Genomic DNA, 57,671 nt, shown 5'->3' with positions numbered 1-57,671 from the left:
ATGCTGAAGCTTAATAAGCTGCTCTTGTTCGTAGTAGCGGTATCCGTTATCTCCATAGTATGCAGGCTTGAGGAGGTCAATTTGATCGTAATACCTGAGTGTGCGGACACTCACGCCTGAAATTTCTGCTACGTCTTGAACTGTATAGGGCACAGTGGCACCGATGTCAAAAGGATCGTAAGAGGTGCTCGTTTCTTCTTCTATATAGACATGTAGAATCTAATACTACTATTAGATCTATCATTCTATTATGTAGTCGGTTATGCCTGTATAGTGATATCTGAGCCATATATAGATGTATGTTTGAGAAACGAGAGGCTGAAATGTAGTTTGCACCCTTACAATGTTGCATGCTTTGACAAAGCGGCTTCCCTCCTTATTCATGTCGTATTTCTGAGACAATCTGCGCTGCAATCTACGCAATAGGTTCTCAGCGTGCCTTAGTGCTTGTGCAACCCTTTCTAGTTGTAGTGAATTCGTGGTTTCTTAGGCTGCCTGCTCATGTTCTTGCATTTGTCGCTCCTCCTTCTACTACCACTGTAAGGGATGACGTGGCGTCACAGTCAAGCATTATTTCTTAGAATTTACAATTGCCGTTGTTACACGATAAACACCAAAAAATATCCAGAATCAAGCAAAAAAACGACACTTTTATCACTTATTTATAGGTATTTATACCTATAGTTACTACCTAGTAGCTCTACTATAATAGAGTAGTGTTACTATAATTCCATAAAAAGGAGGATTTATCATGAAACAGAAGTATCCGTTCTCACGTTCCTTCCTGCTTCGCACGTTGTCTGCTGCAATAAGCGTATCCATGCTTGCATCGGGCACTGCCGCATTTGCTGCAACCGCGCCTTTGACACAAGCTGCATCCGCTCAAATAGCAAATGCACCTGCACCATGGTCAGCGACTCAAGCTTATACGGCTGGTTCGAGAGTTACCTACAATGGCCAAGTATTCGAAGCCAAGTGGTGGACACAAGGCGAAACACCGAATGCTTCGAATCAATGGGGCGCATGGAAAGTTGTTAGCGGAGGCGGCCAAAATGACACAGTTGCTCCAACTCCACCAACAAATGTCGCTTCACCTTCTCAATCTGCCACTTCTATTACTCTCTCATGGACTGCTTCTACTGATAATGTAGGTGTTACTGCGTATGACATTTACCGCAACAATGTTAAGGTTGGAACATCGACTACGACCACTTTTACAGACAATGGTTTGCAAGCGTTAACATCTTACTCCTATAAGGTTAGAGCCCTTGATGCAGCTGGTAATTTTGCTGATTCTGCTGCCGTGCCAGTAAGCACATCAAATGTCGTTATTCCTGGTGATGATCTCACAGTAGGTCAAAGTCGCGTATTGACAGATGCACAGGTTCAAAGCACTTGGGGCGGCATTGATCCTCAGTATGGACCTGATTTGGCTGTACAGGCGGTACAATCGATATTGCCCAAAGCAGAGTTTGAACTTTTGTTCCCAATGCGTATCGGTACAGCTGAATGGCATAACTTCGCAAAAACAAAAGATTACTATAAACCGAACCAAGCAGATTACTACTCCTATGACAACCTCATCGCTGCTGTGCGTGACGTAGCTAATATCAAGTACAAGATTGTATACCGCGAAGGCAGCACTTGGACACATCAAATATTCCGTTTAGATAAAGCCGCTAAGAAAGAAACACTTCTCTATGAAGAGAAAGATTTTAACTCAGAATGGAACCGTAACAAGGCCAAAATTCCGTATATAACTGATTTCGGTACTTTCTTAAAGGAAGGCACGGAAAATAACAAGAAGCGTGAGCTAGCAGCGTTCTTGGCTAACATCTCGCATGAAACAGGAGGAGGATGGGCGACAGCACCAGGCGGAGAACTTCGCTGGGCACTGTTCTGGAATGAAGAAATGGCTTATATCAATCAACCAGGGAGGGTCGGTTACGTAGCTGCAAGTACAGATTACCCGGCTGTAGCGGGTAAATCTTATCATGGACGTGGTCCAATGCAATTGAGCTGGAACTATAATTATGGTCTTATTGGATCTATTATTTTTGGTGACAAAAACGTACTGCTTCAAAATCCTGAAATGATAACAAATGAAGGTAAACTTGGCTTTATGACAGCTATATTGTTCTGGATGACGCCACAAAGTCCTAAGCCATCTAATCATGACATTATTGTGGGTAACTATGTACCTACGGCTGCACAGTTGGCTAAAGGATTAGTTCCTGGCTTTGGTGCTACGATTATGGTTATTAACGGTGGACTGGAAGGCAATAAAGACGAGACCGATTATCGTGTTAAACGTCGTGTTGCTCATTACCGTGACATTACGACCAGAGTCGGAGCAAACATTCAAGGTGAGAAGCTAGATACACTTGGTATGCAGCCATTCTAATGTGCGGAGCGTATCTATGTTTTTTGTGATAACTCTTATAGTAAGTAACTCATAGAAATGAGCATGGATAGGAATGGAGATAGAAATGTTGCTTTACAGTGATAGTCAGCATGAAGACTTGCATAATCATATACAGTCGCATTTGTTCATTAATCTGCAAGGTTGTAATTTGAATGTACGTTTTAGGGGAGGTATATGAATGAATTTGAAATATCCATTCTCGCGTTCGTTTTTGCTTCGTACGTTGAGTGCTGTTGTAGGGGTAACGCTGTTAGCTTCTAGTGGACATGCGTTTGCTGCTAGCGGCAAGCACGTCCATGAAACCGTTGTAACTGCGGCTTCCTGGCAAGCACAGAAGGTGTACAATGCTGGTGATATTGTGGTATACAAGGGGAAAGTATATCAGGCTAAGCGTACAACTTCAGGAGAACAACCATCTGGCTCATCGAAAGAGTCGCCATGGAAGTTGATTGATAAAGATGACGACGATGATGATGATGATGACGACGATGATGACGACGATGATGATGACGATGATGATGATGATGATGACGACGACGATGATGATAACAACGGCCCGGATCATTCGGCGCCTACAGCGCCGGGGCAGCTCACATCCCCTGTACAAACGACAAGTCTAGTGAAGCTTATATGGAAAGCATCCAAAGATAATGTGGGTGTTAAGAAATATGAGATTTATCGAGATAACGTAAAAGTAGGCGAGACGAATCGACTAGCGTTTACGGATACAGGCTTGCAGGCGTCAACATCGTACAAGTATTATGTGAAGGCCTATGATAAGGCGGGGAACTCTTCGCAATCAGATACGTTTACCGTGAAGACGAAGGCCGTTATTATTGCACCAGGTGAAGGCTTGGAAGTTGGACAAAGTCGAGTGCTTACGGACAAACAAGTTGTCCAATTGTGGGGAGGCATCGATGCAAAATATGCTCCTGACAAAGCAATCGAGGCTGTACAATCGGCACTGCCGAGAGCTGATTTTGAAGCGCTATTCCCATTACGCTTTGGATCGACAGAATGGCATCAGCGTGCAAAGAGTCAGCCTTTCTACAGTCCAGATTTGAAAGAATACTATTCGTACGACAATCTTATTGCAGCGGTTAGAGATATTGCGAATATTAAATATAAGGTTGTATCACGTGTAGGAGTTCCAAATGCGTATCAAATTGTCAGACTGGATAAAGCAGCTAAGACAGAAATGTTAATTTATCAAAGTCCTGACTTTAACGCGCCTGTGAACGTTGCCAAGCCTAAATCTGCGGAAGTATCAGATTTCGGAACGTTCTTGAAAGAAGGTACTGAGAATGATCGCAAGCGTGAGTTGGCTGCTTTCTTAGCAAACATTGCACATGAAACAGGAGGCGGATGGCCGACAGCACCAGGTGGTGAGCTTCGCTGGGCATTGTTCTTTAATGAAGAAGTCGCATACGCTAACGACCGGACGAAGATAGGTTATATTGATGCCGAGAATAAGGATTATCCTGCTGTGCCAGGCAAATCCTATCATGGTCGTGGACCAATCCAGTTAAGCTGGAATTACAATTACGGCTTAATCAGTTCCATTATATACGGAGATAAAAATGTTCTGCTTCAAAATCCTGATGCCATTACGCAAGATGGTAAGATGGGATTCTTGACAGGCATTCTATTCTGGATGACACCACAAGCACCTAAGCCATCAAGCCATGACATTATCGTTGGTAACTGGACTCCGACTGCGGAGCAACTTGCTAAAGGACTTGTACCAGGTTTCGGTGCTACCATTATGGTCATTAACGGCAATCAAGAAGGCAATAAAGGAGAAGACGACAATCGTATTAGACGTCGTGCTGCTCATTATCGTGACATAACAGGCAAAATTAATGCAAACATTCAAGGTGAGAAGCTTGATACACTTGGTATGCAACCTTTCTAATCCAAGCTAGTTAGTTATAATCTTAGTGATGTTCTTTCTTAATATGTAATTTTCTTCTTCTAATACCTTCGGTTGGACCCTTCGTTGAGTGATCAGCGGAGGGTTTTTTGTGTTGTTAAGGTTAATTGCTTGACAATTGAATTGGTTTCAGATAAGATAAAAAACGTCGATGGGCTGTAAAGTGTTTTTCCTTGACGAAAGGAGTGGCCCGTATGAACGAAGAACAGATGTTAGCTAAGACGAATCGAATTAACATGCTGTTTGATTTCTACGAACCGTTATTAACAGAAAAACAGCAAACGTTTTTGAAATGTTATTTTCATGATGATTTCTCCTTAGGTGAGATTGCAGCGGAATTTGGGATTAGCCGTCAAGCGGTATATGAACATATTAAGCGTGCCGAACAAACTCTTGATACTTATGAAAGTAAGCTTAAGCTTCTTGCTAAGTTCGAAGAGCGTTCGAAACTGCTATCCTCTCTGCAAGATACCTTGATAGAACATATGCAAATACCCGACCCGCAGCGTGCGGAACTGCAGGAGATTGTCCGTGAACTGCAGGCGTTGGATTAAGGGAACGGGGTGACTAACCATGGCATTCGAAGGATTAACGAATCGCTTGCAATCAGTATTCAGCAAGTTGAAGGGTAAAGGAAAAGTTACAGAAGATGATGTGAATGAAGCAATGCGCGAGGTGCGTCTAGCACTTCTCGAAGCTGATGTCAACTTCAAAGTAGTAAAAGAATTTATCGCAAAAGTTAAGGAAAAAGCTATCGGCCAAGATGTCATGAAGAGCTTTACGCCAGGCATGGTCATCATCGATATCGTCAATAAGGAATTGACAGATTTGATGGGTGGCTCAGCTGCTAAGTTGGCGAAAGCTAATAAACCACCTACTGTCATTATGATGGCTGGTTTGCAAGGTGCTGGTAAGACAACGACATCTGCAAAGTTAGCTAAGCTTCTTCAGAAGCAGAATCATAAGCCATTGCTTGTAGCGGCGGATATTTACCGTCCTGCTGCGATTAAGCAGCTTCAAGTGTTGGGTGAACAGATTAAGGTACCGGTATTTACACTTGGTGATCAAGCGAATCCAGTTGACATCGCGCGTCAAGCGATGGATCATGCACGTGAACAACATTTGGATTATGTCATTATTGATACGGCTGGTCGTTTGCACATCGACGAAGCGTTGATGGACGAGCTAAAGCAAATTCATGAGACAGTTAAGCCAGATGAAGTGTTGCTAGTCGTTGATGCAATGACAGGTCAAGACGCTGTTAACGTCGCTGAAAGCTTTAATCAACAACTGACACTGACAGGGGTTGTATTAACGAAGCTTGATGGAGACACACGTGGTGGTGCCGCGTTGTCTGTTAAGGCAGTCACTGGGTGCCCGATCAAGTTCGCAGCGCTAGGTGAGAAGATTGATGCTTTGGAGTCTTTCCATCCAGAACGTATGGCTTCTCGAATTCTTGGTATGGGTGATATGCTCTCCCTAATCGAGAAGGCTCAAGCCAATATCGATGCTGATCAAGCGAAGGAAATGGAGCGCAAGATGCGCAACGCCGAATTTTCGTTCGACGATTTCCTAGATCAAATGCAACAAGTAAAGAAACTTGGACCATTGGACCAAATTCTTGATATGATACCTGGCATGGGTAAGATGAAGCAGCAGGCGAATATGCAGGTTGATGAACGTCAGATGGATCGCATTGAAGCGATTGTCCGTTCTATGACGAGCAAAGAACGCCAAGATCCAGATCTTATCAATCATAGCCGTCGTAAACGTATTGCTACTGGTAGTGGTACACAGCTTGCTGATGTAAACCGCTTAATCAAGCAATTTGATGAAATGCGCCGTGTTATGAAGCAGTTCTCAGATATGATGGGACCTAAAGGTCCGAAAATGATGAAAAATTTGAAAAGCAAAGTCGGAAAAGGAATGCGTTTCCCGTTCCGCTAAGCTCAAATATAATGAGATTTTATTAAGGAGGTGAATTTCGTGGCAGTACGTATCCGTCTTAAACGTATGGGTGCTCATAAAGCGCCTTTCTACCGTGTAGTTGTATCTGACTCCCGTTCCCCGCGTGACGGTCGTTTCATCGAAGAAATCGGTCATTACAACCCAGTTGCTCAACCAGCTGTAGTAAGCATCGACGAAGAAAAAGCGTTGAAATGGCTTCAAACTGGTGCTCAAGCTTCTGATACAGTTCGCAACTTGCTTAGCAAAGCTGGCGTTATGAAGAAGTTCCATGAGTCTAAACTTCAGAAGTAATTCATTCGTTCGGAGGGTCGGAGATGAAAGAGTTGGTGTCAGTAATTGCACGCGCTTTGGTCGATCATCCGGATGATGTCCGTGTTGAAGTTGTGGAAAAGGAGCATGTGCTCGTTTATGAACTTCATGTTCATCCCGAAGATGTCGGTAAAGTTATCGGCAAACAGGGCCGCATTGCGAAAGCACTTCGTACGGTCGTTACATCAGCAGCCGTGAAGGTTCCTAAGCGGGTAGCTGTGGACATTATTTCTTAATAAGTCGAAACGGGTTAGGATACGTTCCTAACCCGTTTTCGTATATTTTTATTATGATTTGTTGGAAACTGTAAGAAGGACTAACTTTCTTCTTACGAAAGTTGTGTGCTTGATTGGCACAGGAGGTTGAATGATGAACGAGAAGTTGATTACAGTCGGAGAAATTGTGAATACACAAGGTATTCGCGGAGAAATAAAAATTGTTTCGCATACGGACTTTCCAGAAGTGCGCTTTGCTAAAAATAGTCAGCTATTTATCGTTGATGAAGCTAAGCAACTGCATTTATCGGTAACGGTGGAAAAAGCTCGTGAGCATAAAAAATTATACATTGTAAAGCTGAAAGAATACGACAACATTAATGATGTCGAAAAATATAAAGGTTGCTTGCTTAAGGTGTCCGAAGACCAGCAAGTGAAGCTAGAAGAAAATGAGTTCTATTATCGTGATATTATTGGTTGCCGTGTCATCAGTGATGCAGGAGAAGAACTTGGAGTTATCAAGGAAATACTATCTCCTGGAGCAAATGATGTGTGGGTTGTAAAGCGTCCAAAAGGTTCGGACTTGCTATTACCGTACATTGAAGATGTTGTACTCGATATTAATGTGCAGGACAAGCTCATAAAGGTCCACCTAATGGAGGGGCTGTTGTAATGCGTATTGATGTCCTAACGCTTTTCCCTGAGATGTGTGAGGGTGTGTTTGGCGCAAGTATTTTGGGGAAAGCACGTGAAAAAGGGCTTGTATCTTTAAATACAGTCAATTTTCGCGAGTACGCTACGAACAAACACAATACCGTCGATGATTATCCATACGGCGGCGGCGGTGGGATGGTACTTAAGCCAGATCCAATATTCGGAGCTGTTGAAGATGTTATTCAAAAGGCGTCCGTTGAACATACTGAACAAAAGGAAGAAAGCGATACTCGTACTCCACGACGTCCGCGCGTTATTCTTATGTGCCCGCAAGGAGAGACGTTTTCACAGTCTAAGGCTGAGGAATTGTCACAAGAAGATCACCTTATCTTTATTTGTGGACACTATGAAGGGTATGACGAGCGTATACGCGAGTTTCTTGTCACGGATGAGCTATCTATTGGTGACTATGTGTTGACAGGAGGAGAGCTTCCTGCAATGGTCGTGGTGGATTCTGTAGTGAGATTGCTACCTGGCGTTCTGGGTAATGAATCTTCTGCGATAACGGATTCATTTAGCACTGGTTTGTTGGAGTATCCTCACTATACACGTCCAGCGGAGTTCCGAGATATGAAAGTGCCAGATGTACTGTTAAGCGGGCATCATGCGAATGTTGAAGCATGGCGTCGAGAACAGTCACTTCGTCGAACGATAGAGCGCAGACCGGATCTGCTGGATAAAGTCGAACTGAGCGACAAAGATCGAGCCATTTTGCAGCGGCTGAAATCAAACAATTCGAAATGACTGCAACGATAGAAAAGCGGCTGTTTCAATGGGTAACGACATCCATGAAACAGCCGCTTGTTGTTCCTTCTATAAGAATAAAATGCGGTGATCATATTAGGTTATCTGAAACGACAAAAGCCCTACCTCTCTTTCGTCCTTGCGGCTCCGATGACCGCGCCAGTGTGAATCAAGTCTACCATCGTCAATTCTTTAGGGTTAGTTGGGAATTAGACAAGATATGAGGATATTAATTATTCTTGTTTTGAGGAACTAATTGGTGAGGGTTATACATGCAACTTTCATAGTATAGCACATCTGAATGAATAAGTATAGCTGTTCGTGTTTTGTTCGTATATAATAGAGGGATACGTGTTAAATATGCGAGCGACGAGCAGGTAGAAAGGTTCTACTTATTCATGAATGGAGAGATGTGTCATGGAATTACACACAGCAGATTATCGCTGTGCGGAAGTAGTTGCACGATTTTTTGCCAAGCATATTCAGGCTTCACACGATGGTATAAGTAATCTTGAGTTCTTGTGTCCAGATGGCGCAAAAGCTGCATGTCGCAGACAACAAGTTATAATTGCGGCAGAGGAACACAAGTTGGTAGGGGCACTTCGCTTTTATCGTAGAAAGACCAGCAACTCAGCTTCACTGTATCAATTTGCTCTTAATGAACGTTTTCGGGGTAATGGGGTAATAGTACAAATGCTGCGAAAAATAGATGTGGAATATATTGAGGCTAACTGTTCTACAATGTCTACCTTTAACGCTTATTACGAAAAGACAGGGTGGCAGTGTGTACAAGAAAGTCGTGGGATGTACATATGGCAATATCGGATCGGATAATATCTTAAGTGGTAGGAGTAAAGACAATAATGACTAATTTACATGATTATCGCCAACGCGTAGATACAGTTAAGTTGACTGTAGATGAACAGGCGTGCCAACTACTTGAAGAGTTGCTTCAAGAGTTAGAATCTTTAAACGATGCAAATGAGCGGTTGCGAAAGTCCCTTTCAGCGTCAAGGAAATCAAGTGGGATGTCTAGTAAGTTAAGAGATGCACTGTACGAATAGTTTGCTGATCTAAATGGAACTTACATACAAATAAGCTATTGCTATAATTACGATATGGATTGTGTTATCTAATAGGCTGCTACTCTTCATGACTAGGTATGCGAGAAGTAATCTGATTGTCGCAATACGTTGGTGTATGATCATCATGAAGGTTAGATAATTATTTTGCAAGTAATCCTCTTGTGTAAGATATAGTGGTGTGATATAATGACTTCTGTTGTGTGGAATACGGCGGTCCGCTACAGATGATGACGAGCATGCAAATAGAGCATCTCCGAGCTGTAAGAACGCCTGTGTGGAAGGAGGGAGTCATAGATGAATATCGTACAAGCGATTACTCAAGAACAACTTCGTAAAGATGTACCAAGCTTCCGTCCTGGTGATACTTTGAAAGTACATGTCAAAGTTATCGAGGGATCTCGTGAGCGTATCCAGCTTTTCGAAGGTGTAGTGATTAAACGTCGCGGTGGCGGAATCAGTGAAACGTTTACAGTTCGTAAAATTTCCTACGGTGTAGGAGTTGAGCGTACATTCCCGATTCACTCGCCAAAGATCGATAAAATCGAAGTGGCTCGCCGTGGTAAAGTCCGTCGTGCGAAGCTTTATTATCTTCGTAACCTACGCGGTAAAGCAGCGAGAATCAAAGAGATTCGATAATGAAAGACCGGGGGCTTGCGATCTCGCAAGTCCCTTTTGCTATTCTTTAAACAATTTGGTACGCTAATGATATGTAAGTTACATTGGATAAGCATCCTAGGAAGAAAGCGGGGCACGGCCTATGGAGCAAGATCAAGTATCGAATCAAACGTCTGTAGCGGAACAATCGGCGCAGCCGCGCCGCAAAAACGAACTTGTGGAATGGATTAAGGCAATTGCTGTCGCTGTCACGCTTGTCGTGTTGGTGCGCTGGTTATTATTCGCACCATTTATTGTCGATGGTCCTTCGATGGAGCCGAATTTCTACACGGGTGAGCGTCTTATTGTAAATAAGATCCTGTATGAGTTCCGTGAGCCTAAGCGTGGAGAAGTAGTTGTATTCCATGTGCCAGATGAGAAGCGCGATCTCATCAAGCGTGTAATTGGTGTAGCTGGTGATACGATTGAGTATCGTGGAGACGACTTGTTTGTGAATGGTAAGAAAGTAGAAGAACCATACATACAAGAAGCGATTGCGGAAGCGAAAAAGCAAGGTGGAACATACAACAACAGTGATTTCCCGAATGAAATGAGAACGGAAAATAAAGTTCCAGAAGGTCATATATTTGTTATGGGTGACCATCGCGACAATAGTACAGATAGCCGTGTATTAGGCTTTATACCATTGAGTGAAGTAATTGGCCGTGCAGATGTTATTTTCTGGCCATTGAATCAAATGAAGTTTATTAATCATTATTAAAAAATTACAGCATAGATAAGGGAGGTGGAACGCGATGTCGATACAATGGTTTCCTGGACATATGACAAGAGCACGCAGACAGATCCAGGATAAGCTGAAGCTTATCGATGTAGCAATCGAGCTGTTGGACGCACGCTTGCCGCTTTCCAGCCGAAATCCAATGATTCATGAGATTCTTGGTGATAAGCCAAGATTGATTATTATGAACAAGTGCGATTTGGCTGATCCAGAAGCGACTGCGAAATGGTTGGAAGTTTTTCGTAAAGAAGGGCATGCAGCGATTCCAGTAGATGCTTCGTCTGGATATAATATTCAGAACATCCAAGTGGAAGCACGTAAGCTGCTGGAAGCGAAGTTTGAGCGCCTAATAGCCAAAGGATTGAAGCCGCGACCTGTTCGTGCTCTTATCGTAGGTATTCCTAACGTAGGTAAGTCTACATTGATCAATAAGCTGGCGGGCAGACAAGTTGCTGCCACTGGCGATCGTCCAGGTGTAACGAAAGGCCAACAATGGATTCGGGTAGGCTCTGAGATGGAGTTGCTCGATACACCAGGTATTTTGTGGCCTAAATTCGAAGATCAGTTGGTTGGTTATCGTCTAGCAGTTACTGGGGCGATAAAGGATCAAGTGTTGAATGTAGAGGATATTGCCTTTTATGCGCTGAAGTTTATGTCTGCTCACTATTGGGAGCGGCTTAAAGAGCGTTTCGAATTGGAAACGCCGCTTCATGATATTGAGGACCCGAATGAGATTGTCTCCATTATGGAGGAAATCGGACGTAAGCGCGGATGTTTGGTTAGCGGTGGACGTGTCGATCTTGAGAAAGTTTCAGGCATTATTTTGCGTGAACTTCGAGCAGGCAAGATGGGACAAATAACGTTGGAACATCCTTAATGATGGTTTACAATGAAATATGCTTTTCAGTAAGCTGCTGCGCCATTGGTGAGCAGCTTTTTATATGGGCATTTACGTAACTTAGAAGAGCTATCGAATTTATTATTGCGGATGAATCATTTTCATATAGCATTTGCGGACAGCCCTTGTTACTATCGAATTGGGATGGTTTGCATGATTGTTCATTTGTTTATGTAACAATAGGAATCATTTATATACATGAATGGATAGGAGGATGTTGGGTGAAGAAAGTTCTCATCTATATGCTCTGGCTGATTGGGGCTATCGCATTTATTTATTTTGGACAAAAAGGTGTACAATTCATGACTCAATGGGCACGAAAAGGTGATTTCGTTGAGTTAGCGTTAGTAGCTAAAGTGCTATTTTCTGCTGTTGGTGGAGCTTTACTCGTCTGGATTGGAGGGGCGAAACGTAGAAAACCAACCAACTGGAAGTTATTTTATGTTATTACGATCCCATGCTTGCTTATTGCGTTAGTACCGATCATGTGGATGCATATACCGTTGGATTGGTCATGGCTGACTCCCTTGTATAAGGATGAATATGCATATTACTTTGGACTAGTGGCTGGTTATTCTTATTGCAAATCATTATTTCGTTCGCAGGATCATTAAAGCTCCAGCATGTGGAATGCTCAAATGGGTTGAGTAGGCGAGCGATTACATATACAATGTAAGTCTGTCAATTGAGCGTATAGATTTAGTAAGTAGATAGTTTGTTTGAAAGTTACAAATGGCAGGGGGAAGCGATTGTGGGAACGAAGCGATCGTCTGCGTCTGAAGCAGAGGTTATCGATCTGTTGGCATTGGAGCGTGAAGCTTGGTCAGCAGGATATGAAGCGATAGCAGGTATAGATGAGGTGGGGCGTGGCTGTTTATTTGGGGATGTGGTAGCAGCGGCCGTCATTTTGCCTCGTGATTGGCAGTTGGAGGGGATAAATGATTCCAAGAAACTGTCAGAGAAGAAGCGAGAAGCGCTATACGAGGATATTATTGCAAATGCGGTTGCATGGTCGGTGGCTCATATGGATGCAAAAGCCATTGATGAGTTGAATATAAAACAAGCGACACGGTTGGCGATGAAAACAGCTGTTGAGCAATTGCAAGTTGTGCCAGATATGTTATTTATTGATGCAGAAAAAATAGAAGTAGCTCTACCACAAAAATCTCTTATTAAAGGCGATGCAACGAGCCAGTCCATCGCAGCAGCATCGATTATTGCGAAGGTTACAAGAGATCGTTTGTGTAGTAAGGAATGGAATGAGTTGTACCCTGAGTATGGAATTGCGGTACATAAGGGTTATGGAACAAAAGCGCATTATACGGCATTGGATGAGTATGGGCCGACAAAGATGCATCGCAGAACGTTCTTGAAGAAATGGGAAGAAACGAAGACGCAGCTGACGTTATTTTAAACAGGCTGCGTCTTTTGCATGTTCATTTATTATTTAAGATATATCTGCCGATATATAGGGTAGTGATGCTGCAAGTATCGGAGGGTTATGGTTGAATATATCACATTTGGTGCGAGGGATGACCGGGGAGGCGAAGCCCGGAGACTCGCGGGCGTTAGAGCTTCGTTCCGGACAAGTTGTACGCGGTGTCGTAATGAGTGTATCGGAAAATGGAAAAGAAGCGGTTGTTCAAATAAATGGTGTGCCCGTTAAAGCGGTGCTTGAAACACCTATGCGTCCAGGTCAGACGACATGGATGCAAGTGCAAGGCCAACAGGAAGATGGGCTTATTATGCTAAAGCAATCGGAAGCTCATTCTTCACAGCCGCTGCCAACGATAGCAGACGCGCTTAAGCAAGCAGGGCTTCCAGACGAGCCTTGGGCGCGAACGATATTGCGCGATCTACAGAAGAGTGGAATCCCGTTGACGAGGGAAACGATGGCGCAGTTGTCAAAGGTAATAGCAATGAAACCTGACGGCGTGGCAATGGATGAGTGGGTGGAAACGGCTGCTCTGGCTTTGAAGCGTAATTTGCCGCTGACTGCCGAGACGATGCGAGGTTTACAGACCGTTCTATTTGGCAGGCCAATGCATGATATGTTGACGCAGTTGACACGAAGCAGTGAAGCTTGGCTTCATTCTTCGGCTTCACCTGGATCGCCTGCGATGACAGGGGCTGTTAAGGACGCGCTAGCGCTTGTTCGTACGCTGATAGCTATGATGCCGAACCCTGCTGATGGTGGGGAGTTGACGGGGAATGGCGGCGGCTCCGCACGTGGAGGACAGTCATTGGCGGCAGGGACAACTGTGCCGCTTGCTGCGTCTTTGAATAGTAATTCGGGTAATGGAGCTCCGCTTGGAACACAGTTAGCTGGAGCCTCACAACCTTCCCATGCAGCGCAGGTAGGTGCTGGCGCTGCAACAAGTGGTGCTGTCCAAAGTACGGTGAACGGATCGGCGGCAGGGACGACTGCTCAAGTAGGAGCGGGAGCCTCTGCTGCAAATGGTTCCGCTGCGCCTGCCACTGGTGGCGCGGCGGCAAACGCAGCCCCTGCGATGCCAACTGGCGCAGGGGTTGCTGGAAGCGCCCAGCCAGCTGAAGCTGGGCTGGCTGGGCGTCAAGCTGCGGGATCCGCACCTACAGGTGATGGTGCGGATCCCGCAGCACAGCGCCCGACAAGCGCTCCATCCAATGGAGGCGCGCTTATCGGGCGCATGTTGACGTTGCTCGGCGTATCACACGAGCAGCAAGTGCAGCGCGCGCTGCTGCATAGCGCAGCAGGCGCTGCACAGGCGGCGCAGCAGGCTACGCCTGCAAGTGCGGACAGCGCTCGCGCTGGCGTGCCTATGGCACGCCTAGGGGCGGAAGCCGCGCAAGTTGTTGCGGCTTCTACCCCATTGCCAGCCGGAGCGCAGAGCGCCGCTCCGGCTGCCGCTACGGAGTCACTGAAGAGCACGCTGCTTCAGCTCCTCCAGCACGAGCAGTTGCCTCCAGCTGTACGTGATGCTGCACAGCAGCTCGTGCAAAATATTACGGGACAGCAGCTGCTCTTAACGAGCGATCGGTCATTGCCATTCGCGCATGTCACCTTGCACGTCCCGTTTGTGACGGCGGATGGGCGTCAGACAGCAGCTGTGCATATCCAAGCCCGCCAAGGCCGCAAAGGCGAGCTTGATGCAGACAATTGCCGCTTATGGTTCGATTTGGATCTGAAGGCGCTAGGACATACCGTGGTCGACGTCAACGTGGTCGACAAGCTCGTTGCTCTGAACATTCATCATCCGAGTGAGCAGGTGCAAGAAGCACTGCAAGGCTATCGTGAAGAAATCGACCAAGCGCTTGCAGGTATCGGTTATCAATTGTCTGCATTTCGAGTACAGGAGCCTCCTGAGAAGCATACGGATGCAGCCGAAGTAGATCGCAAGCTCGATTCGTATTCACCGACTCCATACAAAGGAGTGGATCTGCGCATATGAGTCGCAAGTCATCAACATCAGCTTCGCAGAAGCGAGGCAAGGCGGTTGCTCTTTCCTATGAGCCTGGACAAGCTACAGCGCCTGTCATTGTAGCCAAAGGGCAAGGATTGTTAGCGGAGCGTATTGTTGCTACGGCTGTCGAAAATGGCGTCCCCATACAAGAGGATGCTTCTCTTGTTGAGGTTCTTTCTAAGCTTGATCTGGATCAGCAGATTCCTGCTGAGTTGTATCAGCTTGTAGCAGAGGTGCTCACATTTGTTTATCGCTCCGATCAACGAGCAGCGAAAGGATGGGTGCGAGGGGATGACTGAGCGGAAACCGTCATCTACTAGAGGCGTCCAACGTAACCGACGTGAGATGGGCAAACAAGCGGAGCAGCAAGCAGAGCAGTATATAACGAGGATTGGTTGGACAATTGTTGCGCGTAATTGGCGTTGTCGTCAAGGAGAGCTGGATCTAATTGCCCGGGACGGTGAGTGGTGGGTGTTCATTGAAGTTCGCAGTCGTACGGAAGGCGGCTCCTTTGGCACAGCTCGTGAAGCGATAGATATACGTAAACAGCAGCAAGTGCGAGTTATAGTCGAACAGTATATTCATCGGTATCGTCTATACGAAGCAAAGATTCGGTGTGATGCTATTATCATTACGTATCCAAGGCAAGGAGATGCATCGTCGGAACTTGAACATATTGCTCATGCATTTTAAATATAATCCTTAGTTCTATGGGTGTATAAAGCACGGTACAAGCACTTTACATAAGGCTGTTATTTTATCTTATCTCCGTTCGATGTCTGTTCTATGTGAAAAGGTAGAATGAGACGTGGCATATGCAGCCCAAATACTCTCGCATAAATAATGAATACGCCGCTAATAACAGCATGTATCGGTTGCTGTTGCTAGCGGCGTATTTAAAATGGATCAGCATATAGAATCGCAAAATAATAACAGATTGGATCTTGCATCAACATATTCTTCTAATTATTTAATTCCATTCTCCTTAACCTCGATCCAAGTATGGGTTACGTCATTAACTATATTCAATATTTCATTTTCAAATAAGTAGGCTACCTCTAACGGGCGCTATTGGCGTTATTTACGTAAAATCCCCCATTTTAAAAAGTTAACGGTTGTAGATGAGCTTATTTTAGCAATAGTGATGAATATATTTAATCTATCTGACGAATAAGCTCTGTGACACCCGTTGCCATTCAAAATCCGTCCATTTACACGAAATAGGCTCTGCTGCAACCGTTAGAACAATTTCTCATTTCCTCTTGCTTGACGTCAGAGGTGAATTAATTTTGAATACATGAACGCTTGGAATCCATTATGCAGACCTATCATTATGCAGGTCGATCAAGTTTGCGATAGCTGATCGCTTCAGCCAGATGTCCGATCTCGATCTGTTCGCAATCTTCTAGATCTGCGATGGTACGTGCGAGTTTGAGGATGCGATCATGTGCACGAATGCTTAACCCAAGTTCATCATATACCTGCTGAAGCATAGTAGATGATGCCGTAGAAAGGGCGCAATACTGCTGGAGCCAAGATCCTCTTAATTCGCAGTTGAAGCGTAATGGCAAATGACGATACCTCTGCAACTGACGTTGATGAGCCTGCATGACCTGTTCCCGCAGTTGGGCGGAGCTGATCACTTTGTTGTTGGTTGAATGCAAAGAGATGCGAGGTACTTCTAGCTGCATATCAATCCGATCTAACAATGGGCCAGATAGGCGTGAGCGATAATGATGCAGGCGTGCGGGTGTGCAAGTACATATGGAATGTTCTGTGGCTTGAAAGTTACCGCAAGGACATGGATTCATACTACCCGCCAGCATAAAATGCGAAGGGAAGCGATATACAGCCCGTGTGCGGCTAATTGTAACATATCGATCCTCAAGTGGTTGTCTCAGCACTTCTAACGTTTGACGCGGGAATTCGGGTAGTTCATCTAGAAATAACACCCCTCGATGGGCGAGGCTAATTTCACCGGGTTTAGGGAGGCTTCCTCCACCAATTAATCCAGCAGGAGAAATCGAATGGTGGGGAGAGCGGAAAGGTCTCGTCTGAATCAATCCTGTTGACGAATGCTCCCATTTGCCTGATACACTATACAGCTTGGAAACTTCTAATGCTTCATCTTCAGTTAGCAGCGGTAGTATCGTTGGGAGACGACGGATGAGCATAGTTTTGCCCGTTCCAGGCGGACCGCTAAGCAAAATGTTGTGCATGCCAGCAGCGGCGACGGTCATCGCTCGTTTAGCATGTTCTTGACCTCGGACATCGGCATAGTCTTCTTGTCCTTCGACTGGCAATTCGGATTTATTCATAGGTGATGTGTAGGATAAATTAGGAGAGAACAAAAGGTTGGACAAGTTGTCAGGACTGTCAGCCACTTGACGTAGTTGTGCTAAAGTAGACAGACTGTAAACCTCGATCCCGCTTACCAATACAGCTTCAGGAGCATTTTCACTTGGGACAAGCACTTGTGTAAATCCCTGTTTTCTCGCCTCATCGACTAGAGACAGAATGCCTGGGATGGGGCGTGTTGTTCCGTCTAAAGATAATTCACCAGCGACGAGCATATTGCGAAAAGGGGATAGATTGAGTTGACCACTTGTGCCAAGTATGCCGATTGCCATGGCCAAGTCATAAGAGGTTCCTTCTTTGCGCAGATCAGCCGGGGCTAAATTAATTGTTATGCGCTCTAAAGGAAACTTCCAGCCGCAATTGCGCACCGAACTGCGGACTCGATCGATAGACTCCCTCACTGCTGCATCTGGTAAACCTACGACTGCAACATGAGGCAATCCTGAAGAAATATCAAATTCCATTTGAATCATGCGACCTTCGACTCCATATACAGCGGCACTCCATACACTTCCATACATAGCAAAAAAACACCTCTTCTTTCACATTCCGAATTGTAGTAATGGAATGCGCAAGAAAGGTGCTTCCTTATCAAAGCGCGAATAATCTCAATTTGTGATATATTATATGGAAGAAACGCATTTCTCGTCAACTAGCTGATAAAATTCTACTAGTTTTGGAGCAAACAAGTACTGGAATCGTATGCTAAAAGAACTAAAAATAGTGATCTATCTCATTCAGAGATGAATTTGATATCAAACAAATGTGTATTTTGTAATAATTTTGGTAGGAAAGCGCTTTAAAAACATGATACAATGTGTTCGGATTGGTTGGAATTACCGCCCATTCCTTGACATGCACTTGTATTAAAGTTGCAGCAGACCTTAGTATTTACCGTTCCTCTGTTAACGACACAGTTGTCGAAATATGCAAGGAGCATTAGCTTGGCTGCATAAGCATTATCATTCTAACCCATACGATTCGGATAGGGGGATGCACAATGAATATCCATGAATATCAAGGCAAAGAAGTATTAAAACAATACGGCGTTGCTGTACCGAATGGTAAAGTTGCGTTCAGCGTGGATGAGGCCGTGCAAGCTGCAGAACAATTAGGTACACCGGTAGTAGTCGTTAAGGCTCAAATTCATGCAGGCGGCCGTGGTAAAGCAGGCGGTGTTAAAGTTGCGAAGAGCCTAGATGAGGTTCGTGCCTATGCAAGCGAAATACTAGGTAAAGTGCTTGTAACACACCAAACTGGCCCTGAGGGTAAAGAGGTTAAGCGTCTCTTAATAGAGCAAGGCTGCGACATTAAGAAAGAATACTACATTGGTATTGTAGTAGATCGCGCGACAGGACGCGTTGTTTTGATGGGTTCTGAAGAGGGCGGTATGGATATCGAAGAGGTGGCAGAGAATACGCCTGAAAAGATTATTAAAGTTGTAGTTGATCCAGCTGTTGGGCTTCAAGTATTCCAAGCTCGTAAGTTGGCATATGACATTAATATTCCAGGTGAGCTTGTGAACAAAGCAGTTAAGTTCATGTTGGCTCTCTATCAAGCTTTCGTAGATAAAGATTGCTCTATCGCAGAGATCAATCCTCTTGTTGTTACTGGTGACGGACAAGTTATGGCATTGGATGCGAAGTTGAACTTCGATTCTAACGCGCTCTATCGTCATAAAGATATTTTGGAATATCGTGACCTTGATGAAGAAGATGAGAAAGAAATCGAAGCATCCAAGTACGATCTAAGCTATATTGCGCTAGACGGAAACATTGGCTGTATGGTTAATGGAGCGGGTCTTGCGATGTCCACTATGGATATTATTAAATATTACGGCGGCGAACCGGCTAACTTCCTTGATGTAGGGGGCGGTGCGACGACTGAGAAAGTTACAGAAGCATTCAAGATTATTTTGTCTGATCCGAATGTTAAAGGCATCTTCGTTAACATCTTCGGTGGCATTATGCGCTGTGATGTTATTGCGAACGGTGTGGTTGAAGCGGCGAAGCAAGTTGGCTTAAGTCGTCCACTAGTCGTACGCTTAGAAGGTACGAACGTTGAGATTGGCAAACGCATCTTGAACGAATCCGGCCTGAACATCGTAGCAGCGGATTCCATGGCTGACGGAGCGCAAAAAATTGTCGCTTTGGTTCAATAATCTGGCGAACGAGAGGTGGATGTGCGATGAGTATCTTAATTAACAAAGAAACCAAAGTCATTACACAAGGAATTACGGGCGCTACGGGACTGTTCCATGCGAAAGGCGCCCTTGAATATGGTACACAAATGGTCGGCGGTGTTACACCGGGTAAAGGTGGCACAACGGTTGACATTACACTTGATAACGGTACAGAAGTGAAGCTTCCTGTTTTCAACACAGTTGTTGAAGCAAAAGAAAAAACAGGCGCTACGGCTAGTGTTATTTACGTAGCTCCACCATTCGCTGCAGATGCAATCATGGAAGCAGTAGATGCGGACTTCGATCTCGTTATTTGTATTACAGAAGGTATTCCTGTTCTTGATATGGTAAAAGTGAACCGCTATATGGAAGGCAAACGTACGGTTCTTATCGGACCTAACTGCCCAGGCGTAATTACACCAGGCGAATGCAAGATTGGTATCATGCCTGGATACATCCATGCACCAGGACATGTTGGCGTTGTTTCCCGTAGTGGTACATTGACATACGAAGCTGTTCATCAGTTGACAACTCGTGGCATTGGCCAATCCTCTGCTGTAGGTATCGGTGGTGACCCGGTTAAAGGCTCAGAGTTTATTGATATTTTGAGCCGCTTCAATGATGATCCAGATACGTATGCGGTTATCATGATCGGTGAAATTGGCGGTACGGCTGAAGAAGAAGCGGCAGAGTGGATCAAAGCTAATATGACGAAACCAGTTGTCGGCTTCATCGGCGGTGCAACAGCGCCTCCAGGGAAGCGTATGGGTCATGCTGGTGCCATTATTTCTGGCGGTAAAGGTACAGCTGCTGAAAAAATTGCTGTGCTTGAAGCATGCGGCATCCAAGTTGCGCCTACACCTTCCGAGATGGGCTCTACGTTGGTTCGTGTTCTTGAAGAGAAGGGCTTGTTGAAAGATTGCATTACACATCAACACGCTTAATTAAATATCGCAGTTAAATAAGGTAAGCAACCTTTTGCACGTTTGTGCGAGAGGTTGCTTTTTTTATTTTCATGATGTTGAGTGAACTGGTTTGCTCTTTAATTTCTGAAATTTTATTTTACAAACTGAAATAGGAGAAGTATTGGTGGGAGTTTGTTTTTTTGTAGGTGTTATGCAGAGGAACAGTAGGAATATTGCTAAGTTGAGTTATACGTATGTAAACGTATACTTGCATTCTGTCTTAAGGTAAAGCAAAATAAGGGGAGCGGTTGACCAGCTTCCTTCATCTGTAAGAGGAGGAAAGAAGATGAGTCGAATGTGGAGGATTCAAGATTGTTTGTTTGCCTTACATCAAATCAAGGGTATAGGCTGGCATACGATTGATACATGTATCAAACTGCTTGGGGGCGAGCAATTGCCTGCATGGCTTGATCGGCCAATTGCCGAGTGGATGGATGCAGGATTTAAGCCTGCTTTTGCACAGCGCCTTGCTGCAGGGTACACGACGGGTCATTTGCAAAAAAGCTTGGAGCTCACGTATAAATCAGGTATAGATTGGATTACGATGTATGATGAAAGCTACCCTGAATGCTTGAAGGAGATTCATGAGCCGCCTTGGGTATTATATGGTCGTGGAGATTGGTCTGTGGCAAAGCAATATTCCATAGCTATGGTCGGTACACGAAGCCCGACTGTCTATGGCAAGACAGTGGCAAAGTCTTTGTCTTCGCAATTGACGGATCATGGATTAGTCGTTGTAAGCGGGCTTGCACGTGGCATTGATGCTGTAAGCCATGAGGGAGCGCTGAATAAGGGGCAAACGATAGCCGTACTTGGTACGAGCTCTGGTGCCATTTATCCGGCTCAACATAATCATTTAGCAGATAAGATAGCAGCGTCTGGTTTGGTTCTAACAGAATACCCCATAGGAACTCCAGGGCATCCTGGTATGTTTCCACGACGCAACCGTATTATTGCTGGACTTAGTTTAGGGACGGTCGTTGTCGAAGCAGCTGCTAGAAGCGGCGCGCTTATTACAGCACAGTTTGCGTTAGAAGCTTCGCGAGATATATTTGCAGTACCTGGCCCTGTTACTTCTCCTAAATCGGCAGGGACGTTTGAACTGTTGAAGCAGGGGGCTAAACCTGTTGCTACAGCTGGGGATATTGTGGAAGAATACGTTCACCTGTTGACAAGCCAGCCTCAGTCATACAATAATGAAACGGTCGTAGATGTGAAAGCTAACGAATTGTTGGATGACATGGAGCAACTACTGCTCCACATCATAAATGAACAAGATTGTACACTTGATGAGCTATTTCAGAAGAGTGACATGCCATTTGCGAATTTACATCAGCATTTGTTATCCTTACAAATAAAAAGACGTATTTATGAACATCAGCCTGGAGTATATCGTTCGTTATGAATGATTATTCTAAAGGAATTATAGGATAGTATTGATTGGTTGTCGGAGAGGAGGATGCGCCTATGGCGGATTCACTAGTTATTGTAGAATCACCAACTAAGGCCAAATCCATTGGCAAGTACTTAGGAAGTAAATATATTGTTAAAGCATCGATGGGCCATGTGCGTGATCTGCCGAAGAGTCAGATTGGAGTAGAAGTAGATAATAACTTCAATCCTAAATATATTACGATTCGCGGCAAGGGTTCTGTTCTTAAGGAATTAAGAGATGCTCGGAAAAAAGTAAAAAAAGTTTATCTCGCGGCTGACCCCGATCGCGAAGGAGAAGCGATCGCATGGCATCTTGCTCATGTGTTGGAATTGGATGAAGCAGAGCCATGCCGAGTCGTCTTCAATGAGATAACGAAGCAAGCGGTGAAGGATGCGTTTAAGACACCGCGTCAAATTAATATGGACCTTGTGCATGCACAGCAAGCGAGACGTATCCTTGACCGTTTGGTGGGTTACAAGATTAGTCCATTGCTTTGGAAAAAGGTGAAAAAGGGGTTGTCTGCTGGACGTGTTCAATCCGTAGCGGTCAAGCTCATTATGGACCGTGAGAATGAAATTAACATGTTTGTTCCAGAAGAATACTGGACCATTACAGCAATGCTGAAGAGCGACAAGTCTCCTATAGAAGCGAAGTTCCACAGCATGGACGGAGTGAAGAAGGAGCTAGGCTCTCAAGCAGACGTATCCGCTATTATGGATGCGATAGGTAAGCAGTCGTTTGAAGTGAAAGAAGTGAAGGAGAAAGAACGCTTACGTCATCCTTCGCCACCTTTTACAACAAGCTCCGTGCAGCAGGAAGCGGCCCGCAAACTAAATTTCCGTGCTGGTAAGACGATGTCTGTAGCACAGCAATTATATGAAGGGGTCGACTTAGGCAAAGAAGGTACCGTTGGTCTTATTACGTATATGCGTACAGATTCCACGCGTGTTTCTCCTGTTGCTCAAGAAGAAGCGAGTATTTACTTAAATGAGAAGTTTGGAGCAGATTTCGTACCAGAAACACCACGTCAATATGCTAAGAAAGCTGCTAATGCACAGGATGCGCATGAGGCAATTCGTCCAACTTCTGTCCTTCGTGACCCTGAATCATTAAAGCCTTTCTTGTCTCGTGATCAACTTCGCTTGTATAAGCTCATTTGGGAACGGTTTGTAGCGAGCCAAATGACATCTGCAGTTATGGATACAATGACAGTGGACTTACTTGCTGGAGGAGCTTTATTCCGCGCAAATGGTTCCAAGGTTCGTTTCCCTGGCTTCATGAAGGTATACGTGGAAGGAAACGATGATGGTACGGTAGAAACCGATAAATTGCTTCCACCACTAACTGTAGGGGACAAATTGAAACAGGAAACCATCGAACCTAAGCAGCACTTTACACAGCCGCCGCCGCGATATACAGAGGCACGTATGATTAAGACGCTTGAAGAGTTGGGTATAGGCAGACCTAGTACATATTCGCCTACACTGGAGACGATTCAGAAACGCGGCTATGTTGCAATCGAGGAGAAAAAGTTTGTACCTACAGAACTTGGTGAGCTTGTCATTCAGCAAATGGAAGAGTTCTTCCCAGAAATTCTGGATGCAGAATTTACTGCACATATGGAAGAAGATCTCGATCAAGTAGAAGATGGCCAGCAGCAGTGGGATAAAGTACTCAGCAACTTCTATGAATCATTCGAGAAGCGATTGGAAGTCGCCGAAGAAGAAATGAAAGAAATAGAAATTGAAGATGAAGTTTCCGATGAAATATGTGAAAAATGTGGTAGAAACTTCGTATATAAAATTGGCAGATTCGGCAAGTTTCTTGCTTGTTCAGGGTTCCCTGATTGCCGTAACGCGAAGCCGATCGTTAAAGATACTGGAGTTGCATGCCCAACTTGCCACGAAGGTAAGCTTGTGGAGCGTCGAAGCAAGAAAGGACGTGTATTCTACGGCTGCGATCGTTATCCGGAATGTGACCATGTTATGTGGGATAAACCATCGGCGAAGCCTTGTCCAAGCTGTGGCAAGTTAATGGTTGAGAAGCGCTCCAAACAAGGTACGAAGCTGCAATGTACGCAGTGTGACCATAATGAAGTTTTACAAGAACCAGAAGAAGAATAGTTGAATCGTTACAGGTACAGTTTTGTAACAATGGAGAGGGGAACATCATAGATGGATAAGCCGAGAGTAACCGTCATTGGTGCCGGCTTAGCGGGCAGTGAAGCGGCATGGCAAATAGCACAGCAGGGGGTTCCTGTTACCTTATACGAGATGAGACCGGTACGTAAGACACCAGCTCATCATACCGATCAATTTGCAGAGCTTGTATGCTCGAATAGTTTGCGTGCAAATGGATTGACGAATGCAGTAGGCGTTATTAAAGAAGAAATGCGTATGATGAATTCTCTAATACTCCAAGCTGCTGATAAGCATGCTGTTCCAGCTGGTGGAGCCTTAGCGGTAGACCGTGACGGCTTCTCTGGTGAAATTACAGAGACATTAAAAAATCACCCGCTAATTGAAGTTCGTAACGAAGAAATGGAGTCTATTCCAATGGATGGGATTACAGTCATTGCGACAGGTCCATTGACTTCTCCGGCTTTGTCACAGCAAATTAAAGATTTGATGGGTGAAGAATACTTCTATTTCTATGATGCAGCTGCGCCAATTATCGATAAAGACAGTATCGATATGGACAAAGTATATCTTGCATCTCGTTATGATAAGGGCGAGGCAGCCTATTTGAACTGTCCGATGACAGAAGAGGAATTCAATGCGTTCTATGAGGCGCTGATTACGGCTGAGAAGGCAGAGCTGAAAGAGTTCGAAAAGGAAATTTACTTTGAAGGCTGTATGCCAATTGAAGTTATGATGAAACGCGGGAAACAAACAGCTTTGTTTGGTCCTATGAAGCCAGTAGGGCTTCCTGATCCGAAGACTGGAAAAATTCCATTTGCAGTTATTCAACTTCGTCAAGATAATGCAGCAGGTACGTTGTACAATATGGTTGGTTTCCAAACTCATTTGAAGTGGGGAGAGCAGAAGCGTGTATTCCGTATGATTCCAGGTCTCGAGAATGCTGAAATTATACGCTATGGCGTTATGCATCGTAACACGTTCATTAATTCTCCAAAATTGTTGGAGCCGACTTATCAATTCAAGGGACGTCCGTCGTTGTTCTTTGCAGGGCAGATGACAGGCGTTGAAGGCTATGTAGAGTCCGCAGCATCAGGTATGATTGCAGGCTTGAATGCTGCTCGAGTAGCTCTAGGAAAAGAGTGTGTAACATTACCGAAAGAGTCTGCTTTAGGAAGTATGGCACAGTATATTACGACTGCAGATTCAAAGCATTTCCAGCCTATGAATGCAAACTTTGGTTTGTTCCCTGCACTTGAAACACGTATTCGCAACAAAAAAGACAAAAATGACGCGCTTGCACAACGAGCGTTGGAATCGATTCGTCTCTTTAAAGAAGAGCTTGAAACGATTCATTCTTCATAACGTATATAGAGACAGCAGGATATCCTGCTGTTTCTTTTCGATATTCCCACACGAAAGGTGGTTCATCCAATGGAAATGCAGTTTCATGCGACAACAATATGTGCAGTGAGGCATAATGGGCAAGGTGCCATTGCAGGTGATGGACAGGTAACATTTGGCAATAGTATGGTCATGAAGCAGCATGCTCGCAAAGTGCGCCGACTATATCGAGGCCAAGTATTGGCAGGTTTCGCAGGTTCGGTTGCGGATGCAATCACTTTGTTCGAGAAGTTCGAAGGGAAGCTGGAAGAGCATCATGGTCACTTACAGCGTGCCGCTGTTGAACTTGCTAAGGATTGGCGACAAGATCGAGTGCTTCGCAAGCTGGAGGCGTTAATGATCGTTATGGATAAACAACATATGCTGCTTATTTCAGGCGGTGGAGAGATTATAGAACCGGATGATGGCATTGTTGCGATTGGTTCTGGGGGAAGCTTTGCCTTGTCAGCAGCTCGTGCATTGAAGCGACATGCTGTTGACATGACAGCAAAAGAAATGGCTGAAGCAGCTCTTCATATTGCGAGTGAAATATGCGTATATACCAATGATAACCTTGTTGTAGAAGAATGCTAAAACAGTAATTGCAGAAATGGAGGATAAATGATGAGTGAGCAGGCATGGACACCAAGACAGATTGTGAACGAACTTGATAAATATATTGTTGGTCAAAAAAATGCAAAGCGTTCCGTTGCTATTGCATTACGCAATCGCTATCGTAGAAGTTTGCTGGATGAAAACATTCAAGATGAAATCGTACCAAAAAATATTTTGATGATCGGTCCTACCGGCGTTGGTAAGACAGAGATAGCGCGCCGCCTAGCTAAGCTTGTGAAGGCTCCTTTTGTCAAAGTGGAAGCTACGAAGTTTACTGAGGTAGGTTATGTTGGACGCGATGTGGAGTCTATGGTTCGCGATCTAATCGAGACAGCTATACGTATGGTCAAAAATGAACGCACAGAGAAGGTTAAAGAGAAAGCAGAAGAGCAGGCAAATGAGCGATTAGTTGAAATTCTTGTTCCCTCTGCGGCTCAATCTTCTCAACAGCGAAATCCATTCGAGATGTTATTTGGTCAAAATAGTGGCTCAGCGAACAAGTCGGAGCCGGAAGCTGACCCTACATTGGATGAACGACGTCGTAAAACACGCTTTGAATTGCTGTCAGGCAAATTGGAACAAGATGTAGTAGAAATTGATGTGGAAGAGGCAGCGCCTAATATGTTGGATATGTTCTCCGGCCCGGGACAGGAACAAATGGGCATGAACATGCAGGAGATGTTAGGAAGCTTACTGCCGAAGCGGACGAAGAAGCGGAAGTTGGCGATTAGAGAAGCTCGCAAAGTACTCACGCAAGAGGAAGCAGCTAAATTGATCGATATGGATGATGTGATTCAAGAATCGGTTCGTCGTGCGGAACAATCGGGAATTATTTTCATCGATGAAATTGACAAGATTGCATCCAGTAGTCGTGGAAATGGGCCTGATGTATCGCGTGAAGGGGTTCAACGCGATATTTTACCAATCGTTGAAGGTTCAACGATTATGACGAAATATGGTCCTGTTAAAACGGATTATATTTTGTTTATGGCTGCAGGAGCGTTTCATATTGCGAAGCCCTCTGACTTGATCCCAGAGCTGCAAGGTCGTTTTCCAATTCGGGTAGAGTTGACTAGCTTGTCTAGTGATGATTTTGTGTCTATTCTCACAGAACCCAAAAATTCACTGACAAAGCAGTATATGGAACTATTGAGAACAGAGAAACTTGATCTTGAATTTTCTTCAGATGCGATTCGAGAAATAGCTAATATTGCCTATTCCGTCAATCAGAACATGGAGAATATCGGTGCTAGAAGATTGCATACAATTATGGAAAAATTACTGGAAGATTTATCTTTCGAAGCTCCAGAATTAAACTTAGGAGAATTTGTAATTACTCCAGAATATGTACGAGAAAAGCTTACTGATATTTCAAAAGATCGCGATTTAAGTCAATACATTCTTTAGGAGTGAAATTTTGTATCCGAGTGTTGGTAATTTCCCAAAAATTGTCCTATCTTTCGTGTGAAAGATAGGGCTTTTTTCATATTGTCATTTTCGACAAATTTTAAGATGATTAAGTTGTTTCGATATATGAACGAATGTAATAATATGAAAAACATGCTCGAATGATGAAAGATTTTAAAATGTTACAGGTAACACTGTCTCATTTTTTTATTTTTTTGTCGAAACTTTGCAGGATAATAGCAAGACATGTAGAACTACGATAAACAAGGAAAATGTGTAGAATGCGAGGTTAAGTGCATGAATTTAATGGGAGGTTCACACGTTCAGCGCTTAGAAGGTGCTATACAGGCCTCAGTATTGAGACAAAACGTTATTGCGAACAACATTGCTAATGCTGACACCCCTCACTTTAAGCGTTCCGAGGTTCAATTTGAATCGTTGCTTCGTGACCAGCTCAGCAGCAACAAGCTTAGAGGTAGACGAACTCATGAGAAGCATATGTACATTGGTCCTAGATCCGGGGTACCTCAAGCATCACTCATCCAGGACAAGCAAAGCGTAATGGGGAACAACAAGAACAATGTGGACATGGAACATGAGATGACAGTACAAGCTGAGAATCAGCTTCGTTATTATACTTATGTTCAGCAGCTGAACCATCATATCAACATGATGAAGACAGCTATTGATGCAAGGAGGTAATAAATAATGATAGGCAGTAGTTTTCAAATCAGTGCTTCAGGTCTAACTGCCCAACGATTGCGAATGGATGTTATTTCTGCTAACATTGCCAACGCCGAATCGACTCGTGCTCAATATGTAAACGGACAGTTCGTACCATACCGTCGTAAAATGGTTGCGATGTCACCAACAGAGCCGACCTTTCAACAATCATTGAACGCAGCTATGAATGGACAATCTACTCCTCGTGGCGTAAAAGTCACTCAAATTAAAGCAGATGAAACTCCATTTAAGCGAGTCTATCAGCCAACACATCCTGATGCAGATGCACAAGGTTACGTATCCTTGCCGAATGTTGATATTGCAAAAGAAATGGTAGATATGATCTCTGCTACACGCTCCTATGAGGCTAATGTCACGGCCCTGAATGCTTCCAAGTCAATGATAATGAAAGCACTAGAGATCGGTAGAGGCTAATATGCAACAAGCTATAATTGACTAGGAGGTCCACCATGATTCATAATTCGATTTCACCTGTGCAAACAGGTTCAATCTCAGGGATGAGTAATGTAATTAAACCTACATCTCCAGCTGAGGTTACAGAATCCTTCAACTCATTCCTTACAGAAGCAATTACAAAATTAGAGCAACAAGAACAACAAGTACATAATGTAAATGACAAGTTCCTAATAGGTGAGGCCAGTGTTGATCAGGTCATGATTACCTCGGAACGTGCGCTTCTCAGCTTGCAATTAACAACTCAAGTTCGCAACAAGGTGATAGAAGCGTATCAAGAGATCATGCGCATTCAACTGTAATGTCGTGATGTCTTACACAGTATTGGTGGGGTGACGAGGTGTGAATGAAAAAATTGGCCAGTATCGGGAACGTGTTACCCAGTACTGGAATCAGTACAGTAAGAAGCAGAAGCTGCTTCTAGGATCAACATTTATCATTTTACTTTTGACTATTGGAATTGTTACATATCAGTTATCTAAGACAGAATATTCACTAGCTTTTAAAGATTTGAATGCTAGTGACGCTGCAGGAATTATCGAATACTTAAACACCAACAGCATCCCATATCAACTAAGCCCTGATGGGGCCTCTATCTCAGTCCCAGCAGCTATGGCAGCAAAAGCAAAGGTTGATGTTGGCGCACAAGGTATCGTCCAGAATGGTTCCCTCGGTTTTGATTCCTTCGCTCCAGACGGAATGATGGGCGGCATGACCGATAACGTGTTCGATGTTCGTTACAAAGATGCACTAAACGGCGAAGTAGAGCGTTTGCTAGGACAGATGGAAGGTGTCCAAAGTGCGCAAGTATTGATTAACTTGCCTCAAGAAACCGTATTTATGGAAGCAGAAAAGCCGCAAGCTTCTGCATCAATTGTATTGCAATTCAAACCAGGCTTTGTGCCAGATCAAAAAGTGATAGACGGATACTTCAATCTAGTAAGTACAGCCGTACCGAACTTAGAGATCGACAATATAAGCATGATGACAGGGAACAGCCCCTTGCATGCATCAAGCTCGAGTAATGGTGTCAATGGTTCATTCCTTGGAACAGTTGATGATCAACTGGCCGTACAGCGTAGATATGAACGTGAGCTAAGTGAAAAGGTTCGCATGTTCCTAGCTAGCTTTGTAGGTCCAGACAAAGTTAACGTCCTTATCTCTTCCAATCTAAACTTCGATATTCAGACAGAAGAACATAACGAAGTTAAGCCTGTTGACGAAGAGAACATGAAAGGTATCGAAATTAGCGTCGAAGAGCTGCAAGAATCATTTAACGGCAGCGGTGCTGGTGAAGGTGGAGTTGCAGGTGTTGGCGATGGTGAAGTTCCAAATTATCCAGGCGACACTAACAGCGGTCAAACGCAATCCGAAAAATCGCAGCGTACTGTAAACTATGAAGTAACGCGTATTAAGAAAGCGATACAATCTAGTCCATATGCTGTAACAGATTTAACCATTCATGCAGCAGTTGAATCTGAGATTAGTGATGAACAACGAACTTCTATTGAAAAAGTTCTTAAGTCTATCGTTGCTGCTCAGCTTCAGACAACAGCTACTAAAAATAACATCACTATTACAGACGCCATGTTGCAAGAAAAAGTTTCTGTCATTGCAGAAAATGCGACTAATGTAGCGGTAACTGCTGAGTCTGGAATCCCGACATGGGTATGGTATGGGGCTGGAGTCCTCCTATTGTTGCTTGTAGGCGGCGGAATTGCCTTTGCTGTAATGCGCAAGCGGAAACGTCAAGAAGAGGAATATGAACTCGACGATGTGCAATTTATTCCGACAAATATCGAGCTTCCTTCCATCGATTTGGAACATGTTACAAGTGAGCACCAAGTGCGCAAGCAGTTGGAAGCTCTAGCTAAGAAAAAGCCAGAAGAGTTTGTGAACTTGCTACGAACTTGGCTACTAGATGATTCGAGGTGAGCAGATAATGGCTAGAGGTTCAGTTAGTTTGACAGGTAGACAAAAAGCAGCAATTCTGCTCATATCGTTAGGGCCAGAAGTGTCAGCACAAATTTTCAAGCATTTACGCGACGAAGAGATCGAGCAATTGACATTGGAAATTGCGAATGTACGCAAAGTAGATACACCTGAGAAAGAGCAGGTTTTAAGTGAGTTTCATCAGATCTGCTTAGCTCAAGAATATATTTCTCAAGGCGGTATTAATTATGCGAGAGAGATTTTGGAGAAAGCATTAGGCTCCTCTAAAGCTATTGATATAATTAATCGCTTGACAGCAACATTGCAGGTGAGACCATTTGACTTTGCTCGCAAGGCAGATGCGCTTCAAATTTTGAACTTTATTCAGAATGAAAGTGCTCAAACGATTGCATTGGTATTGTCTTATTTACAAACCGAGCAATCTTCTCAGATTCTGTCTTCGTTAGCTCCAGAGAAACAGGCTGATGTAGCACGTCGTATTGCCTTGATGGATAGCACTACACCTGAAGTAATCAGTCAAGTTGAGTCTGTTTTGGAACAGAAGTTGTCAGCGACAGTCACGCAGGATTACACAAGTGCAGGAGGCATCGAGTCGATTGTAAACATTTTGAACGGTGTAGACCGTGGTACAGAACGTACTATCTTGGATTCACTTGAAATTCAAGATCCTGAACTTGCAGAAGAAATTAAGAAACGGATGTTTGTATTCGAAGATATCGTTAATATCGACAATCGTTCGATTCAACGTATTATCCGTGATCTCGATAACGGTGATCTACAACTTGCTCTTAAAGTGGCAAGCGAAGATGTACGCAATGCTGTATTCCGTAATATGTCGAAGCGTATGGCGGATACATTCAGAGAAGAAATGGAGTTTATGGGCCCAGTGAGGCTGCGTGACGTTGAGGAAGCTCAGACTCGTATCGTGGCAATCATTCGTCGCCTAGAGGAATCTGGAGAGATCATTATCGCACGTGGCGGAGGAGACGATATCATTGTCTAACGTGATCAAACCTTCTCACTATGTACCTGTAGAACAATTGCGTCTGCTTGAAGCAGTGCGCAAACATCAGCAGCTGCAGCAAGAAGAAACTGCGGCTGCTAAAACAGAAGAAGAATGGGATGCAGAGCGATTGTTGGCGCAAGATGAGCAGTTGGATCACTTGCGTCGCACGATACTGGATGATGCGCAAACGTTGGCAGAGGATCAAGTGCGTCATGCGAACGCTGAGGCTGAACAATTGATAGAACAAGGTCAAGCGCAGATCGAAACATGGTGGAACGAACGTCGCAGTGAAGATGATGCTTTACGTGATGAAATTCGAACAGAAGCACAATCCACAGGATATGCCGAGGGTTATGAACGGGCTGAGGCTGCTGTAGAAGAAGTATATGCCAGCAAGGTTTCAGAATCAGCAGCAATTCTTGAGCAAGCCTATCAGCTTAAGGAACAGATCATTCAAGAAGCCGAGCCGTTTGTTGTGTCACTCAGTTGTATCATCGCAGAGAAAATAATGAATGAACAAGTTGCTATTGAACCAGAGCGCATTGTTAATATGATTCGTACGCAATTATTGCGTAAGCGCGAATCTGGAACAATTACATTATGTGTCTCTGCAGAGCATTTCAACATGCTCCATGCAGCAAGAGAAGAGCTGAGTCTATCGATAGACTCACAAGCGGAATTGCAAATTATACCAGATGCGACGGTCAAAGATCACGGCTGTGTGATCCGCTCAGCACTTGGTAGCATTGATGCGAAAATTGATACGCAGCTAGCGGAGATAAAGAAAGCACTCTTGCAAGTTGCGCATCAACAAGAGGAGAGAAGCGATAATGACATCTAATACCCATTATCGTTGGAATGTTGAGAAGTATAAGGAACGCTTAGAACATGTTGATTCTGTTCGCGTCAACGGAAAAGTTACTCAAGTTATTGGCTTGACTGTTGAATCGGAGGGACCAGATGCAAGTATCGGAGAGGTGTGCTATATCTATCCGAGCAAAGGCAGAAACCCTTTAAAGGCTGAAGTTGTAGGATTCCGTGATAATAAAGTTCTTTTGATGCCATTAGGTGAACTAGACGATATTGGTCCTGGCTGTGACGTTGTAGGTACGGGTAAGCCATTAACGGTTCAGGTTGGCTCTGAGCTGCTTGGTAAAGTGCTTAATGGGCTAGGAGAACCTTTGGATGGCTCGTACTTACCAACCAGAATGAAACCATATTCTACTTCTAACAGCCCAGCTAATCCATTGAAGCGATTACGCGTTGAAGAACCTATCGGTGTAGGCGTAAAAGCGATTGATGGTTTGCTGACAATTGGCAATGGTCAGCGTGTCGGTATATTTGCCGGATCAGGTGTCGGGAAAAGTACGCTTTTAGGCATGATAGCTCGTAATACAGCAGCGGATGTAAACGTCATAGCCTTAATAGGTGAACGTGGACGAGAAGTGTTGGAGTTTATTGAACGTGATCTTGGACCTGAAGGTCTCGCGCGATCAGTCGTTATCGTTGCTACTTCCGATCAACCGGCACTAGTACGGATTAAGGGAGCGGTCATTGCAACGACGATTGCGGAGTATTTCCGGGACAGAGGTATGAATGTCATGTTGATGATGGACTCGGTGACTCGATATGCGATGGCTATGCGTGAAGTTGGACTTGCAATAGGTGAGCCACCAGCGACGCGAGGTTACACTCCTTCTGTGTTTGCTAATTTGCCGAAACTGTTGGAACGAAGTGGTACAGGAACACATGGTTCCATTACTGCCTTTTATACCGTTCTCGTCGATGGTGATGATATGAACGAACCAATAGCCGATGCTGTACGAGGCATATTAGATGGACATATTGTACTGAATCGAAGTATTGCTCATAAAGGACATTTCCCGGCTATCGATGTGCTTGCAAGCGTAAGTCGAGTTATGAAAGATATCGTGAGCGAAGAACATCAACTGGCAGCCGAGCAGTTAAAACGTCTGTTGGCCGTATATCGCGAATCGGAAGATTTGATTAATATCGGGGCATATCAACACGGTTCGAACCCAACTATTGACGAAGCGATTGCTTCCATTGAAGCGATAAATGATTTTACGAAACAGCGTATACACGAGCACCCTGATTATGAGGAAACGATTGAGCGATTGAAGATGCAATTCACAAGGAGTGAGTAATAGGTGAAGGGTTTCCAGTATCCTTTTCAAAAGGTACTCGATCTAAAGACAAACACGAAGAAGCAGGCGGAATGGATGTTGTCGCAAGCACTTGGTGAGCTTCAGGCAGAAGAAGATTCATTGTCTCGTGTTAAGAAAGAACGTCATGATGCGACTATTACTTTGCAGGAGCTGGTAAACGCATGTGCACCTGTTCATGAGCTTCAAATGTGGCAGCATCACATTTTATTTTTAGATGATAAGCTGATCGTTCAATATCAACGTGTCAAGCAGGCGGAAGGCGTCGTATCCACGAAACAAAGTGCCTTGCACCAATGCATGTCCGATGAAAAATTATGGGTTAAAGCTCGTGAAAAAGCAGAACAGCAATTTAAGTTTCAAGTGTCGTTGGCCGAGCAAAATGAACTCGACGAAATGGCTACGGTACGATATTTTATGGCTTCTCGTTAATGTAAAGATTACATAACATCTATACCCGCCGCACAAGCAGGAGGGATAACTATGGCGCAAGAGATGTATGAAGAAAAGACGTCTTATTCAGGATTTGAACGCTTTTTGTTTATCATTACACCGATCGTATTCACGGTTATATTACTAGGTGTATTGCTGACGCTGTTCAATGTAGATTGGCGCAACAATATTTTAAATTGGGCAGAGGACATACCTGTTATCAATAAGCTTCTGCCTGAATCGGACAAGAAGGAATCGGCTGGAGGAGCAGACAGCAATAAGGATGAAGAGAAAGATGCTGCTTCATCAGAGCCCTCAGCAGAAGAGCAAATTGCTGATTTGAAGGAGCTGCTCGCTTCCAAGGATAAGGATTTGCGAGTTTTGGCTGACAAACGCCAAGCACTTGAATCGGAAGTTAAAGACTTGAAGAAACAAGTTGATACGTTGAATCAAGAGAAAACAAGCTCAGACAAAGATAGTTATACGAAGCAAATTAAAGAACTTGCTTCCATGTATGGGAAGATGATGCCGAGCAAGGCGGCTCCAATTATGGAGAATTGGGCGCCTGAAGAGGTAAGTCTCATTATGAATGAGATGAAAGAAGAGCAGCGTGTGAAGATTTTGGAGAAAATGAAACCCCAAACAGCTGCTGAAGTAAGCATGATGCTTAAGGAAAGCAAGTCTTCTGAAAATCAGCAGATTGCGGCGTTGCAAGCAAGATTGAAGAAACAGCAAGTGCAAGAAAAGTCCCACACAGGTCTTGATAAAGCAGAGCTATCTAAAACATTTGCTAGCATGACTCCACAAAGCGGTGCCGAAGTGCTGCTAGAAACAGCGAAGGTTAGTCCGACTAAGGCGCTGGCCGTATTGAATACGGTGGATGATAACGTACGTTCTAAGCTGTTAGATGCTATGACTAAGATCGACAAAGAAGCGACAGCTAAGCTTGTTGCTAAGCTGCTTCCTAATCAGTAGAAATATGTTGATTGTGGATAAACGGTAATCGGAAGATGAGCGTGGGAGTCATTAAGAAGGGAGGTGAACAATGATGACAATGAACGTATCAAGTGTTTCTGCAACAAGCGCAGCTTCTTCTGTGGCTGGAAATAACGCTACTTCTACGAGTGGGACGACAGCAGTTGATGGAGCGGCATTTAGCAGCTCGCTTGCACAATTGATGAATGGCTCTTCGACAGCTGCTTCTCAAACAGGGCTTGCTTACCCTCTGCCATTGTTAGCGGATGCTTCTTTAGTAGAAGGTAACGAGCAACTGGCTCTAATCGAACAATTGCTCGTTCAATTAGAGGGTGCCCTTAAAGAGGTGGAGCAACAGATTGAACAGGATCCAGCCTTGCTTGATGCATTACAGCAATGGATTGTGCAAGCTCAAAATTTATTAGCACAACAAGATGGCAATTCATTATCTGCTGAACAGCAAGCAGCGATTCAAGCGTTAATGAATCAGCCGCAGACGGTAAGTATTGTTGCACTTGATCAATTCGAACAATTTGCACAACACGCACGTGTGATGACGAATCAAGCAGCTGGTGAAATGGCAGCTGTAAAGGTAGATGATATGCTTCAGCATTTGAAACAACTCGGTGAGGTGCTAATGAAGCATCAGCAATCGAATCCGACAGCAATCGCAAATTTGCTGGCTCAAGTAACAGAAACGAACACAGCTGGGGCTGAGACATTGCGTCAATCGCTTACTGCTAAAGCTCACCAAGAGCAGAGCATTGGTAAGAGCGGTGAAATGATGGCGACAGCAATGAGCAATGAAGGATCAGAAGTGCCGACCCAACATATGACAGTGAGCCAGTTTGCTCTTCGAGCAGAAGGGATGACTTCAGCTAAACCGATACCGCAAGTACCGATTCAGCAATTTGCTCACAACATGGGCGAGATGTTAATCAAGCAAATGTCTATTCGTCACTTTAACGGTACTTCAGAAGCAAAGATTCGACTGTATCCTGAGCATTTGGGACAAGTGGATATTAAGATTACGATGCAGAATGGTCAATTGATAGCTCAGTTCTTTACAGAACATGCTGGAGCAAAAGAAATGATTGATCAACAATTGTCTTCTTTACGTGGTGCGCTGCAAGCTTCTGGTATCCAAGTAGATAAACTAGAAGTAAGCCAGCATTCAACTGCTGAAGCTTCCGCAATGGCATCTTCGATGTTCCAAGGCGATCGTCAATCTCATTCGAGTAAAGAGCAGCATTCTTCTAACCGCTCTTCTTCTAAGGCGGATAGCGTAGAGTTGGATGCGAATAATGTCGAAGGAATGGAGTCGGAAGAACAAGTGCATCGTACATCTTCCAGCTTATCTGGTTCTTCCTTTGAAGCAAGTGCCTAAAAACGACATTTCTGGACCTACAAGCGGTAAGGAGGTGTACAAATGACGAGTGTCAATGCAGGTGTAAACAATCATTTAATGTGGCCTAACTATCATCAAGATAATTTGAAGCTTGCTAAACCCTATGATGGCAATCAATTGGGCAAAGATGACTTCTTGAAAATATTGATGACGCAGTTGCAGAATCAGGACCCAACGCAGCCTTTGCAAGATAAAGAATTTATTGCGCAAATGGCACAGTTCACATCGGTAGAGCAGTTGACATCTATCAATCAGCAACTGAGCGCGTTGCAGCAATCGTTCGGCATGTCTTCGAACCTAATCGGCAAGCAGATTACTTGGACATCTGGAGGGGAAATGGGTACAGATGGTCAACCGGGTGAAACGACGCTGAAATCAGGAGTTGTTGATTCTATCATCGTTCGTAATGGCTTGACCTATGCGAAGGTTGGAGAAGTAGAAGTTGATATGACGGTGATTACGGAGATTCGAAATGCAAGTGATGGAAGTGCTAGTAATCCATCAGCATCCAATGCCGATAAGGAAACGGATGTGAGCGCATGAGAATGAATATCCCAATTGGGGTGATTGGACAATCAGCCCCAATTCATCAAGCAGTTAAAGCGCCAACAAAGGCGGCTTCCTTACAGGGGAATGCTACCTTTCAACAAATGTTGGACCGCGAAATTTCACGCGCGGGAGAGCTTCGCTTTAGTCATCATGCAGAGCAGCGTATGAAAGAGCGTGGGTTGAAATTGACGCCTGAGTTGATGGACAAGCTGAACAAAGCCATAGTCGAAGTAGAGGCCAAAGGATCAAGACAATCCCTGCTCCTTGCTGATAATGCGGCTTTTATTGTTAATGTACCTTCTCGAACGGTAATTACAGCTCTAGCGGATCCTTACAAACAAGGCCATGTATTTACTGCGATTGATAGTACCGTATTTATTTAAATCATGTTGGGCCGGACCATTTGGGGGCCTTTTGTCTGCTGACCGACTGAGGCGGACACAAACGCAAGTTCAATTAAGGAGGATACAACGATGATTCGTTCTATGTATTCAGGTGTATCGGGTATGCGAGGTTTCCAAACGAAACTCGATGTCATTGGTAACAATATTTCCAATGTAAATACAGCAGGTTTCAAAAAAGGTCGCGTTATGTTTAAAGATATTATGAGCCAAACGATGTCTGGTGTTACTGCTCCAGGTGACGGTCGAGGCGGAGTAAACGCGATGCAGGTAGGTCTTGGTGTATCTATCGCTGCTATCGATACAGTTCACACTGGTGGTAGTGCACAAACAACGAACCGCCCGCTCGATCTTCGCATTGATGGTGATGGATTTTTTGCTGTTAAATTGAATGAAGATCAAGAAGCACCGTTTCTGACACGCGCTGGTGACTTCCATATGGATGCTGAGCGTCAATTGGTCACTGCTGACGGGCTTCTCGTATCCAGCATGGACGGTGGAATTATCCAAATTCCAGAAGACGTAACTAATTTTACAATTTCCCAAACAGGGCAAATTATAGCTAAAATGGAAGATGGAACTACAGAGGCGCTTGATGTGCAAATCGGTATGGTTAAAGTGGTTAACCCAGAAGGTCTGGAAAAGCTGGGTGGTAATCTATATCGTGTAACACCGAATGCTGCAATCGATGGTGAAATTGAGATCGTAGCTGCTGGTGATCTTGCTGCAGGAACAGGTGCAATCATTTCTGGTCAGTTGGAAATGTCCAACGTTGATTTAACAGAAGAGTTCACAGAGATGATCGTTGCTCAGCGTGGTTTCCAAGCCAACTCACGTATCATTACGACTTCTGATGAAGTGCTTCAAGAAGTAGTTAACCTCAAACGTTAATCATTGATGGTTCAATATTGATGTAAGTTTTACCTCGGTCGTCCATCATGGGCGACCGAGCAAACAGAGGCGAGGAGGAGAGATTCGGGCATGATTAAAGTAACCAAGCTAAACGGTTCGACGGTGTGGATTAATGCCTTACATATCGAAGCAGTTGAAGAAACGCCGGACACGTACATAACCCTTTTTAGCGGCAAGAAAATTATTGTCTTAGAAAAAGCTCCTGAAGTCATTCGTCTTATCTCTGAGTATGTTCAATCAGTCGGCGCAATTGCTGGCACGATCAAGCTGCAGTCAACGGAGGGACAGTCATGAAACGAATGTTGCCATGGATGGTTACAATGCTTCTAGCGATTACGTTGGTAGCACTCGTAATAATAATGGTCATCAACTCTATGAATGGGAATTCAGAAGTAAATAATGAATCGTCAGCGGTAGTAAGGTTATCAGCAGATGAAATTGTTGAAATGACATCTGAACTGAAAGACATTAAGACAAACCTTGCTGGCCGAGATACGGTAGTAGCGATTGACTTTGCTTTCCAGTTAGATTCAAAGAAGACAAAAGAAGAATTTGAGAAGATTAAAGAGCTTATTATTAAGCCAGAAGTATTGAAAACATTAGCTGATACGAAACCAGAGGATTTAGAGGGCACTAAAGGGAAAGACCAGTTGTCTGCTAAATTGCTGGATCTAATTAATAAGAAGATTCCTGAAGGAAAAGTAATTCAAGTAGACATTACGAACTTCATCATGCAACGTATCTAGCACTAGCATTAAGCATCAATGATAGATTGATGCGGCTGATTCCTGTAAGGGGGTGAAACGATTGGTTGACGTTTTATCGCAGAATGAGATCGACGCTCTTCTAGCGGCACTATCTTCCGGTGAAATGGATGCGGAAGAACTTAAAAAGGAAGAAACGCAACGCAAGATCCGTTCTTACGATTTCAAGCGGGCCGTTCGTTTTTCAAAAGATCACATAAGGACGTTAACACGTATCCACGAAAATTTTGCAAGGTATTTAACGACGTATTTTTCAGCACAGCTGCGGACATTTGTTCAAATCAATGTCGTGCAGGTTGAACAGCTTCCTTATGATGAGTTTATCCGCTCCATTCCGAAAATGACAATTTTGAACATTTTCGAGGCTGAGCCTCTCAAAGGACGAATGGTGCTTGAAGTGAATCCGAACGTTGCCTTGGCGATGTTGGATCGCCTATTAGGTGGCGCTGGCATCGCTCCAAGTAAAATCCAAGGTTTGACTGAGATCGAGACTACAGTTTTGGAGCGGGTGTTCAGTCGAGCTTTTGATAGTCTTCATGAGGCATGGAAGACCGTATTGGATATTCGTCCGCGCTTGGAAAGCTTGGAGACTAATCCACAGTTCATGCAAATTGTTTCTCCTAATGAAACGATCGCATTGATTTCTCTAAGCACCAAAATCGGTGATACGACAGGTATGATCAATCTATGTATACCACATGTGGTCATTGAACCGATTATGCCGAAATTATCTGTCCATCACTGGTTCGTATCTGAGAAAAAGATGAGCGAACCCATCGAAGTCGAAAAGCTTCGTCAGCGTGTTACAAAAGCTGAGCTGCCAATTGTCACTGAGCTAGGGCAGTCTCAAATAACAGTTAATGAGCTGATGCAGCTGACTATTGGTGATGTCCTGCCACTTCAGAAGAAAGTGAATGAAGGGCTGGGAGTGTACGTTGGGGAGCGCCTGAAATATATCGCTACACCAGGTAACGTAAAGGATCGTTTGGCGGTTCAAATCGTTGATGTAATAGAGGGGGAAGTGGAAGAGGATGACGAGTAAAGAATATTTGTCACAGGAAGAAATCGACGCTCTATTGAACAAGAGTGATGACCAGTCGTCAGCGAATCCGGATCCTATAGTTAATGACTATTTAACGGATTTAGAAATCGACGCTCTAGGTGAAATTGGAAACATCACGTTCGGCAGTGCTGCCACTGCCCTATCAACCCTGCTTGGTCGTAAAGTTGATATTACAACTCCTCGCCTGAAGCTGATAGAGAAAGAGAACTTGGAACAAGAGTTCCCAAGGCCGCATGTAGCTGTGCATGTACACTATGTAGATGGATTTGAAGGTATTAATTCACTCGTTATTAAGACGTCAGACGCTCAAGTAATCGCTGATTTGATGCTTGGCGGAGACGGGAAAAATGTTGCGGATGAATTGAATGAAATTCATATTAGTGCTGTTCAAGAAGCGATGAATCAAATGATGGGTTCTTCTGCTACATCGATGTCCACGATCTTTAACCGACTTGTTAATATTTCGCCTCCAGGCATTGGTATTTTGAATGCTGAAAGTGGAGAAGGCATTGACATTTTGCCGCCAGAAAATATGTTGATTAAAGTGTCGTTCCGACTTATGATTGGTGACTTGATTGACTCTACCATTATGCAAATATTAACAATTCCGTTTGCGAAAGAAATGGTAGCGCGTTTGTTGAATACGGCAGAGGTAGATGTACCAATGGTAGAGGAGCAACCGGCTCCACAAGCACAAGACTATTCAACGTCTGCACCTTCGGCGGATTTTGGTATGGGTTCTGCGGTAACGCCGCCAATGCAGCCGAATGGAGGGGGATATGCAATGAATCAAATGTCTTATCCAACAGCTCCAAATCAGCAAATGCATATGCAGCAGCCAATGAATATGCCTATGGGTCAAGTCCCGCAAGGTAATCCTTATGGAGCACCAGGATCATTTGGAATGGCTCCGACTCGTCAAGTAAATGTGCAGCCTGTGCAATTCGCGGATCTGCAAGCAGCACCTTATCAAATGGGTGATGATTCCAACTTGAATTTATTGTTGGACATCCCATTGCGAGTCACAGTAGAATTAGGTAGGACACACAAACAAATCAAAGATATTTTAGAGCTCTCTCAAGGTTCGATTATTGAACTGGACAAGTTGGCAGGGGAGCCTGTTGACATTTTGGTCAACAACAAATTAATTGCCAAAGGGGAAGTCGTAGTAATCGACGAGAACTTTGGTGTGCGGGTAACAGATATTATTAATCAATGGGACCGCATTCAGAAACTTCAATAATAAAGATAAGTTAGGGAGGAAACCCAACGATGGCTAACCGTATTTTAATCGTGGACGATGCTGCTTTTATGAGAATGATGATTCGAGATATTTTAACCAAGAATGGTTATGATGTCGTAGGAGAAGCCGCAGACGGTGCTCAAGCGATTGAAAAATATAAAGAGCATAAGCCTGATCTCATCACTATGGACATTACGATGCCAGAGATGGACGGCATTACAGCACTTAAAGAAATCCGCAAGATGGATCCAAGTGCAAAAGTTATTATGTGTTCTGCAATGGGACAACAAGCTATGGTTATCGATGCAATTCAAGCGGGAGCTAAAGATTTCATCGTGAAGCCGTTCCAAGCAGACCGTGTAATTGAAGCTATTAAGAAAACGTTAAGCTAAACCTATGTTTCTACAAGCGCAACCACCTGTTACACCCGATTTCGGAACTCATACGTCTAGTGTATTGACTGTACTGATGTCATTAGGATTGATCATTGTACTTATCGTTCTATTTATAAAAATACTTAGTCGAAAAAGCCGTATGTGGCAGATGAATCAGAATATTCGTACATTAGGCGGAACGGGTTTGGGACAGAACAAATCGTTGCAAATCGTAGAAGTTGGGGGCGTCATTTATGTGCTTGGCGTTGGGGATGACATCACCGTTATTGACAAGATTAGCGATGAGGAGCAAGTAGCAGTTTGGCTTGCTTCCTTCCAACAACAACATGCACCGTCAGGTGTAAGCCTGCCTCCTACACTTGTGGAGTGGTGGAATAAGCGTCGTGGCAACACGTCGGCTTCTCATTCAAATGCATTGAACCAGGAGAATGAGTCGACGACCACCACTTTTCACGAGATGTTTCAATCGAAACTGGAGCAGCTTCCTGACCGTGATGCTCGTATGAAACGATTGTTGCAAGACGATACCAATGAAGATCGGTAGATGGACCCATGAAAAAGAAATACTTGTTGGCTTTGATGGCAGCAGCAGCATTATTCGCTCTATCAGCTTCCGTGGGCTCCGCGGCTCCTATATTGCCAGATATTGATATCAAGGTTGGAGGCGGAGAAGGACAACCAGGTATGACCTCATTGTCCCTCGTTCTGCTGATTACGATATTAAGCTTGGCTCCTGCCATTTTGATTCTGATGACTTCGTTTACACGAATCGTCATTGTGCTTGGATTCGTAAGAACATCTCTTGGTACCCAGCAGATGCCTCCGAACCAAGTGTTGATCGGACTGGCTCTATTTATGACTTTGTTTGTGATGTCTCCTACACTTGGTGAAATAAACCAAGCCGCTCTTCAGCCGTACTTTAAGGGCGAACTGAATCAGAATCAAGCCTTGACCAAAGCGTCTGAACCGATGAAGAAATTCATGTTCAAGCAAACGCGTGAGAAGGACTTGCTCTTATTCATGAAATATACGAAAACGGAGAAGCCGAAGACGTATCAAGACATTCCGCTCACCGTACTCGTACCAGCTTATGCAATAAGTGAATTAAAGACTGCATTTCAAATGGGCTTTATGATATTTATCCCATTCCTTGTCATTGATATGATTGTATCTAGTACGCTGATGGCGATGGGGATGATGATGTTGCCGCCGGTAATGATATCTTTACCTTTCAAAATACTGTTGTTCATACTTGTTGATGGCTGGCACTTAGTTGTGAAGTCGCTACTTATTAGCTTTAATACGTGACAATCTGTCACGTATTAACAAGCGGAGTATAGGACGAATGTATGGCAATAAGAAAAGGAAAGGGAGAGTATCATGAGTGCAGAGTTTATAATCGGTCTAGCGGGGCAATCGGTGCTGGCTGTACTAAAGGTCAGCGCTCCGATGCTCATTGTAGCGCTCGTCGTAGGATTAATTATTAGTATTTTTCAAGCAACAACACAAATTCAAGAGCAAACTCTTGCATTTGTACCAAAGATTGTTGCTGTATTTATTGTTATCCTCATCTTCGGGCCGTGGCTATTAACAACAATGGTTGATTTTACGTATTCTATTTTAAATAATTTGCATCAATATATTGGTTAGGCTGTGGAACCATGGACATGTTAGCTCAGGCGTTCCCTGTTTTTTTGCTCATACTGTGTCGAATTACAGCTTTCTTTGTCGCTGCTCCTGTCTTTTCTTCCCGAGGTGTGCCGAATCATTTTAAAGTCGGACTAGCTTTTAGTATAAGCCTAATTGCCTATCTACTATTCGGTTTAGGAATTTCAGTGCCAATGGATGGAGTATATGTTACCTACATCATCCGTGAGATTATGATAGGTTTGCTGATCGGATTCGTTGCGCAGTTGTTTTTTACCATCGTTCAAATTACCGGATCTTTTGTGGATATGCAGATTGGATTCGGTATTGCGAATGTCGTTGACCCGTTAACGGGAATGAGTTCCCCTGTCACCGGTAACTTTAAGTACATATTTATGATTTTATTGTTCTTAGGAATGAATGGTCATCACTATCTAATAGATGCCATTATGAAAAGTTATCAGTGGCTTCCTATCGATAGCAACTCTTTTTTTGACCAAATTCAGAATGGGAATATTATGAATTTCGTTGTTACTACTTTTGTACAGGCATTTATTATCGCTTTACAAATTGCAGCACCGTTGATCGTTTCGATGTTTCTCGCGGATGTAGCCCTCGGCTTTCTTGCGAAAACAGCGCCGCAGTTTAATATTTTCGTCATCGGCATACCTCTAAAAATCATTTTAGGCCTTGTCGTACTGCTGCTTACGATGCCAAGCATGGTATACGTGATGGAGCATTTATTCAGTAAAATGTTCCAAGCATTGGACGAGTTACTACGATTATTTGCTAAGGGGGGAGCTTCGTAGTGGACACGATACGACATCGTTATTCACTCAAGCTGGACCTCCAGCTATTCTCGCAAGAGAAAACGGAGAAGGCAACACCGAAGAAACGTCAAGAATCACGTGAAAAAGGACAAGTAGCCAAAAGTATGGACTTATCTGGTTCCGTAATATTATTGGCCACATTTTTCTGTCTACTAATGTTAGGCGGGTTCATGCATGAGCGGATTATCGCTTTATTTGCAGATACGTATCAACATCGACTGAATATGGAGTTAAGCATTCCCAATGTTGTAGATTACTTTAAATATTTATTTATTCAGTTCCTTATTGTAATGGCACCAATTTTTCTCGTCGTGGTTGTAATAGGGTTGTTAATCAACTACATGCAGATTGGTTTCTTATTAACAGGTGAGCCTCTTAAAATGCAGTTTAGTAAACTTGATCCTATTAAGGGGTTCAAAAATATTTTCGCGATACGAGCATTAGTTGAGTTTCTTAAATCTATTATTAAATTGGTTGTTATCGGAGTTATTGTTTATTTGTCTCTATGGGGAGAGCGAGATCGTATTTTAGAGCTTAATCATATGCCTGTAGAGAACATGCTGACCTATGCAGCACAATTGACGGTTGATTTAGGAATACAGATCGGGATCGCTCTAAGCATTCTATCTATTTTCGATTATATGTATCAGCGATATGAATTTGAGAAAAGCATCCGGATGTCGAAGCAGGATATCAAGGATGAGTTTAAAAAGATGGAAGGCGACCCGCAAATTAAAGGCAAGATCAAAGAGCGTCAGCGTCGTATGGCACTCATGCGGATGATGCAGGAAGTGCCAAATGCGGATGTCGTAATTACGAACCCTACGCACTTTGCTATTGCGCTTAAGTACGAGGGAGGTTCCATGGAAGCTCCTCAAGTTATCGCAAAGGGTCAGGATTATGTCGCACTTCGCATTAAAGATATTGCTAAAGAACATGGTGTTGCCATGATCGAGAACAGGCCGTTGGCACGTGCTCTGCATGAACGAGCTGAAATTGGTGATGCCGTTCCAGCAGACTTGTTCCAAGCGGTCGCAGAAGTATTAGCCTATGTATATAAGCTCAAAGGTACATCTAAATGAGCAGGCATGGATGGAGGTAACAATTCGTGAAAGCGAGAGACTTAGTCGTCTTACTTGGTGTTATTGGCATCGTGCTGATGATGGTTCTCCCTATACCAACGCTATTATTGGACATTTTACTTGTCATTAACATAGCGATAGCGCTCATGATTCTGCTCATAGCTATGAATACGAAGGAAGCATTAGAATTTTCTATATTCCCAGCGTTGCTCTTGATTACGACGTTGTTTCGCCTGGCATTGAACATTTCCACTACCAAGCAAATCCTTGGCACGGGACATGCGGGTGAAGTCGTACAAACATTTGGTCAGTGGATTACACAAGGTCAAGTAGCTGTTGGACTTATTGTGTTCCTCATTCTGGTCGTAGTTCAGTTCATCGTTATCACAAAAGGTTCTGAGCGCGTAGCTGAGGTTGCTGCTCGCTTTACCCTTGATGCGATGCCTGGTAAGCAGATGGCAATTGATGCCGATCTCAATGCAGGACTGATTAACGAGCAGCAGGCGAAAGAGCGGCGTCAGAAAATTGAACGCGAAGCGGATTTTTATGGTGCGATGGATGGTGCCAGTAAATTCGTTAAAGGAGATGCGATCGCAGGTATCGTCATTCTCATTATTAATCTCGTAGGCGGATTTATTATCGGTATGGCTTCGATGGGGATGAGTTTCTCTGAAGCAGCTGAGAAATTCTCTACTTTATCTATCGGTGACGGCTTAGTCAGCCAAATCCCAGCACTTCTTATTTCAACTGCAGCTGGTCTTATCGTTACAAGATCTGCATCCAAAGGGAACTTAGCAGATGAACTAAGTAGTCAAATGTTTGCTTATCCGAAGTTGTTATACATTGTTGCAGGTACAATTGCTATGCTCGGAGCGTTCACACCGATTCCGATCATGTCAACTTGGCCGTTTGCTTTGTTGCTAGCGTATGCAGGTTATCGAATGCAGCAGATGCTTGATCGAAAAGCAATTGAGCATGAACAGCTGGAAGAGGAACAGGAGATCGAAGAGGTGCGCAGCCCAGAGAGCGTAATTAATTTACTTCAAGTCGATCCAATTGAATTCGAATTTGGATACGGCCTAATCCCGTTAGCTGATACACAGCAGGGGGGAGACTTGCTGGATCGTATCATTATGATACGTAGACAGTGTGCTTTGGAATTAGGACTTGTAGTACCTGTAATTCGTATTCGAGACAATATTCAACTTAAACCAAATGAGTACGTAATAAAAATTAAAGGTAATGTTGTTGCTCGCGGAGAGTTGTTGTTAAATCATTACTTGGCGATGAGCCCAGGATATGATGATGAGACGATTACTGGCATTGACACGGTGGAACCTGCGTTTGGACTTCCGGCATTGTGGGTGGATGAAACGATGAAGGAACGTGCAGAAATGTCAGGTTATACGGTTGTCGACCCACCTTCTGTTGTAGCGACACACTTGACCGAGATGGTTAAGAAGCATGCACATGAATTGATAGGACGTCAAGAAACTAAGTCATTGATCGAAACAGTGAAGGAACAATATCCTGCAATTGTGGATGAGCTTATTCCTAATGTGCTTGGTGTCGGAGACATTCAAAAGGTGCTTGCTAAATTGCTGCGTGAAAAAATATCGATACGTGACCTTGTCACTATTTTCGAATCGTTGGCTGACTATGGTACCTATACAAAAGATGCCGATGTTTTGACTGAATATGTACGACAGGCATTAGCTCGTCAAATTACTCAGCAGTATTCAGTGTCTGGAGAGACGCTTCATGTTATAACAGTTGGACCAGCACTTGAACGAAAAATCGCTGAAAGTGTGCAGCAAAACGAAAATGGTACTTATCTTGCTATGGATCCTGGAACAACACAACAAGTGTACCAGCGTTTCAATGAGCAAGTTGGCCGACTTGTGCAATCTGGTCACCAGCCAATTGTACTGGCTTCTCCATCCATTCGTATGTATCTCAGACAGCTCATGGAGAGAACGATGCAGGATATTCCGGTGTTGTCGTATAACGAGTTGGAGCCAAGCATCGAAATTCAAAGTGTCGGAGTGGTTAACGTATGAGGGTAAAGAAGTATATCGTCGAAACGATGCCCGAGGCAATGAGCCAAATTCGTCAAGAATTGGGGAAGGACGCAGTCATCGTCAGCACGAAAGAAATAAAAAGCGGAGGATTCCTTGGATTCTTTGCTAAACAGAAAATTGAGGTGACAGCAGCTGTTGATGAGCAGCCAGCTTCGGTACCTGCAAAGGAGATGGTGACAGCAAGGCCTTCGGTACCATCTTCGGTAGCTCGAAATGCCTATGCGGGTCGGAATCAGGCGACTTCTTATCCATCTGAACGTATCCAGCAGAAACCTGCTCCACAACCTGAACTTTCAGTGAAAGAAGTGCAGAGCGCTTCTTTCACATCATCGGATCGCATTGATCAACAGGAGCTAGCAGTATCTTCTGCAGTCTCAGTACCTTCTGCTTCTGTTGTTACTAATGAAGCTTCTGAAGCTTCGCTGCAGAACGAGCTGCAGGAAATGAAAGCAATGGTCAAGTCTATGCTTCGTCATACGGAACATGAACGTTGGCCTGATACAGTAAGGCAGCTAGAAAAGCATTTACTCGAACAAGGCGTTTTCTCGGAATACGCGTACGACTTGGCGAAGCAATCGATGGATAGATGCATTCAGCTTGGAGTGAATGAACCAGACGCAGCAATGCTGAAGCGTGAAGCGAGTTCCATACTGTCTGAGCTGTTCATGCGAAACGTTAAAGAAGGAATTGCCCCAAATACACGAATTATTTATTTCGTAGGTCCTACTGGGGTAGGTAAGACAACGACGATTGCGAAGTTAGCTGCTGACCAAATGTTCCATCACAACCGTAAAGTTGGGTTTGTCACATCGGATACGTATCGAATTGCGGCAGTCGAGCAATTAAGAACCTATGCTTCCATATTAAATTCGCCATTAGAAGTTGTTACATCTCCAAATGATTTACAGCGTGCTTTAATAGCGTTGGAAGATTGTAATCTGGTATTGATGGACACAGCTGGTCGCAACTATCGCAATGATATGTTTGTTAATGAGATGCGTTCATTATTGAAGCCATTGGAAGGTTCTGAGTCCGTACTTGTTCTTAGCCTCACATCGAAATCAGATGACATGATGGCTATCGTGAAACAGTTCCAGGCTAACAAACTTGATCGCATCATCTTTACGAAGGCGGACGAAACAGTTACGTATGGTGCTTATGTTAATGTAGCGATGCGTACGAAAGTACCATTTAGCTATATAACGTATGGACAAAATGTTCCTGATGATATTCGTGCTTTCTCGCCTAGTGAAGCAGCTGAACAATTGTTAGGAGAGTTCTAATGATGAAGGATCAAGCTCAAGCTCTTCGACATTTAGTGGCTCGTGCCTCTCAATTATCAGCTGAGCGAGAAGAGCGAGCAATTGTGTCACATCGACAAGCAAGGGTAATCGCCGTTACGAGTGGAAAAGGCGGAGTTGGAAAGTCTAACTTTTCTTTAAACTTTGCAATAGCTTTGCAAGAAGCAGGCTATCGAGCTTTGTTGTTCGATGCAGATATCGGAATGGCAAATATCGATGTCCTAATAGGAAATCCAGCTTCCGCTAACTTATTCCATGTCATTAACGGTACGAAAAGCCTTGAAGACATTGTGCAAATTGGTCCAAAAGGGATGCATTACATTTCTGGTGGTTCTGGCCTGCATGAACTGTTTAACTTACCTGATAATAGTCTAGAGTCTTTCCTAATAGAGTTGGAAAGCTGGAGTGAGCGCTACGATGTTATTTTGTTTGATACGGGAGCAGGATTAAGTAAAGAAAGTTTGAGATTCATTGCAGCAGCGGATGAAACGTTTGTTGTAACAACTCCAGAGCCTACTGCGATTGCGGATGCTTATGCACTTATTAAAGTGGTACATCGTAAGGCAGAGCACACTTCATTCCGTCTAATTGTAAACCGTGCGTCGGATTGGACGGAAGGAAGACAAACAGCAGATCGCATTTTAACAGTTGCTCGTCGATTTTTGTCGCTTGATATCGCTATTCTCGGTTACATTTTCGATGATATCCATGTCATGAAAGCTGTAAAGAAGCAAATACCGTACAGCGTGCTATTTCAAGATTGTTTAGCATCACAGCAGATTAGACAGCTAGCAAAGGCTTATATGAATAACAGCCAACAGCAGCAAGACAGTCGTGTGAAACAAAAAGTAAGTAGTTGGTTAAAGAGATTTACAAGTTTTAAGTAGTCGAAATGACTCGATACATATTAAGATAATGATAGAACAACCTTGATTTACATAAGGTTCGCTCAATCAAACCATGACGGAGGAGAGTGGGAATGATGGCAACGAAGAAAATTCTTGTCGTGGACGATTCGCCCTTTATGCGAACAATCATTTCCGATCTTATCTTAGAAGATTCCGCTTTTGTTGTTGTTGGAACAGCCAGCAACGGTGTCGAGGCTGTAGAGCAAGTTAAGCAGCTGAATCCCGATGCTGTGACGATGGATGTCGAAATGCCAATTCGCAATGGAATTGATGCGCTAAGACAGATCATGTCTGAATGTCCAACACCAACGATCATGCTGTCCGGCTTAACGGAGGAAGGGCGTCAAGAAACTTTGGCAGCCTTAGAGTATGGTGCATTTGACTTCGTATGCAAGCCGAGTCCATCAGGCGGACTGCAGGATATTCACAAAGTAGGTATTATGCTGCGTGAAAAGCTCCATGCGGCGATCGTATCAGATGTTAGACGCAAGCAATTAAACAGCATGGCCGAAGAGAAGCACATTTCCGAACAACAGCGTTCAGAAAAGAAAAGTACTTTGCCATCCATTGGACAAGACGTTCGTTTGTTGAAGACGACACGACAAGAAGACAGCGTTAGCAAGACATTATCTGAGCGTCTAGATAACAAAAGATTGCGCCCGAATACTTCAGGCGAGCTTGTTAATCAACAGAAAAAAGACGTGCAGGTTGCTGCTAAGGATGAATCTTCTGTTGGAAGAAAGCAAACATCATCTGTTAACAAGCAATTGGATGAAGCTGTTTCAATTCGAAAATTGCCTGATAAGAAGCGCTATGCGGTGGATCAGCACCGAGCACCTTCTGAACATCAAAGTTCCCGCTTCAACATGTCTAAGCGGATGTCTAACAACACGAATTATAGTCAACTTGTTGCCGTGGGGACATCAACCGGGGGACCAAGAGCTCTTAAGGAATTGTTGTCAAATCTGCCAGGGGACTTGCCAGCTCCTGTATTGATTGTCCAACATATGCCGCCTAATTTTACGCATTCTTTGGCTCAGCGACTCAATACTTACTCTGAACTGCATGTAAAAGAAGCTGAACATGGAGATGTATTACAGTCGGGTTGGGCGTATTTGGCACCAGGTGGACAACATATGACCGTTGTTGCTCGACCGGATGGTACTCATGTAATTGAATTAAGCGTAACTGCGCCTCGCTCAGGGCACCGTCCTTCCGTTGATGTGCTGTTTGAATCTTTGCTTCCATTCGACGGATTTGAACGACATATCATCCTGCTTACAGGGATGGGAAGTGACGGCGCTAGGTCGATGAATACTTTGTACCAGAATGGTGTAAGATCGACGTTTGCTGAAAGCGAGCAAAGTTGTATTGTATACGGAATGCCGCGTTCTGCAATTGAGTTGAATTGTGTGACTCACGTGGTTCCTATACAAGATATGGCAAGGCAACTCGTAAAAGCGATGAAATAGCGATTAATTCGCTGTGGAGACGAGGAAAGGGGTGTTCCAAGATGGATTTGAATCAATATTTGTCCATGTTCTTGGATGAATCGAACGACCATTTGCAAGCACTTAACGAACATATGCTGGAGCTTGAAAACTCTCCAGATGATGTAGGAATTGTACAAGTTATTTTCCGTTCGGCTCATACGCTCAAAGGTATGTCCGCTACGATGGGATATGAAGATTTAGCATCATTAACGCATGAGATGGAGAATGTATTGGATCTCGTTCGAAATCATCAGCTAAAGATGGACGAGATTATATTTGATACCTTATTCAAAAGCTTAGATGCGCTAGAAACGATGGTTGCTGATATTGCCAATGGAGGAACAGGTAAATCTGATGTCTCTTCCATTGTAACTTCGCTCAAGTCGATTGTGAGCGGGGATTATAAAAAAGAGCAAACAGGGGCACTAGTTGAAACAAGCAATAATGAAGACGAGCATGCCGAAGATCAAATTGATGAGTTTCAACGTTCCATTCTTGAACAGTCCCTAGAAGCAGGTATGCACGTTTTATACATAAAAGTTACACTGCAACAAACCTGCGTGCTGAAAGCTGCTCGTGCGTATATGATTTTCCAAGCGTTAGGTAGCCACGGTGAAGTTGTGAAGACTACACCTCCTGCTCATGAGATTGAACAGGAAAATTTCGATACTGGGTTCTCTATCTTCTTCGTATCGGGATCTGGATTAGAGCAAGTAAAGAAAGACATTGCTGATATTTCTGAGGTAGAATCGGTTGAAATTCAGGTGCTCACGATTGAAGATGTGAAGAACTGGAATGACATGAAAGATGCCGAGTCTCAAGCGAAGCAAGAAGTAACAGCAGCCATAGCTGAAGTAGCGGCAAGCAATGCCGTAGCAGAAAGTCCTGTTGAGAAGCCTGCCGATGAACAGAAGGCTAATCGTTCTGTTCAGTCAGGAAGCACAACAAATAAAGCTGTACAAAATCGCACCATTCGTGTGGATATTGAGCGATTAGATGTGTTGATGAACTTGCTTAGTGAAATGCTTATCGATCGAGCGCGCTTGGAAGATCTTGCGTTAGATATTAAGCGTACGGATTTGACTGAGACAGTAGAGCATCTTGCTCGCATCAGCACTGATTTGCAAAGTATCGTGTTGAAGCTGCGCATGGTTCCGATTGATGTTGTATTTAATCGCTTCCCACGTATGATTCGTGACTTAGCACGATCATTAAACAAGAAAGTGGACTTCGTCATTACAGGTGCTGATACGGAGCTAGATCGTACAGTCATTGATGAGATTGGGGATCCGCTTGTTCACTTGCTTCGTAATGCAATCGACCATGGTATCGAATCCATTCAAGATCGTGTTGCGGCAGGAAAGCCAGAAACAGGTACCTTGAATCTACGAGCCTATCATAGCGGAAATCACGTATTTATTGAGATTCAAGAGGATGGTAAAGGCATACAACGTGAAGCCGTTCTTAAGAAAGCAATCAATAATGGATTGATTGATGCAGATAAAGCAGCAAACATGACAGATGAACAGGTGTACCAGCTTCTGTTTGCATCCGGATTTAGTACAGCAGAGCAAGTATCCGATATTTCAGGCCGTGGTGTAGGACTAGATGTTGTAAAAACTAAAATTACTTCGCTTGGTGGACATGTTGTTGTTCAGTCTAAGCCAGGCCAAGGAACAACGTTTATTGTTCAACTTCCATTGACGTTGTCTATCTTATCTGCAATGCTGTTCCGTCTAGGCGATGAAAAGTATGCGATCCCGCTGACTTCTATTGTAGAGACAGGATTGGTTCGTAAAGAAGAGATAAGACGCGTGCATGGCGGAATGCGCATGATAGATTATCGTGAGGGTGTCATTCCTTTATTATCTTTGAGCTCTATGTTTGGTTGTACGGGGTATTCTGACTTTGAGGAAGATGAAGTGGAAATCATCATTATCCGTAAAGGAGACAGTGTAGCAGCTCTTGCTGTGGATGACTTTATTGGACAAAGTGAGATTGTACTCAAACCGCTTGGAAACTATTTAAAATCTGTGCAGGGCATTTCTGGTGCAACGATACTAGGAGACGGTCAAGTCGCACTTATCGTAGATCCTAACGCACTACTCAAATAAGCAAGGAGGAATCATGATGGCAGAAGAGATCAAAGTAGTCGTCTTTAAGCTAGCACATGAAGAGTATGGTATAGAGGTAGAGAAAGTAAAAACAATTGAGCGGATGATGCCGATCACACGTGTTCCGAAAACATTTACCTTTATCAAAGGTGTTGTTAACTTGCGAGGTGTAGTTGTTCCTGTTATGGATTTGCGAGGTCGCTTTGGTCTTCCAGAAGCGGAATATGATGATCAGACTCGTATCATTATTGTGAACACACATGAAATGGAAGTTGGATTCATTGTAGATGGTGCAAGTGATGTCATTGACATGAATGCAGAGCAGATTGAGGCTCCTCCAGAAGTAGTTGGTGGGGTTAAGGCGAAATATTTGCGCGGCGTAGCCAAAATTAACGATCAACGATTACTCATCATGCTAAATTTGGCTGAAGTGTTGAATCGAGATGAAATTATTAAGTTGGAAGAGCTAGAGGCTTAATTACGTGCAACTGTACGAGAGCCTAGGCGAATTTAAGCTGGATGTATTAAAAGAAATCGGGAATATTGGTGCCGGGAACGCCGCCACGGCCCTTTCCCGACTTCTGAATCGTCCAGTAGACATGCAAGTTCCAAAAGTAAGAGTGCTGCCTTTCGAATGCATAGCAGATGAAGTAGGTGGCCCTGAGCAAGTCGTAATTGCCATTTATTTTCGAGTAGAAGGGCAGGTTCCAGGACATCTCTTCTTTATTTTTGAGCAAGAGCCTGCTAAAAGATTGCTTTCTTATCTAGTGAATATGAACGACAACAAGGATTTGGACTTCTGTGATATGGAGATCTCGGCACTTTCAGAAATCGGAAACATTTTAGCCGGGTCGTATCTATCATCGTTAGCTGATTTTACGAAATTAGCCATGAGTCCGACAGTGCCTCAGTTGGCAATTGATATGGCGGGTGCTGTTCTTAACTACGGGCTGATTCAATATGGTGAAATGGGAGACAGCGCATTGCTGATCGATACAAAGTTTCTTGAAGGATGCGAAGAGATACAAGGAACATTCTTCCTTATCCCAGATCCAGACTCCTTCTCTAAAATATTTACAGCATTGGGAGTGCCGATCGAATGATAGAAGAGTCCACCGTAGTAAAAGTCGGAATGGCTGATCTCAATGTTTGTCGAGAAGGTTCTTTGCGCACCACGGGACTTGGCTCATGTGTTGGATTGACCCTGTACGATTCCATTAGCAAAGTGACTGGAATGGCCCATATTATGCTGCCTTCATCTGAAATTGCTAGAGAAGGCAAGCTGAATATGGCCAAATATGCAGATACAGCGATTCCAGAATTAATTCGCCTTATGCAGGAACAAGGTGCGCTCGTCAATAGATTAAAAGCTAAAATGGCTGGTGGGGCTCAAATGTTTGCTTTTTCATCCAACAACGATATGATGCGGATTGGTCCGAGAAATGTAGAATCCTGCAAGCAAGTTCTCGATCATCTTTCTATCCCTATCATTGGTGAGGATACAGGCGGCAATTACGGCCGTACCATTGAAATTCGCTGTGAAGATGGTATTTTAAATATTCGTAGTGTACAAAAAGGAACGAAGGAAATTTAATATGGCTGGATCATTACTATGGAATATTGTTGGCGGAGTAATAGGTTTCCTGATAACAACCTTTGCTGCCTTGATGACGAACCCTTTGTCAACGAGCATCGTTCGTGGAATAATCGGTGGTGTAATATGGTTTGGGATTGTCTTTGGGTTTCGTTGGATTGCTCATATGCTGCTGCACGGAAGTGGTGACAGTAATTATAGTAACCAAGCGAGGGAACGTACATCTGATACGGCGCGAGGACAAAATATTGACTATACAACACCCGATGGGGAAGACCTTCACGCAATCTTAACATCTTCATCTGTTGAAAGCAGTTCTTCGACGGCACATTCAGACCAAGCTGTGGAGTTTACACCGATGAACCCACCTAAGCTAGTCACTAAGCCGCCGCTTAATGACGAACAATTGGCTCAAGCCGTTCGTCACCTGACACAAAAGTAAGGAGGCTGAATGTCGGTGAGCGTGCAAAAAATAACCCAATGTTCGCATTATGAGTTGTGGCAAGCGTGGAAAGAGCGCGGAAATGTAGATGCGAAAAAACAGCTCATAGAGCTGTATTTACCTATCGTGGACTTTGTATCTAATCGAATGGCTGCAGGACTGCCACGAAGTGTATCTAAAGACGATCTTGCCAGCAATGGGGTAATGGGCTTAATAGATGCTATCGAGAAGTTTGACCACAGCCGCGGGCTTCAGTTTGAAACATATGCATCTTGGAGGGTACGTGGAGCAATCTTGGATGGACTGCGCTCAGGAGATTGGGTTCCCCGCTCTGTTAGAGAGAAGGCTAAAAAGATTGAGGAAGCTTATCAACACCTTGAACAAAAATATTTGCGTACGGTTACAGAAGAAGAAGTCAGTGATTATTTAAACATATCTGGGCAAGATTTTCACACGATGCTTCAGGATGTTTCAGTCATGTCTCTTTGTTCGTTAGAGGACCCAATCCGCGAAGAAGATTCTGAGATGCGAATCTCCTTATTGGTTGATGAAAAGGCTAAAAATCCTGAGTTCAAAGTGAATGAACATTATTTGCATCAATGCCTTGTTGAAGGTATTGATAAATTGACAGAGAAAGAACGTACGGTTGTATCTCTCTTTTATTATGAAGACTTATCTCTAAGTGAAATTGCAGAGGTTATGAGTCTATCTCCTTCGCGAATCTCACAATTACACTCGAAAGCTATCATGCGCTTACGTTCTGTACTTGATAAGCATAAGACAATGCTGCTAGAGTCGTAGCGTACGTATGTCATTTGGAATATATGTACTGATAAGTTTACATAGGATATACAACTAGTTCGCTAAATATATGGAAAGGGGAACGAACGACTATGAGCACCGTGGATATGTTGGCGCAATATATGGACGTGACTTTGTCTGAAGATAAAATGAGCGCATATGTGCATGTTTTGAAGCAGGATGACCCTCTTGAATGTACGGTAGATGATCTAATTAATTATCTCAGGAGTCATCAGGTGAAATACGGCATCAATATGGAAGTGCTACGCGAGATCGTTTCCCAGCCTGAACTGTATGCAAAAACGTCAACATTGGTTGCAAGCGGAAAGCTGCCGGTCCCAGGAAAAGATGGCAGCATCAGAGTGCTTATCAATGTTGAGGAAGGGGACTCGCGTCCCTTGGAGCAAGAAGACGGTTCAGTGAATCTTAAAGAACTCAAGCAGCTACAGAATGTAACTAAAGGTCAACGGATAGCCGAATTGGTACCACCTCTCGCCGGAATTCCAGGAATGGATGTAACTGGTGAGGTTGTAGATGGGAAAATGGGTAAAGAGGCTCGATTCAAGATTGGTAAAAATGTTGTTGTCGTTGAAGAGGATCGTGTGATGTATGCTGCCATTGACGGTCTCATAAGCAAAACGGAAGGCGACAAGATGAATGTGTTTCCTGTATTTGAGGTCAATGGAGACGTCGATTATCGAACAGGAAATATTGACTTTATCGGAACGGTTGTTATTCGGGGGAATGTGCTGACTGGTTTCAAAGTTAAGGCGGTAGGTGATATCCGCGTCTATGGTGGCGTAGAAGGAGCTGTGCTGGAGTCGCAAGGATCTGTTGAGGTATCAGGCGGCATAATTGCAGGAAACAAAGGTAGTGTTAATGCGAATCACACAATTAAATGCTCTTTCATTCAGGAAGCGAATGTAACTGCTGGATTGGACGTAATTGTATCTCAAAGCATTATGCATGCTCAAGTTAGAGCGGGGCGTGGTGTCTTTTGCAAAGGTATGAAAGGTCTTATCGTTGGCGGACTGATTCAAGCTGGTGAACGGGTAGAAGCTCGCACGATAGGCAATACGATGTCTACAGTAACAACGATCGAAGTTGGAGTGCTGCCTGATTTGCGAAATGAGTTGACCCAGTTGCGTGCGAATCTGAAAGTATGCTCAGACAATCTTGAGAAAACAGAGAAGGCATTGCGTATACTTGATCAGCTTGCATCAGTCGGACAGCTAACAGATGAAAAGCTTGTAATGCGCATCAAGCTTAACGCCACAAGGAAGC

61 protein-coding genes (2 of these 61 cut by a window edge) are annotated in these 57,671 nt (G+C 43.9%); 59 read left to right on the top strand and 2 right to left on the bottom strand.

The features are described 5' to 3' along the window. Positions 1-153 carry the start of a MerR family transcriptional regulator gene (locus FPZ44_RS13675; protein ID WP_261378324.1) on the bottom strand. 603 nt of this gene lie to the left of the window's left edge, so the window shows 153 of its 756 coding nt (coding positions 1-153); its start codon is at positions 151-153; the stop codon falls past the left edge of the window. Between the two features lie 598 nt (positions 154-751). On the opposite strand from FPZ44_RS13675, the gene FPZ44_RS27030 reads away from it, so the two are divergent. From FPZ44_RS27030 to FPZ44_RS13585, 18 genes are all read left to right on the top strand, one after another. Next, positions 752-2,404, top strand: a complete 1,653-nt coding sequence (locus tag FPZ44_RS27030) for a glycoside hydrolase family 19 protein (RefSeq protein ID WP_144991040.1) — start codon at positions 752-754, stop codon at positions 2,402-2,404. Positions 2,405-2,603: 199 nt separating this feature from the next. Then, positions 2,604-4,340, top strand: coding sequence for a glycoside hydrolase family 19 protein (locus FPZ44_RS13665; protein ID WP_144991038.1), 1,737 nt, complete (start codon positions 2,604-2,606; stop codon positions 4,338-4,340). Positions 4,341-4,552: 212 nt separating this feature from the next. After that, entirely contained in the window at positions 4,553-4,912 is a 360-nt protein-coding gene (locus FPZ44_RS13660) for a putative DNA-binding protein (protein ID WP_144991036.1), read from the top strand. Positions 4,913-4,931: 19 nt separating this feature from the next. Then, positions 4,932-6,305, top strand: a complete 1,374-nt coding sequence (ffh, locus tag FPZ44_RS13655) for a signal recognition particle protein (RefSeq protein WP_144991034.1) — start codon at positions 4,932-4,934, stop codon at positions 6,303-6,305. A gap of 39 nt (positions 6,306-6,344) precedes the next feature. Then, positions 6,345-6,617, top strand: coding sequence for a 30S ribosomal protein S16 (gene rpsP / locus FPZ44_RS13650; RefSeq protein WP_144991032.1), 273 nt, complete (start codon positions 6,345-6,347; stop codon positions 6,615-6,617). A 23-nt stretch (positions 6,618-6,640) separates the two neighbouring features. After that, positions 6,641-6,871, top strand: coding sequence for a KH domain-containing protein (locus FPZ44_RS13645; protein WP_144991030.1), 231 nt, complete (start codon positions 6,641-6,643; stop codon positions 6,869-6,871). A gap of 133 nt (positions 6,872-7,004) precedes the next feature. After that, positions 7,005-7,523 carry a ribosome maturation factor RimM gene (gene rimM / locus FPZ44_RS13640; RefSeq protein WP_144991846.1) on the top strand — a complete coding sequence of 173 codons (519 nt, stop codon included), beginning with the start codon at positions 7,005-7,007 and terminating at the stop codon, positions 7,521-7,523. Continuing rightward, the gene (gene trmD / locus FPZ44_RS13635) at positions 7,523-8,308 is read left to right on the top strand and encodes a tRNA (guanosine(37)-N1)-methyltransferase TrmD (protein WP_144991028.1); all 786 of its coding nucleotides are present in this window, start codon (positions 7,523-7,525) and stop codon (positions 8,306-8,308) included. The genes rimM and trmD overlap by 1 nt, the downstream gene beginning before the upstream one ends. Before the next feature lie 417 nt (positions 8,309-8,725). Continuing rightward, positions 8,726-9,142 (top strand): GNAT family N-acetyltransferase, encoded by a 417-nt coding sequence (locus FPZ44_RS13630; RefSeq protein ID WP_144991026.1) that lies wholly within the window; start codon positions 8,726-8,728, stop codon positions 9,140-9,142. 29 nt (positions 9,143-9,171) lie between these two features. Further along, entirely contained in the window at positions 9,172-9,372 is a 201-nt protein-coding gene (locus FPZ44_RS13625; protein WP_144991024.1) for a Ni2+-binding GTPase, read from the top strand. Between the two features lie 315 nt (positions 9,373-9,687). Further along, on the top strand, positions 9,688-10,029 hold the full coding sequence (rplS, locus tag FPZ44_RS13620) for a 50S ribosomal protein L19 (RefSeq protein ID WP_028595599.1): 342 nt from the start codon (positions 9,688-9,690) through the stop codon (positions 10,027-10,029). A 121-nt stretch (positions 10,030-10,150) separates the two neighbouring features. After that, positions 10,151-10,768, top strand: coding sequence for a signal peptidase I (gene lepB, locus FPZ44_RS13615; RefSeq protein ID WP_144991022.1), 618 nt, complete (start codon positions 10,151-10,153; stop codon positions 10,766-10,768). 34 nt (positions 10,769-10,802) lie between these two features. Continuing rightward, positions 10,803-11,663 carry a ribosome biogenesis GTPase YlqF gene (gene ylqF, locus FPZ44_RS13610; RefSeq protein ID WP_144991020.1) on the top strand — a complete coding sequence of 287 codons (861 nt, stop codon included), beginning with the start codon at positions 10,803-10,805 and terminating at the stop codon, positions 11,661-11,663. Positions 11,664-11,905: 242 nt separating this feature from the next. Next, positions 11,906-12,298, top strand: a complete 393-nt coding sequence (locus FPZ44_RS13605; RefSeq protein WP_144991018.1) for a hypothetical protein — start codon at positions 11,906-11,908, stop codon at positions 12,296-12,298. A gap of 137 nt (positions 12,299-12,435) precedes the next feature. Continuing rightward, on the top strand, positions 12,436-13,098 hold the full coding sequence (locus FPZ44_RS13600) for a ribonuclease HII (protein ID WP_144991016.1): 663 nt from the start codon (positions 12,436-12,438) through the stop codon (positions 13,096-13,098). A gap of 91 nt (positions 13,099-13,189) precedes the next feature. Next, positions 13,190-15,115, top strand: a complete 1,926-nt coding sequence (locus FPZ44_RS13595) for a flagellar hook-length control protein FliK (RefSeq protein ID WP_144991014.1) — start codon at positions 13,190-13,192, stop codon at positions 15,113-15,115. Next, positions 15,112-15,426, top strand: coding sequence for an EscU/YscU/HrcU family type III secretion system export apparatus switch protein (locus FPZ44_RS13590; RefSeq protein ID WP_144991012.1), 315 nt, complete (start codon positions 15,112-15,114; stop codon positions 15,424-15,426). Before FPZ44_RS13595 ends, FPZ44_RS13590 begins: the two co-directional genes overlap by 4 nt. Then, a complete protein-coding gene (locus FPZ44_RS13585; protein ID WP_144991010.1) occupies positions 15,419-15,820 on the top strand; it encodes a YraN family protein in 402 nt (133 codons plus the stop codon). The genes FPZ44_RS13590 and FPZ44_RS13585 overlap by 8 nt, the downstream gene beginning before the upstream one ends. 638 nt (positions 15,821-16,458) lie before the next feature. Here FPZ44_RS13585 and FPZ44_RS13580 read toward each other — a convergent pair. Continuing rightward, positions 16,459-18,006 (bottom strand): YifB family Mg chelatase-like AAA ATPase, encoded by a 1,548-nt coding sequence (locus FPZ44_RS13580; RefSeq protein WP_144991008.1) that lies wholly within the window; start codon positions 18,004-18,006, stop codon positions 16,459-16,461. A gap of 479 nt (positions 18,007-18,485) precedes the next feature. Between FPZ44_RS13580 and sucC the strand changes: the two genes are divergently transcribed. From sucC to FPZ44_RS13375, 41 genes are all read left to right on the top strand, one after another. Further along, a complete protein-coding gene (sucC, locus tag FPZ44_RS13575; RefSeq protein ID WP_144991006.1) occupies positions 18,486-19,646 on the top strand; it encodes an ADP-forming succinate--CoA ligase subunit beta in 1,161 nt (386 codons plus the stop codon). A 26-nt stretch (positions 19,647-19,672) separates the two neighbouring features. Further along, positions 19,673-20,611: a succinate--CoA ligase subunit alpha gene (sucD, locus tag FPZ44_RS13570; protein ID WP_144991004.1), complete on the top strand. Its 939-nt coding sequence runs from the start codon at positions 19,673-19,675 to the stop codon at positions 20,609-20,611. A 307-nt stretch (positions 20,612-20,918) separates the two neighbouring features. After that, the gene (dprA, locus tag FPZ44_RS13565) at positions 20,919-22,037 is read left to right on the top strand and encodes a DNA-processing protein DprA (protein ID WP_261378323.1); all 1,119 of its coding nucleotides are present in this window, start codon (positions 20,919-20,921) and stop codon (positions 22,035-22,037) included. Between the two features lie 62 nt (positions 22,038-22,099). Further along, on the top strand, positions 22,100-24,190 hold the full coding sequence (gene topA / locus FPZ44_RS13560; RefSeq protein WP_144991002.1) for a type I DNA topoisomerase: 2,091 nt from the start codon (positions 22,100-22,102) through the stop codon (positions 24,188-24,190). 51 nt (positions 24,191-24,241) lie between these two features. Beyond that, entirely contained in the window at positions 24,242-25,570 is a 1,329-nt protein-coding gene (gene trmFO, locus FPZ44_RS13555; protein ID WP_144991000.1) for an FADH(2)-oxidizing methylenetetrahydrofolate--tRNA-(uracil(54)-C(5))-methyltransferase TrmFO, read from the top strand. A gap of 69 nt (positions 25,571-25,639) precedes the next feature. Then, a complete protein-coding gene (gene hslV, locus FPZ44_RS13550) occupies positions 25,640-26,182 on the top strand; it encodes an ATP-dependent protease subunit HslV (RefSeq protein WP_028595585.1) in 543 nt (180 codons plus the stop codon). A gap of 30 nt (positions 26,183-26,212) precedes the next feature. Further along, positions 26,213-27,610 carry an ATP-dependent protease ATPase subunit HslU gene (gene hslU, locus FPZ44_RS13545; protein ID WP_144991844.1) on the top strand — a complete coding sequence of 466 codons (1,398 nt, stop codon included), beginning with the start codon at positions 26,213-26,215 and terminating at the stop codon, positions 27,608-27,610. A 297-nt stretch (positions 27,611-27,907) separates the two neighbouring features. Next, positions 27,908-28,312: a flagellar basal body rod protein FlgB gene (gene flgB / locus FPZ44_RS13540; RefSeq protein WP_144990998.1), complete on the top strand. Its 405-nt coding sequence runs from the start codon at positions 27,908-27,910 to the stop codon at positions 28,310-28,312. Positions 28,313-28,315: 3 nt separating this feature from the next. Then, positions 28,316-28,768 (top strand): flagellar basal body rod protein FlgC, encoded by a 453-nt coding sequence (gene flgC, locus FPZ44_RS13535; protein WP_144990996.1) that lies wholly within the window; start codon positions 28,316-28,318, stop codon positions 28,766-28,768. Positions 28,769-28,803: 35 nt separating this feature from the next. Then, positions 28,804-29,109: a flagellar hook-basal body complex protein FliE gene (gene fliE / locus FPZ44_RS13530; protein ID WP_144990994.1), complete on the top strand. Its 306-nt coding sequence runs from the start codon at positions 28,804-28,806 to the stop codon at positions 29,107-29,109. Between the two features lie 40 nt (positions 29,110-29,149). Continuing rightward, complete coding sequence (gene fliF / locus FPZ44_RS13525) at positions 29,150-30,742, top strand: flagellar basal-body MS-ring/collar protein FliF (protein WP_144990992.1); 1,593 nt, start codon at positions 29,150-29,152, stop codon at positions 30,740-30,742. Between the two features lie 7 nt (positions 30,743-30,749). Further along, positions 30,750-31,763, top strand: coding sequence for a flagellar motor switch protein FliG (fliG, locus tag FPZ44_RS13520; RefSeq protein WP_144990990.1), 1,014 nt, complete (start codon positions 30,750-30,752; stop codon positions 31,761-31,763). After that, a complete protein-coding gene (locus tag FPZ44_RS13515; RefSeq protein WP_144990988.1) occupies positions 31,756-32,607 on the top strand; it encodes a FliH/SctL family protein in 852 nt (283 codons plus the stop codon). Before fliG ends, FPZ44_RS13515 begins: the two co-directional genes overlap by 8 nt. Beyond that, on the top strand, positions 32,597-33,934 hold the full coding sequence (fliI, locus tag FPZ44_RS13510; RefSeq protein WP_144990986.1) for a flagellar protein export ATPase FliI: 1,338 nt from the start codon (positions 32,597-32,599) through the stop codon (positions 33,932-33,934). The genes FPZ44_RS13515 and fliI overlap by 11 nt, the downstream gene beginning before the upstream one ends. A 3-nt stretch (positions 33,935-33,937) precedes the next feature. After that, entirely contained in the window at positions 33,938-34,384 is a 447-nt protein-coding gene (fliJ, locus tag FPZ44_RS13505; RefSeq protein ID WP_144990984.1) for a flagellar export protein FliJ, read from the top strand. A gap of 51 nt (positions 34,385-34,435) precedes the next feature. Further along, a complete protein-coding gene (locus tag FPZ44_RS13500) occupies positions 34,436-35,359 on the top strand; it encodes a MotE family protein (protein ID WP_144990982.1) in 924 nt (307 codons plus the stop codon). A 70-nt stretch (positions 35,360-35,429) separates the two neighbouring features. Then, positions 35,430-36,746: a flagellar hook-length control protein FliK gene (locus tag FPZ44_RS13495; protein WP_144990980.1), complete on the top strand. Its 1,317-nt coding sequence runs from the start codon at positions 35,430-35,432 to the stop codon at positions 36,744-36,746. 42 nt (positions 36,747-36,788) lie between these two features. Then, positions 36,789-37,310, top strand: a complete 522-nt coding sequence (locus FPZ44_RS13490) for a flagellar hook capping FlgD N-terminal domain-containing protein (RefSeq protein WP_261378322.1) — start codon at positions 36,789-36,791, stop codon at positions 37,308-37,310. Continuing rightward, positions 37,307-37,699 (top strand): TIGR02530 family flagellar biosynthesis protein, encoded by a 393-nt coding sequence (locus FPZ44_RS13485; protein WP_261378321.1) that lies wholly within the window; start codon positions 37,307-37,309, stop codon positions 37,697-37,699. The genes FPZ44_RS13490 and FPZ44_RS13485 overlap by 4 nt, the downstream gene beginning before the upstream one ends. Positions 37,700-37,789: 90 nt before the next feature. Continuing rightward, entirely contained in the window at positions 37,790-38,608 is an 819-nt protein-coding gene (flgG, locus tag FPZ44_RS13480) for a flagellar basal body rod protein FlgG (protein WP_144990978.1), read from the top strand. 90 nt (positions 38,609-38,698) lie between these two features. Then, on the top strand, positions 38,699-38,923 hold the full coding sequence (locus FPZ44_RS13475) for a flagellar FlbD family protein (RefSeq protein ID WP_144990976.1): 225 nt from the start codon (positions 38,699-38,701) through the stop codon (positions 38,921-38,923). Beyond that, positions 38,920-39,375 carry a flagellar basal body-associated FliL family protein gene (locus FPZ44_RS13470; RefSeq protein WP_144990974.1) on the top strand — a complete coding sequence of 152 codons (456 nt, stop codon included), beginning with the start codon at positions 38,920-38,922 and terminating at the stop codon, positions 39,373-39,375. The genes FPZ44_RS13475 and FPZ44_RS13470 overlap by 4 nt, the downstream gene beginning before the upstream one ends. 61 nt (positions 39,376-39,436) lie before the next feature. Continuing rightward, complete coding sequence (gene fliM, locus FPZ44_RS13465) at positions 39,437-40,435, top strand: flagellar motor switch protein FliM (protein ID WP_144990972.1); 999 nt, start codon at positions 39,437-39,439, stop codon at positions 40,433-40,435. Further along, on the top strand, positions 40,425-41,699 hold the full coding sequence (fliY, locus tag FPZ44_RS13460; RefSeq protein WP_144990970.1) for a flagellar motor switch phosphatase FliY: 1,275 nt from the start codon (positions 40,425-40,427) through the stop codon (positions 41,697-41,699). The genes fliM and fliY overlap by 11 nt, the downstream gene beginning before the upstream one ends. A gap of 29 nt (positions 41,700-41,728) precedes the next feature. Continuing rightward, complete coding sequence (locus FPZ44_RS13455) at positions 41,729-42,091, top strand: response regulator (RefSeq protein WP_028595567.1); 363 nt, start codon at positions 41,729-41,731, stop codon at positions 42,089-42,091. Between the two features lie 4 nt (positions 42,092-42,095). Then, positions 42,096-42,638, top strand: a complete 543-nt coding sequence (locus tag FPZ44_RS13450; protein WP_144990968.1) for a flagellar biosynthetic protein FliO — start codon at positions 42,096-42,098, stop codon at positions 42,636-42,638. An 8-nt stretch (positions 42,639-42,646) separates the two neighbouring features. Then, complete coding sequence (fliP, locus tag FPZ44_RS13445) at positions 42,647-43,402, top strand: flagellar type III secretion system pore protein FliP (protein ID WP_144990966.1); 756 nt, start codon at positions 42,647-42,649, stop codon at positions 43,400-43,402. A 72-nt stretch (positions 43,403-43,474) separates the two neighbouring features. After that, a complete protein-coding gene (gene fliQ / locus FPZ44_RS13440; RefSeq protein WP_144990964.1) occupies positions 43,475-43,744 on the top strand; it encodes a flagellar biosynthesis protein FliQ in 270 nt (89 codons plus the stop codon). Positions 43,745-43,755: 11 nt separating this feature from the next. Beyond that, positions 43,756-44,550, top strand: a complete 795-nt coding sequence (gene fliR, locus FPZ44_RS13435) for a flagellar biosynthetic protein FliR (RefSeq protein WP_144990962.1) — start codon at positions 43,756-43,758, stop codon at positions 44,548-44,550. An 8-nt stretch (positions 44,551-44,558) separates the two neighbouring features. After that, complete coding sequence (gene flhB, locus FPZ44_RS13430) at positions 44,559-45,653, top strand: flagellar biosynthesis protein FlhB (protein ID WP_144991841.1); 1,095 nt, start codon at positions 44,559-44,561, stop codon at positions 45,651-45,653. Between the two features lie 26 nt (positions 45,654-45,679). Then, a complete protein-coding gene (gene flhA / locus FPZ44_RS13425) occupies positions 45,680-47,713 on the top strand; it encodes a flagellar biosynthesis protein FlhA (RefSeq protein ID WP_144990960.1) in 2,034 nt (677 codons plus the stop codon). Then, positions 47,710-49,017 (top strand): flagellar biosynthesis protein FlhF, encoded by a 1,308-nt coding sequence (gene flhF, locus FPZ44_RS13420; RefSeq protein ID WP_144990958.1) that lies wholly within the window; start codon positions 47,710-47,712, stop codon positions 49,015-49,017. The genes flhA and flhF overlap by 4 nt, the downstream gene beginning before the upstream one ends. A 2-nt stretch (positions 49,018-49,019) precedes the next feature. After that, positions 49,020-49,922 carry a MinD/ParA family protein gene (locus tag FPZ44_RS13415; protein ID WP_418789177.1) on the top strand — a complete coding sequence of 301 codons (903 nt, stop codon included), beginning with the start codon at positions 49,020-49,022 and terminating at the stop codon, positions 49,920-49,922. A 92-nt stretch (positions 49,923-50,014) separates the two neighbouring features. Continuing rightward, positions 50,015-51,415 carry a protein-glutamate methylesterase/protein-glutamine glutaminase gene (locus FPZ44_RS13410; RefSeq protein ID WP_261378320.1) on the top strand — a complete coding sequence of 467 codons (1,401 nt, stop codon included), beginning with the start codon at positions 50,015-50,017 and terminating at the stop codon, positions 51,413-51,415. Between the two features lie 41 nt (positions 51,416-51,456). Beyond that, positions 51,457-53,550: a chemotaxis protein CheA gene (locus tag FPZ44_RS13405; RefSeq protein WP_144990954.1), complete on the top strand. Its 2,094-nt coding sequence runs from the start codon at positions 51,457-51,459 to the stop codon at positions 53,548-53,550. Positions 53,551-53,566: 16 nt separating this feature from the next. After that, on the top strand, positions 53,567-54,028 hold the full coding sequence (locus FPZ44_RS13400; RefSeq protein ID WP_144991839.1) for a chemotaxis protein CheW: 462 nt from the start codon (positions 53,567-53,569) through the stop codon (positions 54,026-54,028). A gap of 4 nt (positions 54,029-54,032) precedes the next feature. After that, positions 54,033-54,653 carry a chemotaxis protein CheC gene (locus FPZ44_RS13395; protein WP_144990952.1) on the top strand — a complete coding sequence of 207 codons (621 nt, stop codon included), beginning with the start codon at positions 54,033-54,035 and terminating at the stop codon, positions 54,651-54,653. Continuing rightward, positions 54,650-55,144, top strand: coding sequence for a chemotaxis protein CheD (locus FPZ44_RS13390; RefSeq protein ID WP_144990950.1), 495 nt, complete (start codon positions 54,650-54,652; stop codon positions 55,142-55,144). The genes FPZ44_RS13395 and FPZ44_RS13390 overlap by 4 nt, the downstream gene beginning before the upstream one ends. Position 55,145: 1 nt before the next feature. Then, on the top strand, positions 55,146-55,586 hold the full coding sequence (locus FPZ44_RS13385) for a hypothetical protein (protein ID WP_144990948.1): 441 nt from the start codon (positions 55,146-55,148) through the stop codon (positions 55,584-55,586). Positions 55,587-55,595: 9 nt separating this feature from the next. Next, positions 55,596-56,387, top strand: coding sequence for a FliA/WhiG family RNA polymerase sigma factor (locus FPZ44_RS13380; protein ID WP_418789148.1), 792 nt, complete (start codon positions 55,596-55,598; stop codon positions 56,385-56,387). A gap of 92 nt (positions 56,388-56,479) precedes the next feature. After that, positions 56,480-57,671: the 5' portion of a DUF342 domain-containing protein gene (locus FPZ44_RS13375; RefSeq protein ID WP_144990944.1), read on the top strand. It continues 212 nt past the right edge of the window; 1,192 of the gene's 1,404 nt are visible here — the first part of the coding sequence; the start codon lies at positions 56,480-56,482; its stop codon lies beyond the right edge, outside the window.

Origin of the sequence: Paenibacillus agilis, assembly GCF_007786455.1 — a bacterium.
Taxonomy (GTDB): domain Bacteria; phylum Bacillota; class Bacilli; order Paenibacillales; family Paenibacillaceae; genus Paenibacillus_B; species Paenibacillus_B agilis.
Note: the sequence above shows the minus strand (reverse complement) of the source record. Positions and strands in the feature narration are given on the sequence as shown.

Coding starts and splice junctions, on each gene's coding strand:
- FPZ44_RS13485 (WP_261378321.1), top strand. CDS start 37,307: ATGAGAATGAATATCCCAATTGGGGTGATTGGACAATCAGCCCCAATT.
- rimM (WP_144991846.1), top strand. CDS start 7,005: ATGAACGAGAAGTTGATTACAGTCGGAGAAATTGTGAATACACAAGGT.
- sucC (WP_144991006.1), top strand. CDS start 18,486: ATGAATATCCATGAATATCAAGGCAAAGAAGTATTAAAACAATACGGC.
- FPZ44_RS13385 (WP_144990948.1), top strand. CDS start 55,146: ATGGCTGGATCATTACTATGGAATATTGTTGGCGGAGTAATAGGTTTC.
- FPZ44_RS27030 (WP_144991040.1), top strand. CDS start 752: ATGAAACAGAAGTATCCGTTCTCACGTTCCTTCCTGCTTCGCACGTTG.
- FPZ44_RS13665 (WP_144991038.1), top strand. CDS start 2,604: ATGAATTTGAAATATCCATTCTCGCGTTCGTTTTTGCTTCGTACGTTG.
- FPZ44_RS13390 (WP_144990950.1), top strand. CDS start 54,650: ATGATAGAAGAGTCCACCGTAGTAAAAGTCGGAATGGCTGATCTCAAT.
- sucD (WP_144991004.1), top strand. CDS start 19,673: ATGAGTATCTTAATTAACAAAGAAACCAAAGTCATTACACAAGGAATT.
- FPZ44_RS13470 (WP_144990974.1), top strand. CDS start 38,920: ATGAAACGAATGTTGCCATGGATGGTTACAATGCTTCTAGCGATTACG.
- flgB (WP_144990998.1), top strand. CDS start 27,908: ATGAATTTAATGGGAGGTTCACACGTTCAGCGCTTAGAAGGTGCTATA.
- FPZ44_RS13645 (WP_144991030.1), top strand. CDS start 6,641: ATGAAAGAGTTGGTGTCAGTAATTGCACGCGCTTTGGTCGATCATCCG.
- ffh (WP_144991034.1), top strand. CDS start 4,932: ATGGCATTCGAAGGATTAACGAATCGCTTGCAATCAGTATTCAGCAAG.
- fliR (WP_144990962.1), top strand. CDS start 43,756: ATGGACATGTTAGCTCAGGCGTTCCCTGTTTTTTTGCTCATACTGTGT.
- FPZ44_RS13625 (WP_144991024.1), top strand. CDS start 9,172: ATGACTAATTTACATGATTATCGCCAACGCGTAGATACAGTTAAGTTG.
- flgG (WP_144990978.1), top strand. CDS start 37,790: ATGATTCGTTCTATGTATTCAGGTGTATCGGGTATGCGAGGTTTCCAA.
- FPZ44_RS13495 (WP_144990980.1), top strand. CDS start 35,430: ATGATGACAATGAACGTATCAAGTGTTTCTGCAACAAGCGCAGCTTCT.
- topA (WP_144991002.1), top strand. CDS start 22,100: ATGGCGGATTCACTAGTTATTGTAGAATCACCAACTAAGGCCAAATCC.
- fliY (WP_144990970.1), top strand. CDS start 40,425: ATGACGAGTAAAGAATATTTGTCACAGGAAGAAATCGACGCTCTATTG.
- fliQ (WP_144990964.1), top strand. CDS start 43,475: ATGAGTGCAGAGTTTATAATCGGTCTAGCGGGGCAATCGGTGCTGGCT.
- lepB (WP_144991022.1), top strand. CDS start 10,151: ATGGAGCAAGATCAAGTATCGAATCAAACGTCTGTAGCGGAACAATCG.
- FPZ44_RS13580 (WP_144991008.1), bottom strand. CDS start 18,006: ATGTATGGAAGTGTATGGAGTGCCGCTGTATATGGAGTCGAAGGTCGC.
- FPZ44_RS13455 (WP_028595567.1), top strand. CDS start 41,729: ATGGCTAACCGTATTTTAATCGTGGACGATGCTGCTTTTATGAGAATG.
- FPZ44_RS13380 (WP_418789148.1), top strand. CDS start 55,596: ATGTCGGTGAGCGTGCAAAAAATAACCCAATGTTCGCATTATGAGTTG.
- hslU (WP_144991844.1), top strand. CDS start 26,213: ATGAGTGAGCAGGCATGGACACCAAGACAGATTGTGAACGAACTTGAT.
- hslV (WP_028595585.1), top strand. CDS start 25,640: ATGGAAATGCAGTTTCATGCGACAACAATATGTGCAGTGAGGCATAAT.
- rplS (WP_028595599.1), top strand. CDS start 9,688: ATGAATATCGTACAAGCGATTACTCAAGAACAACTTCGTAAAGATGTA.
- FPZ44_RS13585 (WP_144991010.1), top strand. CDS start 15,419: ATGACTGAGCGGAAACCGTCATCTACTAGAGGCGTCCAACGTAACCGA.
- FPZ44_RS13490 (WP_261378322.1), top strand. CDS start 36,789: ATGACGAGTGTCAATGCAGGTGTAAACAATCATTTAATGTGGCCTAAC.
- trmD (WP_144991028.1), top strand. CDS start 7,523: ATGCGTATTGATGTCCTAACGCTTTTCCCTGAGATGTGTGAGGGTGTG.
- fliI (WP_144990986.1), top strand. CDS start 32,597: ATGACATCTAATACCCATTATCGTTGGAATGTTGAGAAGTATAAGGAA.
- FPZ44_RS13410 (WP_261378320.1), top strand. CDS start 50,015: ATGATGGCAACGAAGAAAATTCTTGTCGTGGACGATTCGCCCTTTATG.
- FPZ44_RS13475 (WP_144990976.1), top strand. CDS start 38,699: ATGATTAAAGTAACCAAGCTAAACGGTTCGACGGTGTGGATTAATGCC.
- fliG (WP_144990990.1), top strand. CDS start 30,750: ATGGCTAGAGGTTCAGTTAGTTTGACAGGTAGACAAAAAGCAGCAATT.
- FPZ44_RS13500 (WP_144990982.1), top strand. CDS start 34,436: ATGGCGCAAGAGATGTATGAAGAAAAGACGTCTTATTCAGGATTTGAA.
- ylqF (WP_144991020.1), top strand. CDS start 10,803: ATGTCGATACAATGGTTTCCTGGACATATGACAAGAGCACGCAGACAG.
- dprA (WP_261378323.1), top strand. CDS start 20,919: ATGAGTCGAATGTGGAGGATTCAAGATTGTTTGTTTGCCTTACATCAA.
- fliP (WP_144990966.1), top strand. CDS start 42,647: ATGAAAAAGAAATACTTGTTGGCTTTGATGGCAGCAGCAGCATTATTC.
- FPZ44_RS13660 (WP_144991036.1), top strand. CDS start 4,553: ATGAACGAAGAACAGATGTTAGCTAAGACGAATCGAATTAACATGCTG.
- trmFO (WP_144991000.1), top strand. CDS start 24,242: ATGGATAAGCCGAGAGTAACCGTCATTGGTGCCGGCTTAGCGGGCAGT.
- FPZ44_RS13405 (WP_144990954.1), top strand. CDS start 51,457: ATGGATTTGAATCAATATTTGTCCATGTTCTTGGATGAATCGAACGAC.
- FPZ44_RS13400 (WP_144991839.1), top strand. CDS start 53,567: ATGGCAGAAGAGATCAAAGTAGTCGTCTTTAAGCTAGCACATGAAGAG.
- flhF (WP_144990958.1), top strand. CDS start 47,710: ATGAGGGTAAAGAAGTATATCGTCGAAACGATGCCCGAGGCAATGAGC.
- FPZ44_RS13590 (WP_144991012.1), top strand. CDS start 15,112: ATGAGTCGCAAGTCATCAACATCAGCTTCGCAGAAGCGAGGCAAGGCG.
- FPZ44_RS13630 (WP_144991026.1), top strand. CDS start 8,726: ATGGAATTACACACAGCAGATTATCGCTGTGCGGAAGTAGTTGCACGA.
- FPZ44_RS13415 (WP_418789177.1), top strand. CDS start 49,020: ATGAAGGATCAAGCTCAAGCTCTTCGACATTTAGTGGCTCGTGCCTCT.
- fliE (WP_144990994.1), top strand. CDS start 28,804: ATGATTCATAATTCGATTTCACCTGTGCAAACAGGTTCAATCTCAGGG.
- FPZ44_RS13450 (WP_144990968.1), top strand. CDS start 42,096: ATGTTTCTACAAGCGCAACCACCTGTTACACCCGATTTCGGAACTCAT.